This window comes from Thalassotalea sp. G20_0 (assembly GCF_017744175.1).
Classification (GTDB): domain Bacteria; phylum Pseudomonadota; class Gammaproteobacteria; order Pseudomonadales; family Endozoicomonadaceae; genus Endozoicomonas.
Genome location: NZ_JAGHQV010000004.1, coordinates 1 through 57,671, shown reverse-complemented (window position 1 = coordinate 57,671; position 57,671 = coordinate 1). Strand labels below are relative to the sequence as shown.

Here is a 57,671-nt window from a genome sequence, read left to right as displayed (position 1 = left end):
ACGCTGCACGAGAATAGACTGAACTGCTGCGGTGGCAACAAATTGCTCTGAACATTCCAGCTTCTTAAAGTGATAGCCATTATCAATGGTCATGATAGGTCTTATTAACCCTTTCAACCCTATTAAAGGAACGCTCCCTGCTCTACTATTGTCATCATTATCTCAAGCTTGAAAAATCAGGGAGAGTTGAATGCTGCTCGTTATTTCTCCAGCGAAAACCCTGGACTATGACACACCACCCACAACAAAAAAATTCACCCAGCCAGACTTTCTTGACCAGTCCGCCCTGCTGATTGAAGAGCTCCGTGAATTAAGCCCGGCAGCGATTGGCAGCCTGATGAGCATCAGTGATAAGCTGTCCCAGCTCAATGCAGCCCGTTTCCAGGCATGGTCGGCACCGTTCAGTCCGGACAATGCCAAGCAGGCGGTACTGGCCTTCAAGGGTGATGTATACACCGGTCTCGACGCAGAAACACTCAGTGAACAGCAGCTGTCATTTGCCCAGCAACACCTGAGAATTCTCTCTGGCCTTTATGGCCTGTTACGCCCGCTGGACTTAATGCAGGCTTACCGGCTGGAAATGGGCACGCGATTTTCCAATCAGCGGGGGAAAGACCTTTACCAGTTCTGGGGAAGCAGGATTACAGAGCAGCTGAACAACGAGCTGGCCAGTCAGAAGAGCCAGGTACTGGTCAACCTCGCGTCCAATGAATACTACAAGTCTGTGCAGCCAAAGCAGATTAATGGCCAGATTATTACGCCGGTATTTAAAGACTGGAAGAACGGTCAATACAAAATCATCAGTTTCTACGCCAAAAAAGCCAGGGGCCTGATGTGCCGCTACATTATCGACCATAATATTGACCAGCCAGAGAAAATGAAAAGTTTTGACTACGAAGGTTATGCCTTCAATGAGGCCATGTCCTCCGATAAGGAGTGGGTTTTTACCCGGGAAGCGCAAGATTAAAAATCTACCATTGGGTTTCGCTCTATGCTTGCCTTGTAAAATTCAAGCATAGAGTAGAAATCGCCTTTTCCCGGAACATGAAAAGGCGAAAGCGGTTCAGCGCAGCAGCGAAGTGGAGTCAATCCAGAAGTAAACAGACCAGCTGTCTTTAAAGAAACCGGGAGTACTCTGCTTTCTTAACGTTCCCCGAACCTGGTCTTCAAGCAGGTACTGAGTCTCCTCCCCCCGTTCTTCAAGCAAGCCCTGCTTTTCATACCAGCCATGGGGATTTTCACCCAGACATTGATTGATAAAGGTCTGGGCCTGTTCATACACCTGATGAGCCGTTTCCTGGTCAGGATAAGCCTTATTGCAGACATAACTGTATTTATCACCCCATTGCCATATCTGACAGCTGTTTTCTATCAGCTGATAACGACTCTCCCAGAGCGTAATTTTGTATTTATAGGACGGGCGGAAACGGATGCTCTCAAAGTTATTATTGCTTTTACTGAACAGGTTAGAAAGTGACTGACAGTCTGCCTGATCTTGGTTGGAGGAGGTGCCTGTTGTCGATGAATCTTTAGAAGCCAGTGAACTACAGCCAGAAATCATAGCCACCAAAAAGGTCATGAAAATAAATTTCTTTCCTGAAACGATCTTCCTGAACATCCTTTCTCCTCCCCGGGTCAAGCCAGAACAGTGCTGACGATGGTTAGAAGGGTATAGGGACGGAAAGAGAAAATAAATAAAAAAAACCGGTTGGCTGGCAACAAACCGTCATCATGGATTTTATAGGACACCGTGCCCTGCAAAGCCATAACCTGAACACTGGTCTGATCACCAAACCAGACACCGGCCCAATCATCCTCATAATCCAGTTCAATGCCAAGAGATAGACGCATCATAGCAACTCCAAATCCTTTGGGCATATAAAAATTGCTGGCGATCATACAAAGGCTTTATGGATAACGCTGTTAGTTTTTGTTTCAGAATGAAAAACATGAGTAACTACGCACATGACGCAAATCTTTCCACGTACCGCCCTCTATCACCTTAATCGCAACCTGACCTCATCGGGCCATAATGACCGGTAACAATTTCCTCCTGCTGCCGATATCACTAACAATATAACCGGCCAGCCTACTTAATTATGTTCAAACTACCCAGAAACCCACTTTGTCACAGAACACCAGGAGTCGAGGGTTCAGGCCCCGTCCACACCAATTATGAGCCAACGCCAAAAGAGGCGGAGGCACCGGTTGGTCACCATAGAGGCAGGAAAATTGAAAGTGCCGATACCACGAGCTATTTAGCGAAACAGGAAAGCGTGGTCACAGGTGCAGACAGTCCATCGCCGCTAAAAACAGAAGCTACCCAGGTACCCGCTCATCACACGACGGGTTTAAAAGAGAATAAACTGGATAGCCAGAATACAGAACTTTTGCAGAAACGGGCTGATTTGCTGAAAGAGGCAGACAGTCTTCTTGGTGCCATTAACGCAAAGAAAGTAGTCGGTATTTCGCTGGAAGCACTGTATAAAGCTCAAGCTAATAGCCCTGAACAGGTGCTGGCAATGCTTAAGAGTATGGAGTTCCCGGCTGGCCTTAGCGTTAAAATCACCCTTAAGTCTCAGTCCGACAAACCACTGAGCCTGATACCCCCGGGTGATGAATTGGAGAACCATAAGAATCTTGACAAGTTAATGGTAAAAACCATAGAGGCCCTTAAGCGTCACGATAAGCAGTATGCCAATACAGAAGCAAGTGCCAGTAGAGCCGAAGAAATAAGACAGTCCCTCGTTCTCAACGACAACGAGGTTGCGGGCAGAGAAACCCTGGGCCAGGGGGAAGGCGCACAGGCGTTTGACAAGCTAATAAACAGAAAGTGTGCAATCACCGTTCATCATCGAACCCCCGTTGAGAAAAGCTTTGTCGAGACCAGACACCATGATACAAGCGCCCGGCCAGCAGCAGAGGAAAGCTCTGCTATCACTGCCAGAGAAGATTCTCCGGGTATTGAGAAAGGAAATGGTTACCCTGAAGAGCAAGACTTAACCACAACAACCTCTTCCGGTGCGCAGAAACAAGCTGCCCCCATAGTTACCGATCCACCCATGGACAGACCGACTCAGCGAGCAACTCCGGCTTATCCGGTACCACTGCCTTTAGTGAATAGTTCGCAAACCACCGCTACGCCTGAAGAGGCCGAACCGGCTTTACTACAGAGTGAACAGCAGGCTACTGACTCAGTCCAAAGCTCTCCACCTATTGAGACAGAACAAGAAAGCACTCCAGCAGCTGAATATACAGAGAGTGTTCCAACAGAAGAAGACCTCACTGTCACCGAGCCCGTTTCAGCTCTGAAGAAGCAAACTGGTACCGTACCGGACAGCGAAGAGAGTCCGCAGGAAACAGTGCCCGTTGATCGTCTCTCCTCCTTGCCGGAAACCATAACAGCAGCATCCCTCTCCCGGGAAGAAATCCGGGAAGCGGCCTCTGTCCCGACAGAGGAATCCGTCGTTCAGCCGACAATGACGCCGCAACAGGCAGAGCCGTCAACCAACCCGACCACGGAGCAGACGGCCAAATCGCAAGTCCAACAGCCAGAAAAACAAGATAACTTGCATGCAGCACTGCTCAGAGAGCTAAAAAATAGACAAAGGGAACTAAAATCAACAAAGCCAAACCAGCCAATTGAAGGCAACAGCACACAAACCAGTGACAGACTTTCACCCAATGACGATACGGCAAACACAGCAAAAGCCTCTCGGTCCGGGAGTCACCCCGAACTTATGGCGGAATTGACCAAAAAACTGGCCGACAGAAGACCCAAAACACCGGAAGAAGTTGACACTCTGGATAGCAATGTTGCCAGGAAATGGGCTCAGACGGCGGAGAGATTGGAAAATAGCCACCTTCCGTTTATCGATGAACTGATGGAAAAAGTAGCGGCAAGAAACAGAGCAATGGAAGACACGGCTCAGCCCTCCCAGTCGGCACTATCACCCGCCGGTTACAGGCCTGCTGAAACAACGGTTTCCTTTCCACCGTTCCCTGCGGCGGATGAATTACCGGCCGGGCAGAGAAGCTCTTCTCAGGCGAATAGCAAGGCAACCAATAACATTGCCGTACCAAAGAGCGAAACGAAAAACACATCATCCGGTAACAAGACGTTTAACGATGCCCAGTTTAAAGCAGAGTTGGAAGCCGCCGTGGCAAAGATGCTGAGAAGAACTTCAAATACCATGGATGCTGACGACATCACAGACTCGTCCGTATCTGATGACCAGCTCCCGGAGGATGTAACCGCTGACCTGAACAACATAAATGCCGCCCTCTCTCCAGAAGAACCGGGAGAAACCGCTCAGCCAATTTTGAACAATGATGCCACAACGCCATTGCCTCCCGCTGCACCACCAGTACCTCCACCAATATCCCAGGAAATATTGTCCGCCAGGACCAGGAAGGCTCCGGCATCAACCAGCACTGCTCAGGCCAATAGCCCGGATAACGCAAACAAAACGGAATCAGGTAACGGAGCTAAAAGCAAGCCATCAAACCAGGGCTTCTTTGGCAGTGAGACATTCAAAAAAGCTCTGGAAAACGCTGCTACCGCCATGGATAACAAGCGTCAGAGCAGCGACAAGGATATTGAGCAACAAATCCAAGAAGCAAAAGAAGAGGCAAAGAAAATAAAAGAGAAGGCACCCAAACCCAATGATCTGCTTGGTTCTCTGAAAAGGAGATTGCTTCCAATCAGGGAAGCCAATAAAGATGCTGATAATGATAAAGACGAAGAAGGCAAGTTTGAGTAAGCACCACACATTCCGGTGAGTTCTATCCTGGCTGACCGGTAATGTCGCCTTTAGGCGATAACGCTCCTGTATCTGTCATGTCTCCGGGGTTCTTTGGGCTTTATGATCATGAAAATGCAATTATAACCTTCACTCAGGTTTTGTTTTGTGCCTGTTTTCTGCCTGCAAACGCGTATCCCTACCTCGGCTTCTACTTTATTAAGACGATAAAGTACTAAAAAAGTTAAAATTTACAACACGTTAGAAACAAAACATAACAGAAAACTTTTTTAAACCTTAATAATATTCCTGTCAGTTTTATACGGCACATTTTCTGCGTGCTTCTTTCCCAGCGGTATCATCCACTGACAGTCACTTTCAGGAAGCGACTCGTCAGAGTACTGCCCAATAGACTTTTGTGGAGTTTCATGTCTATGGTTTCGCGCCAAGGCCGTTTATTTGTACTTTCCTCTCTGGCTTTTGCCGTATTCACCGGTAATGCCGTTGCAGGTGGCTTTGAAAAAGCGACCATGTGGGACGCGAAATACGCTGCCCTTGCGGGTGCCGCTGTTTCTTCCGTTAATACATCCAGTGCCGTGTTCTACAACCCGGCTGGTCTGGCCCGTATTGAGGGCAACGAAATTGCCTTGAATGCCTCTCCTACCTTTGTTCAGACCAACGGTCCCGCTGAAGGCGATAACTCCTATGTGAAAGGAGAGAGAAACTTTGTGCCCAATGCCGGTTTGACGGGCGCTTATCGCCTGAATGACCGGTTGGTTATGGGTTATGGGTTCTATGGTGCCGGTGGTTCCAATACCAGTTATGAAGGGGTTACTGTTGGTAGTCTCACACCAATGACTGGCGACTATTCAACCGATATCAAGATAATGGAAGCCGGTCTGGCTCTTGCCTACCAGATCAATAACAACTGGTCCATCGGTGGCACCTACCGTATTACCTATGCCCAGGCTGATATCAATCTGGCCTCTGCTGCTATTTTTGGTACTACCGGTGCGCTTGTGGGTTATAACGACCTCTCTGGCTTTAACACATTTGGTGTACGTCTCGGCGCGATGTATCGCTCCGATGATAACCGCTGGGGCTGGGGACTGAATTATCGCTCAGATGTCAGTATAGAGGCAGATGGTGAAGCCACTACCTATGTAGCGAACACCGCTGTTCATACACCAGGCATCGCCGCTACTGCTGAAACCGCATTGCCAACCCAGATTTCCACAGGTGTAGACTACAGCCTGAATAATGACTGGAAGCTGTTCGGTGAAGCCACCTGGACGAAGTACAGCGATATAGAATCGATCAAGTTTTCCAGCAATGAAGGTAATTTGCTGGTAAACAGGATTATTGCTAACTGGGATGACCAGTGGAACTTCCGCTTTGCTACTGAGTACACCGGCATCGAAAACTGGGCATTGAGAGCGGGTTATATCTACACCACAGCCGTAACGCCAGAAGAATACGCGGCACCCACCTTCTCCACACCGGCTGGTGCTCACTCCTTCACCCTGGGTGCGGGTACTACCTTGATGAGTGGCAAACTGGGACTTGATTTGGGTGCAGAATATAACTTTGCTGAAAACGATACGGTAAAAGGTGGCGGTGAAGTGACCAATACCGGAACCAAAGCCAGCTCCGGCAAGTACGACACCAACGCCTGGGCACTGCACGCTACCCTGCGCTACAAGTTCTAAGTTCGATTGCTAAGTGACATAAAATACCGGCGTGAACCATTTATGCCGGTATTTTTTTATTAACCCCAAACCGGTTTGAGTTCCCTGGCACATCATTTCGATGAGTTTGATGTGTACAATCTCCGCTCAGGACGAACGGAGCCTGGGAGTCATTGATAGAAGGAACCCATCAATTACATTGAAACCATGCACTAGTGATTCAACACCTGACCAAGAAACCTGCGGGTTCGCTCTGAACGTGGGTTGCTGAAAAACACTTCCGGCGGTGCCTGTTCAATAATCTGACCTTCATCCATAAAGATCACCCGGTCAGCCACCGTCCGGGCAAAGCCCATTTCATGGGTCACGCAGAGCATGGTCATCCCTTCCTGTGCCAGCTCGACCATAACCTCCAGCACTTCTTTAATCATCTCCGGATCAAGGGCAGAGGTGGGCTCATCAAACAGCATCACTTCCGGATTCATACACAGGCTTCGGGCAATCGCCACCCGCTGCTGCTGGCCACCAGACAGTTGTCCGGGATATTTATTGGCCTGATCCGGGATTCTCACCCGCTCCAGGTATTCCATAGCCACCTTTTCCGCTGCCTTTTTTGACTGTTTACGGACCCAGATAGGTGCCAGTGTACAGTTCTCCAGAATGGTCAGATGTGGAAACAGATTAAACTGCTGGAATACCATCCCCACTTCACGACGGATGGTTTCTATATTTTTCAGGTCATTGGTCAGCCGGGTGCCATCCACCACAATGCTGCCTTCCTGATGCTCCTCAAGGCAATTAATGCAGCGGATCAATGTGGACTTACCGGAGCCGGAAGGCCCACAGATAACGATCTTCTCCCCCTTCCTGACGTTCAGGTTAATATCACGCAGCACATGAAATTGACCATACCATTTATTCAGGCCACTGATCTCAATCAGGCTGGCCTGCTCAACAGCGGCTTCACGCTGAATCGTCACCTCTGGCTGGCCACTTTTCGGTAATGGCTTTTGCAGACGAGGTTCGTCAAGATAATCACTCATACCATTGGCATCCCTGATGTCATTATCGGTGTAATTGTTGTTCCAGTCGCTGGCTGTACTTTGATATGCCAAAACAGAAAACCCAGAAAACCAGCCCGGCAAACAGATAGCCCTCTATGGAGTTGCCCAGCCAGGCGGGGTCATTCAGCCCGGCCTGAATAATGGCCAGCAGATCAAACAGGCCGATGACCAGTACCAGACTGGTGTCTTTAAACAGGGCAATAAAGGTATTTACCACCCCGGGAATAACCAGTCTCATGGCCTGGGGCAGGATAATCATAATCATCCCCTGCCAGTAACTCAGGCCAAGGCTGTTAAACGCTTCAAACTGTCCTTTGGGGATGGCCTGCAACCCACCTCGCACCACTTCCGCCATATAGGCCGCCTGAAATAGAATAATGCCGATCAGCGCCCGCAGCAGTTTATCGAACACCACCTCTTCCGGCACAAACAGTGGCAGCATGACCGAGGCCATAAAGAGCACAGTGATCAGGGGAACACCGCGCCAGAGTTCAATATACCCGGTGCATAAAGACCGTATGACCGGCATATTGGAACGACGACCAAGGGCCAGCAGCACACCGAATGGCAAAGAGGCGATCATCCCGCACAGTGCCAGCAACAGCGTCAGCATCACCCCACCCCACTGATGGGTCTCCACTTTCTCAAGCCCCAACAAGTCGCCATAAAGCAGAAACCAGGAAACCACCGGCATCAGTACCAGGCTGTAGCCCAACACCCACTTTTTACCCGGTGTCACTTTAAACGACAGCCAGGCAATCAACAGGGCCAGCTGGGTAAAAAAGAGATCCGCCCGCCACTGCTGTTCTTCCGGGTAAAACCCATAAATAAACTGATCAAGCCTTGCCGTGATAAAAGCCCAGCAGGCCCCTTCACTACTGCAGGCAGTGCTGTCGGTGCCAAACCAGGTAGCCTCGATAAATGCCCACTGCACCAGCGGTGGTACGAATAAATACAGACCGTAAGCAATCAGCAGTGTGGTCAGCGCACTCAGCGGGTTGGCAAACAGATTATTTTTTACCCATGCCAGTACACCGACGGCTGTTGCAGGTGGCTCACGGGCAGGAATCATGTTGATATCGTGACTGATCATTTCTCTCAACCTTACCGCTCGATAAGCGCCACATGTCTGTTATAGATATTCATCAGCAGGGATACACTCAAACTGATGGTAAGATAAACGGCCATGGTCATGGCAATCACTTCAACCGCCTGCCCGGTCTGGTTCAGGGTAGTGCCGGCAAAGACACTGACCAGGTCCGGATAACCAATCGCTGTCGCCAGTGAAGAGTTTTTGGCCAGATTCAGATATTGATTGGTCAATGGCGGAATAATCACCTTCATCGCCTGGGGAATCACCACCAGGGTCAACACTTTCCCTGGCTTAAGCCCCAGTGATGCGGCAGCCTCTTTCTGCCCTTTCTGAACAGACTCAATACCGGCTCTCACCACCTCGGCAATAAAGGCGGCGGTATAAATGGTCAGGGCCAGTAACAAAGCGCCCAGCTCAGGAATGATGGTAATACCACCACGGAAGTTAAAGCCTTTCAGCGCTGGCGTATCCAGGACCAACGATGCACCAGAAAAGTGCCAGACAAGCACAGGAACGCCCATTAGTAGTGCGGCCATATACCAGGACGCACCGGAAATGTCCTTACCGGTTGCCACTCTTCTCTGCCGATTTCTGGCCCTTAGCAATAACGCCAGACCAATGGCAACCAGACAACTGACCAGAACCGGCAGCAGCCCCTGCTCAATAATAGGTTTGGGCAGAAAAAGACCACGCAGATTTAAAAAAATGGTATCGCCAAGGGCATAACTTTGCCGGGGATGGGGTAACGCCGCCAGAACTGCGAAATACCAGAAAAAGATTTGCAGCAGTAATGGAATATTGCGAAAGGTCTCAATAAACACCGATGCCATTCTGGCCAGCAGCCAGTTAGACGACAGTCTGGCAACCCCCACCAGAAAACCCAGCAGGGTAGCGAAGAAGATACCTAATCCGGACACCAGCAAGGTATTAAGTATGCCCACAACAAAGGTGCGACCGTAGCTGTGGGATTCGTCGTAGGCCACCAGCGATTGAATAATGCCAAAGCCCGCTTCCTGGGAAAGAAAATCGAATCCGGTGCTGATGCCCCGGTGTTCAAGGTTGTTCATGGTGTTATTGATTACCCAGACACCGAGCATCACCACCACCAGCACCACAATCCCCTGCATCAACAGCGGCCTGAAGGAGGCATCACGCCATAGCCTCAGCATCTCTTTCAACATCTTCTCCAAAAAGGAGGGGTTTGCATTTTTTTTATGGGATACGTGCTCAGGATCACTCACGACCTAACTCCCTTTTTCTTCTTATCTCGTTCCCGCGCTTCACAGGTTCTGCAAAAAATGCAGGACTATCCATACTCCCGCCCTCACGCGTTGCGTGCAAGCGGGGTATATGTCGTAACGATTGAATTAACGGAAGGGAGGAGCGTAGAGGATACCCCCTTCGTTCCAGAGGGCGTTCAGGCCACGATCGATCTGAAGCGGTGATTCTGCACCCACGTTACGCTCAAAGATCTCCTCATAGTTACCCACCTGCTCGATAATCCGCAGAGACCAGTCATCATCCAGGGCAAGACCTTTACCTTTAGGGCCGTCAATACCCAACAAACGGCGTACATTGGGATCAGAAGATGCTTTTTGCGCGTTGATATTGCCCGAGTTCAGGCCCAGCTCTTCGCCATTAATCATGGCGGCCAGGCTCCACTTGACAATGTTGAACCACTGGTCATCGCCCTGACGCACCACAGGACCGAGCGGCTCTTTTGAAATCACTTCTGGCAGAACCACAGCAGCATCAGGCTTGGACAAACGAACTCTCAAGGCATAAAGCTGAGATTGATCAGAAGTCAGGACATCACAACGCCCCGCATCAAAGCCTTTTGCCGTACTGTCAGAGGTATCAAAGACCACGGGCTGATACTCCATATTATTAGCCCGGAAGTAATCAGCAAGATTCAGCTCACTGGTGGTACCGGACTGGATACAGATAGAAGCACCATCCAACTCTTTGGCACTTTTCACACCCAGATCTTTCTTCACCATAAAGCCCTGGCCGTCATAGTAAGAGACGCCGGTGAAGTTCAGGCCCAGGGAGGCATCACGGGTCAGGGTCCAGGTGGTATTTCTGGAGAGCACATCAATCTCTCCTGATTGCAGAGCGGTAAAACGCTCCTTAGCGGTAAGCGGTACAAACTTGACCTTGTCAGCATCTTTCAAAGTCGCTGCGGCAACGGCACGACAGACATCAACATCCAGCCCACTCCACTGTCCTTTATCATCCGGGTTACTGAAGCCCGGAAGGCCGGTGCTGACACCACAGGCCACATAACCTTTTTCCTTTACCGACTCCAGCGTTGCCGAAGCACTGGCGACCGGTGCCAAACCCGCTGCCGCCAATGCACCCAGCGCAGCGACTGTTTTCAGACTTTTCAGCATGAGAACGTTCCTTTGGTGTTGTTATTATTTTCAGCACGGGACTGTCCGGCACAGGTTAATCCTGCTCAACCGCCTGACAATTTCAACCGCGCTTTAGCTCATGGTTTTTCAACCATACCTGCAAGCAAAAACACTAGCAACTGTTATGCCGCTCATGTTTGTCCTGGCCATACCTTCCTTATTGTGCAAATTGCTCAGCCTGTGCCAAACCTTGCAAAGAAAGTCGTTCAGCGGCTTTCCGGGTTATGTATTAATTGTGTTAAACTGCCGTCCACCTTGATAACCATGCAGTGATAATTCTTCCAATGTCTCAAAGAATCAGCGAACACTACAAGGCCATTATTGAGTCCGTCGGTGAGGATATTCATCGGGAAGGCCTCAGAGATACGCCGCTTCGCGCTGCCAAAGCAATGCAATACCTGACCAGAGGCTATAGCCAGACACTGGAAGAGATCGTTAATGGTGCGGTGTTTGAATCCGACATCAGCGAAATGGTCGTGATCAAAGACATAGAACTGTACTCAATGTGTGAGCATCACCTGCTGCCCTTTATTGGCAAGTGTCATATTGGCTATTTACCCAATGGCAAGGTGCTCGGCCTGTCAAAATTTGCCCGCATTGTGGATATGTTCGCCCGCCGCCTGCAGATTCAGGAAAACATGACCAAACAGATTGCCGATGCCATTATGGAAGTAACCGACGCCAAAGGGGTTGCCGTGGTAATTGAAGCGCAACATATGTGCATGATGATGCGCGGTGTGGAAAAACAGAACTCATCCATGACCTCTTCGGTCATGCGTGGCCTGATGAAAGACAATCAGCCAACCCGGGAAGAGTTTCTGCGTTTTATTCGCTGAGAACCTAATCATGGGCAACAAAAAAGCCAGCATTTGCTGGCTTTTTTGTTGCCTGGATTCAACACCAGTCCAGAATCACTTTTCCAGACTGCCCGGACCCCATGATTTCAAAACCTTTGTCAAAATCATCAACCGGGAACCGGTGCGTAATGATTGGAGAAATATCCAGACCAGACTGCAACATGCTGGTCATCTTGTACCAGGTCTCAAACATCTCACGGCCATAAATACCTTTGATCACCAGACCTTTGAAGATCACCTGGTTCCAGTCAATCACGGTATCACTGGCTGGAATGCCCAGCAGTGCAATCTTGCCACCGTAGTTCATATTTTCCAGCATCTGCTTAAATGCACGACCATTGCCGGACATTTCAAGGCCCACATCAAAGCCTTCAACCATGCCCAGCTCAGCCATCACTTCCGGCAGATCGGTATTGGCAACATTCACAGCGCGGGTCGCACCCATTTTACGGGCCAGATCCAGACGGTATTCGTTGACATCGGTAATCACCACATTGCGGGCACCGACATGCCGACAGATGGCTGCCGCCATAATGCCGATGGGTCCGGCACCGGTAATCAGTACATCTTCTCCCACCAGGTCAAACGAGAGTGCAGTGTGAACCGCATTACCAAACGGGTCAAAAATGGCGGCCAGGTCATCACTGATGTCATCAGGAATCGGGAAGGCATTAACCGCCGGAATCACCAGGTATTCGGCAAACGCACCGTCACGATTGACGCCAACACCCACAGTAAAGTTGCAGAGATGACGGCGGCCGGCACGGCAATTACGGCAGTGGCCACAGGTAATATGGCCTTCACCGGACACCCGCTGACCAACCTCAAAGCCACGCACACCGTCACCCATGTCAACGATTTCGCCGACAAATTCATGGCCAACGTGCATACCCACCGGAATGGTGTTCTGCGACCACTCATCCCAGTGATAGATATGCATGTCAGTACCACAAATGGCGGTTTTGCGGATTTTGATCAGTACATCGTTGTAACCCACTTCTGGCATGGGGCGGTCTTCCATCCAGATTCCGGGTTCTGCTTTGCTTTTGGCTAATGTCTTCACAGTGTCTGTTTTCTCAATGGGCTTGCTATTCAGAATAGCAAGCCAGCGTGTGTGAATCAGTGGATAACGCCCAACTCTCGACCAACCCTGGCGAAAGCGGCAATGGCTTTGTCCAGGTGCTCTCTGCTGTGGGCAGCGGACATCTGGGTACGAATTCTCGCCTGCCCTTTTGGCACCACCGGGAAGGAGAAACCAACCACGTAAATCCCTTCTTCCAGCATACGGTCGGCAAACTGGCCAGCCAGTGACGCATCACCCAGCATCACCGGTACAATCGGATGATCGGCTCCGGCCAGGGTAAAGCCCAGTCTGGTCATTTCGGCGCGGAAATAGTCGGCATTATCACGTACCTTCCGGCGCAGTTCTGCGCCTTCAGCCAGCATCTCAAACACTTTGATCGAAGCGGCAGCAATGCTGGGTGACAGCGTGTTGGAGAAGAGGTATGGACGGGAACGATTACGCAACCAGTCAATCACTTCTTTTTTACCGGAGGTGTAACCACCGGAAGCACCACCCAGTGCTTTACCCAGGGTACCGGTGAGAATATCCACACGTCCCATAACATCACAGAACTCAGGAGTACCAACCCCTTTCTCACCAATAAAACCGGTGGCATGACAGTCATCCACCATCACCAGCGCACCGTATTTATCCGCCAGATCGCAGATGCCTTTCAGGTTGGCGATAACCCCATCCATGGAGAATACGCCATCGGTAGCAATCAGTTTGGTTTTGGCACCGGCAGCCTCGGCCGCCTGCAGTTGCGCTTCCAGATCGGCCATATCGTTATTGGCATAGCGGAAACGTTTGGCTTTGGACAGGCGCACACCATCTATGATACTGGCATGGTTCAGCGCATCACTGATAATGGCGTCATCCGGCCCCAGGATGGTTTCAAACAGACCACCATTGGCATCAAAACAGGAAGGATAGAGAATGGTATCTTCCATGCCCAGGAACCGGGAGATATGAGCTTCCAGATCTTTATGAACAGTCTGGGTACCGCAGATAAAACGTACGGAAGCCATGCCAAAGCCATATTGATCAAGCCCCTGTTTACCCGCTTCAATCAGCTCCGGTGCATTGGCCAGGCCCAGGTAGTTATTGGCACAGAAGTTAAGTACTTCATCACCGCTCTCACCATTGGAGAGCACTTTGATTGCAGCCTGTTGCTGGGAACTGATCACCCGTTCACTTTTATAAAGCCCTTCCTGTTTGAGCTCATCCAGCTGCCTGCGCAGCCCTTGATAAAAATCGGCCTTCATTTCGACTCCTGTTCTCGGTAATTTCCAGCATCCCGCCTTTGAGCATCTGCCAGGGGCACAGTTTTCCCGGGAGGCTGTCAGGCCAATGGGGATGTCTTTCTGTCATCAACCAGATCATTGTAGATGATTGGCCTAATAGTGGATCAGCGAGGAATCCCATTGAACCGGCATTTGTACCTATTATCAGGGCTTTTGCGCCAATTCACCTGATAATCCGGTGAGTCACTACTGACGTCTGGTTCAGTGGTTGAAGCAGCAATTCCAGGGAGAAATCAAAGGCTGCCTGAGAATACCGTACGCACCATCAAGGCGGTCATGGCGGCAGCCAATGGTTGGCTGAACAGTCAAAACAGGCATCCTTCAACAGCATTCCGTTGAACCTTTTGGAAGAACAATGGGTCTAACAAAAGTAAAGTTCAAAGATAATTGGCAACTGATGAATTTCATCACCCGGAGTTTCTTGCCACATGGATAATGTACATTCGACCAGCAGTTGTTTTCTGTGCCATAACGTTCGGGCTCCTCGTAGTACCCCACCCGCTGACGCTGATATGGTCAACTGCGCCCGGGGTCACGCATTTCATCGCGACTGCCTGATTCAGCGGGATTGCTTCCGGCGTTGCCCCCTGACTGACTGTAACGCCCACATTCCCTGCTTTGTCAAACCACTGGCTGACCGCCTGGCTCGATCATTACTGCCTTATATTGGCCTGGAGGAGCTACTTGATAGAGTGGTCATGGCCGACACCCAGCAAACTGGCGTTTCCCCGGAATATGCCCGGCAATTCGTTTCAGAGTCGGAGATTTTATCGGAGTACCTCCGGCGAATGCTGCCCGGGTCGATGAGCTCTGTAACCTTTAGCCTGGCGGCTATAATTGTGACCTCCTTAATTACCAATTACCTGTTGCCACCGCTACCAGACTTTTTCGGTTCCCGGGATAATTCTGCCAGTCCTCCCATGGAGGAGGTGTTATTGCCGAGGGATTAGGTTTCAATGGCTGTGTTGCCGTTCTGACACAGTGGTTTTTGAGAGGCCTCTCTGTCAGGTGAAGAGAGGCCTGAGGAAAGGTTTATGGAAGAGTCAGAGAGGCCACAATGGTATCCACCACCGAGTCCACAGAAGCATTATCCGCCACCTCATCTTCCGAGGTAATCAAGACGGCCACCTCAGCCTTGAGTAACGCATCCGCCCTGGCAGCCCACTGTTCATCATCACTGCCAATCACCAATGGATAAAACCCACGATCAAACAGCTGTCGTTCAATAATTTTGGCATGCTGGCTGGCAACTTTGAACACACCGCCTTTCTGACCCAGACGCTGTTGCCGATGGACTCTGGAGAGAGAATCCTGCTGAGTACGCTCACTGACTCCCCGTACCATACCGGCAGCAACCGTGGCGTTACTGAGCCGGTCAATAACAATAAAGGCACCGGTCTGGCGGTTACGCTGGTAGCTGTCCACAGGCACAGCCCTGGTCAGCCTGAGCTGGCACAGGCCAATTTCATTAAGTGCCAGCTGCTCTGCCGGGTGATGGTCCAGAGAGTTCACATCAACCCGGTGATCAACCCCGGCAAAACTGCCCGGAACCTTGCCGGCAGAAAACTTGATCTGATACTGCCTGCCAGGGCTCATGGGCTGTTCCGCCATCCACACCAGATCCACATCCAGATCAGCAGCCACCTGAACACTGCTGTCCCGGTGCACCAGCATATCACCACGGCTGATATCAATTTCATCGGTCAGGGTCAGGGTAACCGCCTGACCCGCATGGGCTTCAGGCAGATCCCCATCCCAGGTCACAATGCGGGCAATGGTGCTCACCTGACCCGAAGGTAGTACCTTGATCTGATCGCCGGGCTTGAGTTTGCCGGAGGCCAGCGTTCCTGAAAAACCACGAAAATCCAGGTTAGGGCGATTGACGTATTGAACCGGGAAGCGGAAGTCATCCAGGTTACGGTCCCGGGCAATCTCGACATTTTCCAACACGTCCATCAGAGTACTGTCACGATACCAGGACATCCGTTCGCTGCGGTGTACCACATTGTCGCCTTCCAGTGCCGACATCGGCACAAACTGGATATCACCCAATTGCAACGGTTCTGCGAAATCAAGGTACTGGTTACGAATCTCTTCAAACCGAGCCTTGCTGAAATCCACCAGATCCATCTTATTGATGGCCACGACAATATGCTTTATGCCCAGCAAGCTGGCTATGTAGGTATGCCGACGGGTCTGGGTCAGCACGCCCTGACGGGCATCAATCAAAATAATCGCCAGATCACAGGTGGAAGCGCCGGTTGCCATATTTCGGGTGTACTGCTCATGCCCGGGCGTATCGGCAATGATGTACTTACGTTTTTCGGTGGAAAAATAACGGTAGGCGACATCAATGGTAATGCCCTGCTCACGCTCTGCCTGCAAACCATCCACCAGCAGCGCCAGATCCAGTTTTTCCCCCTGGGTTCCTACACGTTTACTGTCGTTTTCTACGGCAGCCAGCTGATCTTCATAAATCATGCTGGTGTCGTGTAAAAGACGGCCAATCAGGGTGCTTTTACCATCATCAACACTGCCACAGGTGAGAAAACGCAGCATCTCTTTCTGTTCATGACGGTTCAGGTACTCTTCGATATCGCTGGCAATAAGTTCAGATTGGTGTGACATCAGAAATACCCTTCCTGCTTTTTCTTTTCCATGGAGCCGGCACTGTCATGGTCGATCACCCGACCCTGTCGCTCAGAGGTTCGGGTCAGGAGCATCTCCTGAATTACTTCGGTCAGTGTATCGGCTTCCGATTCTACGGCACCGGTCAGCGGGTAGCATCCCAGGGTTCTGAAGCGTACTTTGCGCATCCGGGGTTGTTCACCGGGTTGCAGCGGCATCCGCTCATCGTCCACCATAATCAGGTTGCCATCACGCTCCACCACCGGGCGTTCTTTAGCAAGATACAGTGGCACAATAGGGATCTGTTCCAGGTGGATATATTGCCAGATATCCAGCTCCGTCCAGTTTGACAGCGGAAATACGCGAATACTCTCGCCCTTCTCAACCTGGCTATTGTAGATATTCCAAAGTTCCGGTCTCTGGTTTTTCGGATCCCAGCGATGGTTTTTGTCGCGAAAAGAGTAAACCCGCTCTTTCGCCCTGGATTTTTCCTCATCCCGGCGGGCACCACCAAACGCAGCATCAAAGCCGTATTTATCCAATGCCTGCTTAAGTGCCTGGGTTTTCATCACATCGGTATGTTTTGCGCTGCCATGGGTAAATGGCCCGACGCCCTGCTCCAGACCTTCCGGATTGGTATGCACCAGCAGCTCAAGACCCAGTCTTTGTGCCAGCTGATCCCGGAACTCAATCATTTCCCGGAATTTCCAGGTGGTATCTACGTGTAATAAAGGAAAGGGCGGTTTACCCGGGTAAAAAGCTTTCATGGCCAGATGCAGCATTACGGCAGAATCTTTGCCGATAGAGTAAAGCATGACAGGGTTTTCAAACTCAGCAGCCACTTCCCGAATGATATGGATGCTTTCCGCTTCCAGCTGTTTTAGATGGTTGAAGTCTTGATCCGACATGCATTTCGACCTAAAGCGAAGTTATTGTTGTGCTCTAAGTGAAATACTATCAGTGAAAATAGAATAATAAATTCAAAATCTATATTGTTTTTATATATAAATATATCGCTTGCTGATTCTCCCTGAATTCAGTGGTGAACCCGTCAGCTAAATCCACAGTCACGATACTCAAAGATGCTTCGGCGTATCAGGGCACCCGGATACGCCGGGCCTGCAACAAAACGTCAGCAGGCCCTTAAACTTCGTTCTATCCAAGCGCCATGATCTTTACAGCACAATGCTGCTGAACACAAAACCGGCGATCACAGAGAACACAATCGACATCAGACCTGGCAGCATAAAACTGTGGTTAAACACATACTTGCCAATGCGGGTCGTGCCAGTGCTGTCAAAGTCGATAGAGGCAATGATCGGACCGTAGTTAGGTACAAAGAAGTAACCGTTCACGGCTGGGAACATGGCAACCAGAGACGCCACGGGCAAACCAAGCGCCACACCCAGAGGCATCAATGTCGAGGTGGTGGCACCCTGACTGTTCACCATCACCGACAGAACAAACAAGGCGATGGCAAATGCCCATGGAGCACTTTGTACCAAGTCAGAGATACTGCCTTTCAGCAGCGCATCGTGGGCACCGAAAAAGCTGTCGCCCAGCCAGGCAATACCGAAGATAGCAATAATTGCCCGCATACCCGCCAGGAATACATCACCACGGCTGGCTTCAGCAACATCTGCTTTACCCAGCCAGACAATCAGTGCCGATACCGCCAGCATAATGATTTCAATGGTGTGCGCCATGGACATGGCAGAACCATTGAACTGAGGACGTAACCCGGGAATGGCCCCCATCAGAACCACCAGAACGGCACCAAACAGGAACAGCAAAACGGAGATTTTCGCCCCAGGCTTCAGTTCAACTGCAGAAACCGTGGTGGTTTCTTCCATCTTGCGGCGAAACTCCGGGTCTTGCATACGACGCTGATATTCAGGGTCATCCTTCAGCTCTTTACCCAGTTTATTGGTCACCAGGGCGGCCAGGAACAGGCCAACCATGGTTGCCGGAATGGTTGTGCCCAAAATTTGTCCCAGGGTAATGTCATACTTTGTCGACATAATGGTCAGCATGGCAACGGTGGCAGCGGCAATCGGGCTGGCAACAATACCCACCTGAGAGGCAATGACCGCCATGGACATAGGACGCTCCGGGCGCACACCGGTACGGCGGGCTACTTCGGCAATCACGGGCAGCACAGAGTAAGCAACGTGGCCAGTACCGGCAAACATGGTGAAGAAGTAAGTGACCGCCGGCGCAATAAAGGTAATACGCTTTGGATTTTTTCTGAGAATACGTTCCGCCAGCTGTACCAGGTAATCCATACCGCCGGCTGCCTGCATACAGGCAGCGGCAGAAACCACCGCCAGAATCATCAACATGACATCAATCGGTGGTGAAGTCGGCTGAATACCGAACAAAAAGGAGAGCGTGGCAAGACCCACACCACCCATCAAACCAAGACCAATCCCCCCGATACGTGCACCCACCAGGATGCACAGAATCACAATGGCCAACTGTAGCCAGATCATAATTACCACCCCCAACAACACGACAGTGCTGTTCAAAACGACAAAACAAAAATGCCTCGCTGCTTTGGGTAATCCCTTAGGCTTAACAGCGAGGCAGAAAAAAGCGAGGACAAGTGTACGAGAGTTATTTTTTATACAGATTGACTTACAGCAACAATTTCAACGGCGTTTAAATAATTAATGAATGTGCTATTCAACTGTAATCAAAGAAGAACAAGCGACCTGTTTTTTCTAACAACACGGCACAGAGTTAATAAAAGAAAATTTATACCGGGGAATCGATATCAACAAACTCATGCTCAATGCCCGTTTCCTCATACAGCCAGCGAGCCAGTGCCTGAACCCCATAACGCTCGGTAGCATGATGACCGGCACTGATATAGTGAATGCCATTTTCCCTGGCAAAATGCACCGTTGACTCCGAAATCTCACCGCTGACAAAAGCATCCACCCCCAGGTTCAGAGCCTTATCAATCATGCTTTGAGCGGCCCCGGTACACCAGGCGATGGTATTTATGGGGTGGCTTCCTCCGGCAATCACCAGTGGGTCACGTCCCAGCTTGCCGGAAATTTCCTGGCTCAACTCATCCAGCGACAGTTTTCGCCCTGTTGTGCCCCAGTTACCCACCGGCAATTTGGCTCCCGGCTCCATGCCACCTACGACATCCCACCCCATCAAGCGGGCAAGCTCTGCGTTATTGCCAAACAGCGGATGGGCATCCAGTGGCAAATGATAGGCCACCAGGCTGATATGGTTCGCCAGCAGCGTTTCAATGCGCCGACGTTTGCTGCCGGTAATCACCGCGTCTTCACCTCGCCAGAAATACCCATGATGAACCAGAATGGCATCGGCCTTCAGTTCAATGGCCCGGTCAATCAGCGCCTGACAGGCGGTAACCCCTGTGACAATCTTCTTTATCGGGGAGTCCGCTGCCGGGCTGGCATCGACCTGAATACCATTGGGGCAGTAATCTTTAAACAGACCAGGCTGTAACTCCTGATCCAGTAATGCCACCATTTCTTTTAATGTCATATCTTGTGATGTGGGCACCATTGGTTCTCTCCATCCTTACATCGCTGTATATTAAGAATCGTATTTTGTTGGTCTCATTATAATCACATAACGGCAATTCCCATGGGCTGCGAATGAAAAAACTGCTTAAGTCGATGGGCTTACCCATCCTGATCGGGCTATTAACCGCGATTACAGTGCTGCTGATCAGGCCTGAGTTCGGTGGTATTTCAGAAAAATCCCGCAACCGCTTTATTGAACAATCCTCCAGAGTGTTCAATGTCACCGGGCAGGTTTCCTACAGTGATGCCGTGAAAAAGGCCGCACCAGCTGTGGTCAGTATCTCTACCAACAGCCTGTCTCAGCGTGGTGACAGCAACCTGCCACTGCCCCAGAGAACCCATGCCCGCAGCACCCCGGAAGGTTCCGGCGTTATTGTTGATCCTGAAGGTTATATCCTGACCAACCACCATGTGATTCAAAATGCGGCCAGGCTGATGATTAGCCTGCGCGATGGCCGGGAAGTCAAAGCCCGCATTATTGGCACCGACCCGGAAAGTGATCTTGCTGTGTTGAAAGTCAACCTGAAGGATTTGCCTTATCTGGACCTGGTGGACTCTGGCAGCGCAGAAATTGGTGATGTGGTGCTGGCCATTGGCAACCCATTCGGACTGGGACAGACGGTGACCATGGGCATTATCAGCGCCACCGGCCGGAATGACCTGCAACTGAATACCTATGAAGACTTTATCCAGACCGATGCCGCCATCAATATCGGCAACTCCGGTGGTGCCCTGGTCAATGCCTATGGTGATCTGATTGGCATCAGCACGCTATTGTTTTCCCGTGGTGGTGGCAGTGAAGGGGTTGGCTTTGTGATTCCTTCCAATATGGCCCGCTTTGTTATGGATTCCATCATTAAATATGGCCGGGTGATTCGGGGCTGGCTGGGTATTGAGTCACAGCCACTGAGCTCGGCACTGGCAGAAGCCTACGGTGTCAGCACGAAAATTGGCATTTTGATTACCGGGATTTATGAAGATGGTCCTGCCGACCGGGCGGGGTTGCGACGTGGCGATATTCTTACCGGCATCAATGGCCAGAGCACCCGGGATGGCCGCAAGGTAATGAATATGGTGGCCCGTATTCCACCGGGCCAACAGATGACCATGCAGGTGTTGAGGGATGGCGAAGCAATTGAGTTAACCGCACAGGCAACGACAAGGCCAACTATTGTTAACTGAATGCAATGGACTAGCCCGGATATTTCACTAGTTATTATGAAAATTCGAGCCACCCATGAAATTAGCCATATCGCCAGAGGGGCGACAATCCTGACCATCGGGGCCATCGTTTGAAAAAGGGTCAACGTTTTGCATTCCCCAGCATCCCTGAGCCCCGGATTGGTGCTTGGTCTGGTCTTTTTTGGAATAGATAGCCTTATAATACGATGTCAGGTTAATCCCATGGGAATACACAGGTTTCTCACTATCAAGTGTTTTGTAGTTCACATCACTCGAACCCAATCTTCTGGTACGGATCTCAAGCGTTGAATTGCTAATCACTTCAAGGGGGTGATTCGGGTGTTCGGAGCAAAAAACATATTCCAGGCGTTGCTGCTTAAAACCCGGTTTTAATGGCACATAAGGGTCTTTTGGTTTACATCCCTCGCCTGGAGTGACTGGGTAAAAGGTTGTGATAACGGCATAATGACCTGCTGATACTTTGGATGCTTCTGCTTTAAATGCTGCTCCTGCTTTTGAGCCAAGCTTACTTGCTACTGATTCCGCTTCCTTGCTGGGATTATGAACAGAAAAGAGGCGGACGTAGCAGTCACAATCTCTAATCTTGACCAATTTTCCATCACGCGAAAAACTATTAATCTGGGATATGTTTGGGTTTTTATCTGCGTGTGTTAAATAGAGGTCTTTTTGCGTGAAGACAGTCAGGGTGCGAGTTTTACCGACACCTGTCAAAACAAATGACCTAGTATCTTTTGGATTTAATGAAGAATTTCCGATGAGCTTGAGAAATTCATCATGTGTTGTACCAAAGGAAATGGTTGGCATGCTGCCACTGCTTGCGTTCATAATAATATCTCCCTGATTGGGAACCGTTAAAAGGATTCGTTCTACGCCAACAATCCTGTTAGCTCTTTATATATATGACTTCCAGTTCAGGCAAAAGTTCAAACATTATCCTTGAAAAACACCGGTTAAATCTTCAGCGGGTCGTAGACAAACGCTTTTAAGGAATCCTTCAGTGGCAGACAGTCAGAGTCTGTTGACAGCACTTCTGCCAACAATATCCGATTTTGCACCAGGCGTTGACGAATACAGGTTCGGGCACAGGCTTGCAGCGATCCGGGTTGATAAACGGGTATATGATTGCGCAGGGAATCAATGATTTCGGGGGCACCCCCTCCAGCTTCAGCACTCTTCAGAGCTGTCCAGCCCAGCTGGTTACAAACACCGGGATCGGCACCATTATCCATCAGAATCCTGACAAATTCCGGGTTTTGATTTGCTATCCCCAGATGCAGCGGGGTATCGCCATCTTCACCACGGGCATTGGGGTCAGCGCCGTTAGCCAGTAAGAGCTTGAGCAGCTGGACAGCGCAGCCATCATCTCTGTTTACCGCAAAATTCAGCGTGGTCTGGCCATAATTGCTGCAAGTATTGGGGTCAGCACCGTTAGCCAGCATCAGCCTGACTTCAGCAACAGGACGCAGTTTTTCTACCAGGCAGTTCAACGTGGTTCGGCCAGAGCTGTTGCACAGGTCGGGATCGGGATTGGCACCGTGATTCAACAGTGTATGGACAATATCGGTGTGTTGTTTAGATACTGCCTTGTAAAGTGGGTTCAAGGTCCAGACGCCAAACGTGTCGGGGTTGGCACTGTGAGCCAGCAACTTGTCAACTATTTTGCACGCCCCTTGTTCCGCCGCTTTATTAAGTGGGGTAAAACCGAACTGGTCAGGAATATCAGGGTCAGCACCGTGCTCCAACAGAGTACTTACGGCCGAAAGATTGCCACAGATAACGGCACATTGCAGGGGGGTACGGTTCAGTGCAGTCACGGCATTAAGATCGGCACCGTGATTCAGCAGGCAATTCAGGAGCAGCGCGGTCTGATCGTTGCTGTTCCTTGTAGCAAAATGCAACGCAGTAAAGTGGCCGCTATCACAGGTTTTCGGGTCTGCTCCCCGGTCCAGTAAGGCTTTGACCCTATCATAATTGCCATGCCAGGCAGCATCGAGCAGCTGGTCGTTGAGAGCTGGCGGGTCATCATATCTGACGACTGATGTCGTTTTATCACCCCTCGATAACGGTAATCTTCGGTTACTTGCCGAAGCGGCGGCAAATCCTGAATTGATGTCTGCTGAGGTGCCCGGCTGCTGCAGAGACAGCAAAGGCGTTGCAGGTAAACTGCCGGTGGGTTCCTCCGGATGGTCGCTTCCAATCCAGGGATACAGACATTGTCTGATACTTGCGAACATTTCGTTAAAACGTCAGTGGGTTGAACACAAATTTTTTCAACGTATTTGGCAACGGCAAACGTTGAGTGACTACTGACAGCGGTTTGGCCCGGTTTTTTTTCGGAGTCATCTGTGGCTGCACCCGGGTTGCACGAATACAATTTCGGGCACAAACTTTCGTCGCCCCGGGTTTAAAGGGCTCACGCAGGGCATCAATGATGTGCACAGGTGCCCCTGTAGCGAGGGCAGCCTCCAGGGCGGTCTGGCCTGACTGGTTGCGAATATCAGGATTGGCACCATGGGCCAGCAACATGTCAACACAGGTTGAGTTGCTTTTCTTTATCGCCAGATGCAGCGGGGTTTCGCCCTTTCTACTCGCCTTGTTGGGATTGGCACCATGAGCCAGCAAATCGTCAACCATGTTGGTGCGCCCGTTAAAGACTGCATGATCCAACGCGGTACTACCGTCATTATCAGGAATATTGGGATCGGCACCTTCGCCCAGTAGAATGTTAACGGTCAAAAGTGAAAATACGCCATCAATGACAGCATTGCACAGCGGGGTGTGTCCCATACTATTACGGGCATTAATATCGGCACCGTGATCCAGCAGGCACTTCAGGAGCATGACGGTCTGATTGTCTGGTTTCGATCCGGCCCAGTGCAGCGCCGTCCAATGAGCGAGGTCATGGACTTGCGGATCAGCCCCGTGATCCAGCAAGGCCTTGCAGACATCATAACTGCCTTTTTTGGCAGCCAGAAGCAGAGGTATGAACTCTTCATTAGTCAACGGATCGATAGTGGAGATATTGGGGTCAATCCCTCTGTACAGCAGTGTCTTGAGACATTTGTGCACTCTGTATGAGTCCCTGAACCAAAAAAGCGGGTAGCGGCCTTGCTGGTCACAGAGATTGGGATTGATTCCCTGCTCCTCCAGCAGGTTCAGCAGGTCGTAGAGGGCTGACAGATCACCTTTCCTCCCGTTCCTGATTGCTACTGCCAGTTGATCACCCAAATCACCCAAATCGAGGTCAGACGTCGATGAATGTATGTTCCCGTTACCCGGGGAAGCCACCGCACGTGCTGAAATATTTCCTTCGCTGGCAACGGGTTGCTGGAGAGAAGGTAATGGCTGTGCGTGCCAACCCTCGGCCGTTGCCTTCGAATTGGCCGTGTCATCCCGGGATAAACATTGTCTGATGTTTGAGTACGTTTCGTTAACAGCCAGCGGGTTGGACACAAATTTTGTCAAAGGATCTGACAACGACAGGCGTTGAGATTTTATTGATAGCGGTTTTGCCCGAGTTTTTTTCAGGGTCATCTGTGGCCGCATCAGGGTTGCACGAATACAGTTTCGGGCACAAATCTTCAGCGGCATGGGTTTAAAGGGCTCACGCAGGGTATCAATGATGCGAGGAGGTGACCCTGCAACAACGGCAACCTCCAGGGCAGTCTGGCCTGACGGGTTGCGAATATTGGGATTGGCACCATGGGCCAGCAGCATATCAACAAAGGTTGAGTTGCTTTTCTCTATCGCCATATGCAGCGGGGGATCGCCCTTTATGCTCACCTTGTTGGGATTGGCACCGTAAGCCAGGAGCATATCCACAATACCTGTCCTTTGCCCGCGTAATGCCTCGTACAGTGCGTTGCTCCACCCGATTTCATCGAGCTTATCACCAGACGTATCAGGAGTGGCACCATGAGCCAGCAAGTCGTCGACCATGCTGGTGTTTCCTCTGGAGACTGCATAGTCCAACGCGGTAAAACCTTGATTATCAGGAATATTGGGATCGGCCCCTGCGTCCAGCAGGACGTTAACGGCCGAAAGTTCACCGCGGATGATGGCATTGCACAGCGGGGTGCGCCCCGGATCATTACGGGCATTAATATCAGCACCGTAATCCAGCAGGCACTTCAGGAGCATGATGATCTGCCTGTCTCCTGCCCATGTGGCCAAGTGCAGCGCTGTGTAATTAAGGCTGTCACGGGCTTGCGGATCAGCTCCGTGCTCCAGCAAGGCCTTGCTAACCTCATAACTGCCGTTACTGGAAGCCTGAAGCAGGGGTATGTACTCTTTATTATTATACGGATCAATGGTGGAGATATTGGGGTCAACCCCCCTGTCCAGCAGGGTCCTGAGGATAATGGACGCTCTGAAATTATCACTGACCCAATAGAGCGGGTAGTGGCCTTGCTGGTCGCAGAGATTGGGGGCAATCCCCCGCTTCTCCAGCAGGTTCAGCAGGTTATCGAGGACTTGCAGGTCTCCCTTCCTGATTGCCGCTGCCAGTTGATTGCCCAAATCACCCAAATCGAGATCAGACGTCGATGGCTGGATGCTTCCGTTGCCTGTGGAAGCCACCGCACGTGCTGAAATATTTTCTGCGCTGACAACAGGTAGCTGCTGAGAAGATACAGGCTGTGCGTGGGAACCCTCGGCCGTTTCCTGCGGATTGGCAGAGTCATCCTCGGGAAATAAACACTGTTTGATGTTTGGGTACATTTCTTTAAAAGTCAGTGGGTGGGACACAAATTTCTTCAAGGGTTCTGACAACGGCAGGTGTTGAGATGCTATTGTCAGCGGTTTTGCCCGGTTTTTTTTCGGGATCATCCGGGGCGCATCAGGGTTGCACGAATACAGTTTCGGGCACAAATCTGCAGCGACCCGGGTTTAAAGGGCTCGCGCAGAGCATCAATGATGCGAGGAGCTGCCCCTGCAACGGCGGCAACCTCCAGGGTGGTCTGGCCTGACTGGTTGCGAATATTGGGATCGGCACCTTCGCTCAGCAGGATGTTATCGGCCGGAGGATTATCGCCAATGACGACATTGCACAGCGGAGTGTATCCCCTACTATTACGGGCATTAATATCAGCCCCGTGATCCAGCAGGCACTTCAGGAGCATGACGCTTTGTATCTTGTATTCCCATGCGGCCCAGTGCAGCGCTGTCCAATTAGAACAGCCACGGACTTGCGGATCAGCTCCGTATTCCAGCAAGACCCTGCTGACCTCATAACTGCCCCTGTCGGCGGCACAAATTAGAGGTATGTGCGTTTTTCTATTCCACCGATTGGCAGTGTCATCCCGGGAAGATGAACATTGTCTGATACTTGCAAACATTTCGTTAAAGAGTCAGTGGGTTGGACACAAATTTTTTCAACGTATTTGGCAACGGCAGGCGTTGAGATACTATTGACAGCGGTTTTGCCCGAGTTTTTTTCGGGGTCATCTGTGGCTGCATCTGGGTTGCACGAATACAGTTTCGGGCACAAACTTTCAGCGACCAGGGTTTAAAGGGCTCACGCAGGGCATCAATGGTGCGAGGAGGTAACCCTGCATCTACGGCAACCGCCAGGGCGGTCTGACCTGACTGGTTGTGAATATTGGGATTGGCACCATGGGCCAGCAGCATGTCAACACAGGTTGAGTTGCTTTTCTCTATTGCCAGATGCAGCGGGGTATCGCCCTTTTTGCTTGCCTTGTTGGGATTGGCACCGTAGGCAAGGAGCATACTCACAATGTCGTTTGCGTATTGCCTGCCTAATGCCACGCAAAGTGGGTTGCTCAACCCGTAGCAGTGGATGCTGCCAGACGTATCAGGATTGGCACCATGAGCAAGCAAGTCGTCGACCATGTTGGCGCGCCTGTTAAAGACTGCATAGTCCAGCGCGGTTTTACCATCTTTATCAGGAATATTGGGATCGGCACCTTCGCCCAGCAGGATGTTAACGTTCAGAAGTTCTTTATGAAGGACCGCAATGCACAGCGGGGTGTGCCCATCATGATTACGGGCATTAATATCGGCACCGTGATCCAGCAGGCACTTCAGGAGCATGACTTTCTGTTCGCTTAATTTCCGTGCGGCAAAGTGCAGCGCCGTCCACCCGCAGTCATGGGCTTGCAGATCAGCTCCGTGGTCCAGCAAGGCCTTGCTAATCTCATAACTGCCATTTTCGGCAGCCAGAAGCAGAGGTATGTACTCTTTATTAGTCAACGGGTCGAAAGTGGAGAAATTGGGGTCAATCCCCCTGGTCAGCAGGGTCTTGATGACATCTGACACTCTGTTGAATCGGTAACTGATACAATAGAGCGGGTGGTGGCCTTGCCGGTCACAGAGATTGGGGTCAATCCCCCGCTCCTCCAGCAGGTCCAGCAGGTTGTCCACGGCTTTCCGGTCACCATCACTGGTTGCTGCTACCAGTTGATCGCCCAAATCAACCAAATCGAGATCAGACGTCGATGGATGCATGCTCCCGTTGCCTGGGGACGCAACCCCACGTGAAATATTTTCTGCGCGGGCAAAAGGTTGCTGGAGAGAAGTTACTGGCTGTGCGTGGGGATCCCCAGCCGTTTCCTCCGGATTGGCAGCGTCAGGTGAACATTGTCTGATGCTTGAGTACATTTTTTTAAAAGTCAGTGGGTTAGACACAGATTTTGTCAAATGATCTGCTAACGGCAGGTGTTGAGATTCTTTTGACAGCGGTTTTATCCGGTTTTTTTTCGGGGTCATCCGGGGCCGCATCAGGGTTGCACGAATACAGTTTCGGGCACAAATCAGCAGCGACCCGGGTTTAAAGGGCTCACGCAGGGCATCAATGATGCGCGGAGGTGCCCCTGTAACGAGAGCAACCTCCAGGGCAGTCTGGCCTGACTGGTTGCGAATATTGGGATTGGCTCCATGGGCCAGCAGCATGTCAACACAGGTTGCGTTGCTTTTTTCTATCGCCAGATGCAGCGGGGTATCGCCCTTTTTGCTCGCCTTGTTGGGATTGGCACCGTAAGCAAGGAGCATATACACAATGTCGTCTGTGTATTGCTTACTTAATGCCGTGCACAGTGTGTTGCTCCACCCGTAGCTGGAGATGTCGCCGGGCGTATCAGGATTGGCACCGTGAGCCAGCAAGTCGTCAACCATATTGGTGCTCCTGTTAGAGACTGCATGGCCTAGCGCGGTACGACCGTAATTATCAGGAATATTGGGATCGGCACCTTCGCTCAGCAGGATGTTAACGGCCAGAAGAATGTCACCAATGACGGCATTGCTCAGCGGGGTGCGTCCCATACTATTACGGGCATTAATATCAGCACCGTGATCCAGCAGGCACTTCAGGAGCATGATGCTCTGTTTGCCGAATTTAAATGTGGCCCAGTGCAGCGCCGTCCAATCAGAGCCATCACGGGCTTGCGGATCAGCTCCGTATTCCAGCAAGACCTTGCTGACCTCATAACTGCCGTTTTCGGCGGCACAAAGTAGAGGTATGTTCTCTTTTCTATTCCACGAATCAATGTTGCAGAGATTGGGGTTCGCTCCCCTGTCCAGCAGGGTCTTGAGAATTCTGTCAGCTCTGCCCTGGCAACTGGCCCAATAAAGCGGGTAGTAGCCTTGCCGGTCGCAGAGATTGGGGTCGATCCCCAGATCCTGCACCCGGTTCAGCAGGTTGTTGACGGCTGCCAGGTCTCGCTTAATGATTGCCGCTGCCAGTTGATCGCCCAAGCCCCGCAAATCGACATCAGACGTCAGTGGATGTAAGCTCCCGTTGCCTGGGGAAGCCACCCCACGTGCTGAACTATTTTCTGCGCTGGCAACAGGTTGCTGGAGAGAAGATACTGGCTGTGCCTGGGGACTCCCAGCCGTTCCCTCAGGATTGCCAGTGTCATCCCGGGAAGATGAACATTGTCTGATGCTTGAGAACATTTCGTTAAAGAGTCAGTGGGTTGGACACAAATTTTGTCAAGGTATTTGGCAACGGCAGGCGTTGAGATACTATTGACAGCGGTTTTGCCCGAGTTTTTTTCGGAGTCATCTGTGGCCGCATCAGGGTTGCACGAATACAGTCTCGGGCACAAATCTTCAGCGACCTGGGTTTAAAGGGCTCACGCAGGGCATCGATGATGCGAGGAGATAGCCCTGCATCTAAGGCAACCGCCAGGGCGGTCTGGCCTGACCGGTTGCGAATATTGGGGTTGGCACCGTGGGCCAGCAGCATGTCAACACAGGTTGAGTTGCTACTTGCTATCGCCAGATGCAGCGGGGTATCGCCATTCTTGCTCGTCTTGTTGGGATCGGCACCGTAGGCAAGGAGCATACTCACAATGTCGTCGTCTGTGTATTGTTTACTTAATGCCTCGCAGAGTGGGTTGCTAAACCTGCCGCTGTGGATGTCACCGGGCTTATCAGGATTGGCACCATGAGCCAGCAAATCGTCGGCCATGCTGGCACTCCAGCGAAGGACTGCAAAGTCCAGCGCGGTACTACCATCTTTATCAGGAATATTGGGGTCGGCACCTTCGGCCAGCAGGATGTTAACGGCCAGGAGTTCGTTATTAAAGATGGCAATGCACAGCGGGGTGTGCCCAAAATGATTACGGGCATTAATATCGGCACCGTGATTCAGCAGGCACTTCAGGAGCATGATACTCTGATCGCGTACTTGCCGTACGGCCAGGTGCAGCGCCGTACAATTACGGCAGTCATGGACATGCGGATCAGCTCCGTGTTCCAGCAGGACCTTGCTGATTTCATACTTGCCATTTCTGGCAGCCAGAAGCAGAGGTTTGTTCTCTCTATTAGTCAACGGGTCGACGGTGTTGAAATTGGGGTCAACCCCACTGTTCAGGAGGGTTTTGAGGACATTGGACAGTCCGCTGTGTCTTTCACTGATCCAGGAGAGCGGGTGGTGGCCTCGCCGGTCACAGAGATTGGGGTCAATCTTCCGCTCCTTCAGCAGGCTCAGCAGGTTGTCCACAGCTTTCCGGTCACCCTTCCTGATTGCTACTGCCAGTTGATCGCCCAAATCACCCAACTCAGAATCAGACGTCGATGGATGCATTCTTCCGTTGCCCGGGGAAGCCACGGTACGTTTTGAAATATTATCTGCGCTGGCAACGGGTTGCTGGAGAGAAGATGATGGCTGTGCATTGGAACTCCCGGCCGCTTCCTCCGGATTGTCGATGTCATCCCGGGGCAATAAACATTGTCTGATGTTTGGGTTCATTTCTGTCCTTCGGTCCGTTGCTGGAAAATCCCAAAGAGGAAAGTTGATACCTGTCTTTTAGTTCCTGAATCTGGTGTGTCATCGCTTTAAGAGCCAAATGGCAAAATAGAGGCTAGTTCAAAAGGCCTATTGCGCAACCCTGTTGCCTGTGTTTTGTTCTGATGCCCACGGCGCTGCGGTGATGAATTCCCACGGTGAACCTTGGTCGTATGACTTTATGAATAGAAAAAAACCGGGGATATAAAGTCAGGAAAACTCAGTAGAAAACTGACCACAAGGGTATAAACGGAGGTGGTACTTAAGGAAGGTTTTTCATTTATAGCGAGTACGATATGCATTCCCACGGGGGGATCCCGTGGGAGAGTTTCGCCCACGACAACACCGGATAACCGTTCACGCTTAACTCGGCAAGTACTCTTTCCCCCAGCCAGTACCGATAACTTTGTCGTTTAGCATGGTTGCAATTTGTTCATCGGTATAGCCAAGACCCGCAACAATTTCAGTAGTCGAACGGCCTAATCGCTCGGTTGGTGTTTGCGCAATAATCTGTGCCCGTGAAGGCCTGATTGAGTAGTGATCAATAATAGTCACTGCGTGTCCACTGGGATGATCCCGGTAGCTGGAAAACGCATAACTGCCAAGGTCAATTCCCACTTTACCATCGGCAGGGCGAGTGTAACGCTCTCGAAGCTCGGCGATCCCCACTGAGCGCACCGCTGCTATATCCTGTTCCCGCAGCGCCTGCGCCCAATGATCAGCACTTTCCCCTAAGAGAACCTCGGTCAAAAAGGCCTTCTTATCTTTTGCTTCACTAATGCCAGCAAGGCCCGGAACGCGTTCAAGCTTGATCAACTCCTGCTCGCTGGCATCAATAAATAAATTGCCGTCTTTCGTTGCGTAAAAATGCGATAAATCGTGATTGCCCAAGGCTTCTCGCCCGGAAGCTTCATCAAACGGAGCACGCCCCTGGTAATCATAGGCAAATTTAATTTGTGCCAGATTGGTTGCCGCAGATAACGAAGTGCACGCCCGGCTATGCCGCCCGGTGCGCATTTTATGATAAAGACTTAAGGCCATCCCCAAACCGCCAACAAAACCACAATTAACATCCAAAGTGCCTAAGTGTGCGTGTTCCTCTGGCGTTTGTGGTCCACCAAAACGACTCATAATGCCGCTATTTGCCTGAATAATGTCGTCATAACCTATGTAGTCTGTTTTGGGTCCACGGGTTGGTCCTCCCAGGCAGTCTAATCGACAGAATAACACGCCCGGATTAACGGCCTGTAAGCTGGCTTCGTCCAGGCCCAAAGGCACTATCTGGCGCTCGGGGGCATTAATTAACACCAGGTCAACGGATCGAATTAACTGGTGAAAAATAGTCTGTCCCTGTTCAGTATTGATATCAACCAAAGCACTCTTTTTGCCAATATTGGCTTGAAAACTGTACACGGTGCCAATCAGTGGATCATACAATGGTGTAACCGGATCCAATTTGATCACTTCGGCACCAAAGCGACTTAAAAAGGCGGCAGAATGGGGGCCGGCAATAACATTGGTCAAATCGAGTATTTTCACACCTGCCAACCAGGCCTGTCGGTTGTCCTGTGCCGCAACCGCGCCAGTTAGCCGGGGCGTTGCTTTAACATCTAAAAGCTCAGCCAGTGCTGCCTCAAAATCAACCGTGACTCTGGCCCTTGGCTGTAACATTTGTTCCGCCGATTCTTCCAGCCAGACCATAGGCCCCGGTTGTTTCATCATTCCATATTCAGGATCATCCACTTCAACGATCAATCCCGCTTGCGCACAGTGGTCACTGTTGACCCATTCCTGAGTGGTGCGATGGGGTGCCCCCGGAATTTGCCCTTCGCCAAAGATAACTCCCCACTCTTCTGAGGTTTTGGTTAAAAACACCCGCTTCATTTTGGCTGAGATAATGTCAGCCCACTTTTTCGGCAGTGGATAAACGCCAATGGAGGTTTCGTCATCCCACTCATCAACCGGTAAATGCAGATTGTTCACCTCAGGTAAGCCTTCGGCCAACAACTCGTCATATAAGCCCGTCACCTGTAGACAGCGTTTGGCGTGATTGCGATGGGATGGACAAACGACGTAGAAAAAGCGACCGTCTTTGCATTGGTAAGTGCGATAGAAGGGATCCAGGTATTCTTGTAAATCGTCGTAGCTAACATCCATCGGCAGATTGTTTTCCTTGCGATGGTTGATTTCATGCTCGCGCATGGTCAGGTAGCGTTTGGGCAAATCTTCAATAACGATGGAGTTGTACGACAACCCTTCCATTAAGGCAGCGACAATCGGCACTTCAATATGATCACCAACACCGAGTTTTTCCCGGGCGAACAGTGCCATCACCACCGAGCTGGCCGCCAGCGTTGTCGCATAGGCTGAGCACAATGACAAAGGAGAAAAACTGGGATCCACGCCCATCAACACCCGGTTAAAGCCCATATCGGTGAAAGCACCAGAGTTAGCCGCAACAATAGCCTCTGTTGCTTTCCACTGACTGCGCAATTGATCATTACTGGCATAGCCCGGCATGGAAATAGTGATCAGCTCAGGACGTGCTTGCCGCAACTGTGCAAAATCAATTCCCAGACGCGTTAAGACACCGGGACGAAAACTTTCTAAAACAATATCGGCGTGATCAATTAAGCTTAACGCCTGTGCCAGACCCTGATCAGATTTCAGATCAATATTTACCGTGGTTTTGTTCCGGTTCAAAACAGCATTGGCAGGACTCTGCCATTGTGGCCCGGTTGGCGGATCAATATGAATCACCGTTGCCCCCAGGTCAGCCAGAATCATGGCAACCGCAGGCCCGGCTATTTGCTGGCCAAAATCGATAACCCGAATACCGATTAATGGTAAATCTGCTTTCATACTCAATGTGTTTTCTCACTCTATTTAATTAGTAGTTCTGACTTTCAATCTCCAGCGTAAAAACGTGAAAAGTAATAATTTTGTTTATCATAAAAGTCGTTATTAATTAATTAGCTCATTTGAAAACTGAGTAGTTACCTTTCAAATTTATTAAACACCGACATAATAAACGCTTGATAAAAACTGACCAGCAATAAAAACATTATCTTTGATCTTAATTTTTTTATAACAGCCTATTCCCGGTCAGCCTCCCGGGCCGGTTGAACTTCACTGAGCAACCAGGTACGAAATGCCTCGACATCCTGATGTTTAACATGAGAGTTGGGGTAAACGAGATAAAAAGCTTCATCGGTTGGAATTTTAGTTTTAAACGGGGTAACCAACTTACCCGAATCGATCAGATCCCTTACCAGGCTGGTGCGACCAAGCGCAATACCCTCCCCCAATACTGCCAACTCCAATGCCGATACCAAGGTGTCCATATAAAAGCCCTGGCTGGTCTTAATATCTTTATAATTGGCCTGACTGAGCCAGTGCCCCCAACCTTCTTCATAGCCCATCACGTGCAGCAACATATGCTCAGAGAGATCAAAGGTGTCTTCATCAATCGGGTATTTTGCCAGGTAGTCGGGACTGCACACAGGAAAGAGCTCATCCCAGGTTAACCGGTCGCTGGTCATCCCCTGCCAATGGCCCTTGCCGTAACGAATTTCCAGATCGCTATCCAGGCTATTTTCCCGCTCAACTTCATTCACCCAGATATTGCTGGTCAAACGCAGGTTAGTACCCGGATGTTGCTTTCTAAAATTTTTCAGCCTCGGCGCTAACCACTTAATAAAAAACACCATATTCACTTTAATGGTCAGCAGGTTCGTTCGACCATGGCCAAAGATCTCTTCCGTGGCAACGGTCAGGCGCTCAACAGAATCGTGGACAGCAGGTAGATAGGCGGCCCCGGCATCGGTCAGCTCCAGTCCCCTTGGTAACCGGCGAAACAATAAACAACCCAACTGGCTCTCCAGGCCCTTGACCTGCTGGCTCACGGCTGCCTGAGTAAGGTTTAGCTCGTTAGCCGCATGAGTAAAACTCAAGTGCCGGGCAGAGGCCTCAAATGCCCTGATCCAGTTTAAGGGCGGCAGTCGTTTTTTCATAAGAATACCGTATAAGTACCTGAGCATTTGAAATCATATTGCAAACTGGCCAGATCAAAGGGAAGTTAACGACTTAAACAAATGTTTAATTATTATTTTCAAGCTTTTTAGCTTTGGTTTTTAATATTACATAACTTAATAAGTGGCACTTACAAATTATTTTATACCTTTGCCATAAGTTTTATTGATTGTCTTCAAACCGAAAGCTGCTCAAAATTATACCATGTCGTAAAAGTCGCTATTAGAGAAATGACTGATTGGCAATCATCGTATTTTTTCAGAGCGAGGCAAAATAAAATGAATAACAACAAACGCGAAAAAAAGCATATTGACTTGCGAAAGCAAATGTTACCAACGGGTGTCGTGCTTGTAAGTACGCAAAAACAGGTACATGAGGAAATATTACTTCCTGTCGTCTAACCTGACCTTTATGTTTATATCATTTCCCGAAGACTTACCATCCAGCCTGCCTGAGTATACTGCTCAACGGCAGGACCAGAATGTTCAGCTGCAAGAGCAGTTGCCCGGCAACAGGCCCGGATTGAACCACTCGATAACGCCCCTAACCACCATGCCCTCCTGTTTGTGCAGAAGAGGTGATTGCGCATGAAGACATTCCCGAGGGATCCACCCGTTTCGGTCGGGAGCCCAGCTCCGAGCAGGCGATGGAAATTAAGGTTAAGACCATTCAAAGGCATTCAGGAAAAAACGGCTCAGTGTTCCGGATGACCCGACCTTACCCCTGCACAATATCCCTTGCGCAAGTCAGTGCAGGCGTTTTTGAGTACTTACCCGTGCGTCCAGGTTTACCGAGCGGAGCGACACTATGAACAGCCCGAAGTCAGTAACCGGTATTTTTGCCAATACCCATCCCGTGATGAGCAGGGGCTCGGCGATAGTCATTGTCGCCTTTGTCCTTTTTACGATCATTGCCCCGGCATACGCTAATAGCCTCTATGAAGCCGCCAAGCGCTTTATCGCCACCAGCCTGGCCTGGTATTACGCTATCCTGATGAGTTTCTTTTTACTCCTGGCCATATACACAGCGTTTAGTCGCTTTGGCCGCATTAAGTTAGGTCACGACAACGACAAACCAGAATACGGCTTCTTTTCCTGGTTCTCGATGCTGTTTAGTGCGGGTATTGGTATCGGCATCCTGTTCTGGAGTATTGCCGAGCCAATTTACCACTTGCAAAGCAATCCTTTTATTGCCGAAGGCCAGGCAAAAACCGTGGCAGCCGCACAGGTAGCGATGCGCTTCAGTATCTTTCACTGGGGCTTACACGGTTGGGCACTATTTGCGATTACGGGGATGGCATTAGCTTATTTCACTTACCGCAAAGGCTTGCCATTATCGATCCGTTCTGGCTTGTACCCGACCTTTGGCAACAAAATATACGGCCCGATTGGTCACATGGCGGACTTGCTGGCGGTTTTCGGTACTGTATTTGGTATCGCCACCTCGTTAGGACTTGGCGCTCAGCAGATGAACGCAGGTATTAGCTATCTGTTTGGTATCAATATCAGCCCGGCCAACCAAGTGATCATTATTGCGATCATTACAGGATTGGCAACGCTCTCAACGTTAAGAGGCCTGGACAAAGGCCTGAAAAAAGTCAGCGAATTAAACATGCGCCTTACCGCATTAATGCTGACCTTCTTTATTGTTCTGGGGCCAACTGCTTATTTACTGGGAGCCTTTGCCACTAACCTGGGTGATTACATGACCCATGCCATCGGGCTCGGTTTTTGGGTTGACCCGGATCCCAAAAGTCAATGGCAAAGTTGTTGGACCCTGTTTTATTGGGGCTGGTGGATCGCCTGGGCACCCTTCGTCGGCATTTTTATTGCCCGTATCTCTAAAGGCCGTACCGTCAAAGAGTTTATTCTGGGAGTCTTGATCGCACCAACGTTACTGGCAACCTTTTGGATCACCGCGTTTGGTAATACGGCTATTTTTATTGAACTCTTTGGTTCTGGCGGGGTCACAGAGGCCATTAATAAAGATATTACAACGGCTTTATTTGTCACCATGGAGTTAATGGACCTGGGTACGGTTGTTGTTGGAATCGGTGCCATTATCTGCACAGTCATGCTAGTGACTTACTTTATCACTTCTGCTGACTCGGCAACCCTGGTTATCTGTACGTTAGTGTCTATGGGCAAACAAAAATCACCTCCCAAGTTACGTATGTTCTGGGGCTTACTCATTGGTGCGGTTGCCGGTGTGTTATTAATTGCCGGTGGCTTAAAAGCGTTACAAACCGCCTCTATTGTTGCGGCACTGCCCTATTCTATTGTTCTGGCGCTTACTACCTGGGGCTTGTATAAGGCTTTTCGCGAGGAACCCAATATTGACATGCCATACTCAGTCACCCCCGGTGATACTCCACTGCCACCGGAATACGGTCAAGGCTATGCGCTCAAGCGCAGTAAGCAGGAAACAGCGGAGTGCCTGGCGACTAATCAAAATGTTTAGTGCAGAAAAGCACCAATACCCGTTCATCCTGAGCGGAGTCGAAGGATGGGAGCACTGCACTTCGACTCCGCTTGTGTGAACGGCATGGATATCAACGCTTGCCAGTGAATAGACTGTCCTAACGAATAAGGAAAACCACATGTCTTCACAGATCATTCTTCCGCGTATTCTGCAAGTTGGTGAACATGCGAGTTTGGCAGTCGCTGATATTTTAACCAGTATGGGCTGCTCCCGCGCCCTGATTGTCACTGATAACATGATGGTTAAATTAGGCTATGTCGCTAACATCACAAAAGTACTGGAACAGCAACATATAACGTTTGATGTTTTCTCAGACACCGTGCCCGAGCCAACCGTTGCCTCCATTCAAGCCGGGGTGGAAATGGCCAGGGCAGGTGATTATGACGGCATAATTGCTTTAGGTGGTGGTAGTTCTATCGATAGCGCCAAAGCCATTGCAATGCTCGCTCAATACGGCGGTGACATGAAAGATTACCGTTTCCCGCGTATTGTCAACGAACCCGGCTTACCCCTTATCGCGATTCCAACTACTGCCGGTACCGGCTCAGAAGCAACCCGTGTCACCATTATTACTGACGAAACCAGCGACGAAAAAATGCTCTGTATTGGTACCGGCTTTATGCCTGTTGCCGCGCTCGTTGACTACACGCTGACCATCAGTGTACCAGCCCGAACCACCGCAGATACCGGTATTGATGCCCTGACCCACGCCATTGAAGCTTACGTCAGTAGAAAAGCCAATGCTTACAGCGATACGCAAGCCATTGCCGCCATGAAACTCATTGCGCCAAACCTGCGCAAGGTTTACCACAATGGCGAAGATCAACAGGCCCGGGAACAAATGATGTTGGGTTCGACCCTGGCGGGTGTTGCTTTCTCTAACGCATCGGTTGCCCTGGTACACGGTATGAGCCGCCCTATTGGCGCTTTTTTCCACGTACCGCACGGTTTATCGAATGCCATGTTATTACCGGATGTCACGGAATATTCTATTCCTGCTGCCCCCGGGCGCTACGCGGATTGTGCCCGGGCTATGGGCATCGCTGCTCACCGGGCCAGTGACCGGCAAGCCAATGAAAAATTATTAACTGAACTCAAGGCCCTCAACGAAGAGTTATCCGTACCAACGCCAGCGCAATTCGGTATCGATAAAAATGAATTTTTCTCCGTTTGCCAGACTATGGCGGAACAAGCCCTGGCCTCAGGCTCACCAGGCAATAACCCAAGAGTACCAAGTACTGAAGAACTCGTGAGCATGTATCAGGCACTATGGGATTAGCACAATGCTCAAGCACTCATGAATCAACTGTGCCTGAGTGCTAAAAATATCAGCCCCGGGAGGACATCAATGAATACCATTGGTCATTTTATCAACGGTGAAATGGTCCACGATACTGAACGCACTCAAGCAGTGTATAACCCCGCAACAGGCCAGGCAGAAAAACAAGTCGCACTGGCTTCTGTTGCTACCGTTGAAGAAGCGATCACCAGGGCTGAAGCCGCTTATCCAGCATGGCGCAATACACCAACAATAAAGCGTGCCCGCGTCATGTTTAAGTTCAAAGAATTACTTGAACAAAACACCGAAAAAATTTACCAACTTATTGGACAGGAGCACGGCAAAATTTCACACGACGCTGCGGGTGAATTACAACGCGGTATTGAAAATGTCGAATACGCCTGTGGCATCCCTGAATTATTAAAAGGTGAACACAGCAAAAACGTTGGCCCGAATATCGACTCCTGGAGTGAATTTCAACCACTGGGCGTTGTTGCTGGCATCACCCCGTTTAACTTCCCGGTTATGGTGCCGCTGTGGATGTTCCCGATAGCCATTGCCTGTGGTAACTGCTTTGTTCTAAAGCCGTCTGAGCGTGATCCCGGTGCCCCCCTGTTTATCGCTGAACTATTACAGCAAGCGGGATTACCTGACGGCGTTCTGAATGTGGTGAACGGCGATAAAGTTGCGGTAGACACTTTACTTAACGACGAGCGTATTAAAGCGGTCAGTTTTGTTGGCTCAACACCCATTGCCGAATACATCTACCAAACAGCGACTAAAAATGGCAAGCGATGCCAGGCGCTTGGCGCTGCTAAAAACCACGCCATTATTATGCCAGATGCCGATATGGATAACGCAGTAAACCAACTGCTTGGTGCCGCCTTTGGCTCCTCTGGCCAGCGTTGTATGGCGCTATCCGTGGCAGTGGCGGTTGGTGATCAGGCTGCTGATGAATTAGTGGCAAAAATGGCTGAGGCAATGAAAGGCCTGAAAGTTGGTGCCTGCACCGATAGCAGCAACGACTTTGGTCCGGTTATTACCGGTGCTCATCGTGACAAGGTGGTCAGCTACATCAATCATGCCGAAAGCCAGGGGGCAAGCATTGTCGTTGATGGCCGCACCCCGAACGTCGATGGCTACCCCGATGGCTTCTTTGTTGGCGGCACCCTGATAGACCGGGTAACACCAGACATGACCAGCTACCAGGAAGAAATCTTTGGCCCTGTACTGCAAGTCGTCCGTGTTAACACCATGCAAGAAGCGATGGACTTAATCGATGCTCACGAATACGGCAACGGTACTTGTATTTTTACCCGCGACGGCGAAGCAGCCCGTTACTTTTCTGATCACATCCAGGTGGGCATGGTCGGTATCAACATACCGCTACCAGTACCCGTTGCTTACCACAGCTTTGGTGGCTGGAAGCGCTCGCTGTTTGGTGACTTGCACGCTTACGGCCCTGACTCCGTGCGTTTTTACACCAGACGCAAAACCATTACTCAACGCTGGCCTTCTGCCGGTATCCGCGAAGGTACTCAATTCTCGATGCCAACAATGAAATAATAGATTGTTAGAAAGCCTGCTGGATAAAGCTGGTATCCGCACTCTTAACGAAAAGCTCAGTAAAAAAACTGTCCACAAACAGCTACTCCTTCTTGGGGTAGACGGTGGCGGTACTTCATGCCGGGCACATATTGTTCTGGCAACCAAGTTACTGCGGTGAGGTATTCCCCCGGTAAACCCTGGTCACGGGGCATAACTTTATTGACGGGAAAAAAACCGGGCATATAAAACCCGGAAAGAACGCACAGAACAACAATTACAGGAAAAACTCACTAATTCATTAAAAGGTTTAAACAGTCAACTCCGGCGCCATCAGGGAAGAGCCGGAGAAGTCACAGGTTTAGAAAGAGTATGGAACCACCATAGTCAGCTTAATGTCATTCTCATCCTGGAATGCATTTTTAAAGCCGCCAGCATCCCAGCTTGGCTCACCAGAGTGATTGCGGTAGTTGGTCCAGTGCAGTGCCACGCTGCTGCCTTTCCAGTTCCCATCTTGAACGGTATAGCCAAGATCCACGTTAAAGGCACTTTCTTTCAGTTCTACACTCTGGTTCCCATAGTCTGCTGATGGCTTACCATCCCAACCATGTGCGAAGGAAGCACCAACTCTCCATCCGGCCAGATCCTGGTCTGCCAGATCACGCCACAAACCAACGTAAACGGCTTTTTCTCCATCGTGGTTGAAGTCAGATCTGGAATCCCACCACAGGTCGTAAGCACCGGCAGAAGTGCCAAGTGGAACAGTCGTACGGTAAATGAAGTATCCCTGATCCCCTTTAGCGCGAGTCACTGTAGACTCAGCCTTCAGCGTATAAGGACCAACAGCGAAAGATGCCGTCAGGGCCTGCTGCCAGGCGCTACCATCATAGACTTCCAGGTCACCCGCATCTTTGGCTCCATAGTAGTGGTAAGCCAGGTTCAAGGTACCATCAGCCACCTTCATAGAATGCTTGACTTTGGCATGGTATGTATCGAGGTAATCATCTGACTGGGAGAACGCACCATCCAGAATCAGGCCATTGTCAAAGGTGTAGACTGCGCCAACAGAGTGCAGATAATCGATCTCTTTGTCGTTGACGCCAGTTAAACCTGCATCCGGGTTTCTGGTACGGAACTCATAAGTTTCCTGGAACCAAGGTGCCTTGTATTCGTCAGCCCACATATAAGCAACACTCAGGCTGCCAAAATCTGCACCGAACTGGGCTCCACGGTATGTACCAGGCATGAAGTTCCAGTTAACACCCAGTCCACCTGGGCCAGATGGCTGAATATAACCAGCTTTAGCCCATGTATTTGCAAACTTGAATTTCAGGGCAGCCTTGTAGAAGCTCACATCATCCTTGGTTGATGTCTGAGACCAGTCTGGGTTATGAGGGTTGTCCCATGGAAAAAAGTTCATCTCATGGTCAACACCGCCACCCTGCTGAAGATCCATGGAACCATACAGGCCAAGATCCAAGCCAACAATCCCGCCAATATAACCAGAACTGAAGTCGATATTGCCCAGAACAGAGGTATGATCGAGGTTAGTCTCAAACTTGCCAGTGGAAACGTTGTAGCGGTTCCGCTTACGGGAGAACGCGTAGACGCCACCAGTTACTGATGCGTCTTCAAAAAATGCATTACCAGTGCTTTCTGCAGCGGTGTACATGGAATCATCAGTCATGTCTGCAGCAAAAGCGCCGGTTGTGGCACTTGCAACAAGGATGGCTGTCGCCAGTGTGGTCTTTTTAAACATCGTCGTTAATCCCCATTAACTCCTGGTATGTTTTCTGTTTTTTTTAGAAAGACAGCACTTTCTGTTTATGTTGACTGCAGAGAAGTCAGGAATCCCTTTTCCCTGCCCGTTTCTCTCGAATGATTGTTGTTGCTAAAGAAACGGTGCCTTTGTAAACGCTGGTCAGTTTATCTTTTCGCAAAAAAAATGTAACCGGTTTCCGCAACCGGTTTCAATCTTTTCTTCACATTTTTGTCATAAATCAAATTTTCATCACTTTTCACATCCCACTAAAAAAACACAAAACAAAAAATTGATTTGCATCATGAAAACCGACAGTTAAACCCCTATCGCTTGTCAACATAGTTGTTTCTTCTGGCCAGGGAATATTCCATCCGGGCAAACAAACGACCGGCAGACGCTGAAATGCCAATGGCTTCAGGCATTTACAGCACTCCAGCCATTACTGGAAAACCGCAATGAAACCGGTTACAGAAACCGATTGCACTGTGATTTCTTCTGTGATTTCATTGTCAACGTAATAAAAACTTCCATATACGGTTTCCCGTTCAGTTCCTGGACACTTCGACCAGGCTCTTCACAAGAGCAGACGGAAATACCTGTACTGGACCAACGAAACTGACTTGTCTTGGAATTGAATAGCGGAGTTAATGTGATGAAAAAGATTTTTCTATGCTGCAGCGCAGGAATGTCAACCAGCATGCTGGTTAAGAAAATGGAACAGGCCGCTGCTGACCGTGGCCTTGAAGTCAAAATCGATGCCGTTGGCATGGCCAACTTTGAAGAAGCTATTGAGTCTTACGACGTATGTCTTCTTGGCCCACAGATCAAATTCAAACTGGCCGACTTCCAGGCTCATGCGGCAAAACTGAACAAGCGCGTAGAAGCTATTGACCCAATGGCCTACGGCATGATGAAAGGTGAACAGGTTCTCGATCAGGCGCTTGCCCTGCTGGAAGAAACTGCATAACAAAAAACAACGCAGCAACGATTGCGACTTAAGAGAACGGGGATTAACCATGAAACTGTACGACCAACTCATACAATTTGTAGAGCAGAAGCTCGGGCCAATAGCCGGCAAGCTGGGTGCTCAGCGTCATATTACCGCACTGCGTGATGGCTTTCTGGTGGCCATGCCCTTCATTATTGTGGGCAGTTTTATCCTGATTTTTGCCAACCCGCCTTTTGCTGCCGATACCACCAACGCTTTCGGTCGTGCCTGGCTGGACTTCGTTGCTGCACATCGCCCAACCATCGTCATGCCCTGGACCATGAGCATGGGGATAATGTCCCTGTTCATTACCATGGGTGTCGCTTACTCTCTGGCCAAGTCCTATCAGATGGACGCCATTGGTGCCGCAGCCCTGTCTGCCATGTCATTCCTGCTGGTTGCTGCGCCTGAAAAAGGCTGGGCTCTGCCACTGAATCACTTTGCCGGTACCGGTATCTTTACTGCACTGCTGGTCGCCTACTTCTCTGTAGAGCTGACCCGCATTCTGAAGAAGTACAACGTTACTATTCGCATGCCTGAGCAGGTACCGCCAGCCATTGCTGCGTCCTTCGCTCTGCTGGTTCCGGTGCTGGCGATTTTCGTAACGCTGTACCCACTGAGCCTGTTCGTACAGTCTGGCTTTGATATGCAGATTCCCGATGCGGTAATGACCATCTTCAAGCCACTGGTCAGCGCTTCCAACAGTCTGCCAGCGATCATTGGTGCGCTGCTGCTCTGCCAGCTGCTGTGGTTTGCCGGTATTCACGGTGCCAACATTGTTGTAGGTATTCTGTCGCCTATCTTCCTGGCTAACATTAGCGCCAATGCTGCTGCCTATGCCGCCGGTGAAACCGTACCTAACCTGTTCACTCAGCCTTTCTGGGACTTCTACATCTTTATCGGTGGTGCCGGTGCAACACTGTCCCTGGTTATCCTGATGAGTTTTAGTAAAACCGCTCACCTGCGCAGCGTTGGCCGCATGAGCTTCCTGCCTGGCGCATTCCAGATCAACGAACCGGTTATGTTCGGTGCCCCGGTGGTCATGAACCCAACCCTGTTCATTCCATTTGTGATGGCTCCGGTGGTGAACGCCATCATCGCTTACGTTGCCGTTAACACGGGCATTGTTGACAAAGCCATCGCGGTAACGCCATGGACTGCTCCAGCCCTGATCGGTGCGGCCTGGGGTGCAGGCTGGGCCTTCAAGGCTTCTATCCTGACTGCGGTACTGATGGTGATTGACATCATGATCTACTACCCATTCTTCAAAGCCTACGAGAAGCAGGTAATGGCCCAGGAACAGGCCACAGCCACAGGTGCCACCAAGACTGACTCCGTCGGTAACCCAGCCATCGCGTAACACCTACCCTCCCCACCGGCTGAGTCCGGTGGGTGTACTACTACTCCCTTGTTTTCAGGAGACTTCCCATGAACGTCGACAACGTTGTAATGGAATTGATTGTTAAATCCGGCGAAGCCAAAAGTCAGGCTCTCGAAGCCCTGGCACACGCCCGCTGTGGTGATTATGTCAAAGCGGAAAAATCCCTTGCCGATTCCCGCGAAGCTGGCAGACTGGCCCATAAAATGCAGACTGCCCTGATCGCTGCTGACAATGGGGAAGGCAAGGTACCGGTTAACCTGCTGCTGGTTCATGCACAGGACCACCTGATGAACTCTATGCTGGCACAGGATATGGTAGAAGAGATGATCCGTCTGTATCAGCGACTGGACAACCAATAATTTTTTAAACGACTGAACGCAGCCATTTTCTAAGTCGATCTTTGGCATCCAGAATGCCCATAGCGAAAAGAGAGTACTCCACAAGGTATTTTCACGAAAAAGCCCGGCGTAATCAGATCGGAATCAGGAGACAGCAATGGCGAGCATAAAGGACGTAGCTGAACTGGCAGGGGTTTCCAGGGCAACGGTATCCCGGGTTCTCAACGAGACAGGTCAGATTAAGGAAGCGACCAGAGAGCGCGTACATAAGGCGATGAAAAAGCTGAATTACCGCCCGAACCCTTTGGCTCGCTCATTGGCGACCTCTTCCTCCAACACCGTTGGATTGGTGGTTACCTCCTACCGGGGCTCCTTTTTCTCCGAGCTGATGGCTGAAGTTCAGGAAGAGATGGATCAGCAGGGAAAATTTCTGCTGGTCAGCCGGGGCAAGCGCTCACGGGAAAGTGAACAGAAGGCAATCCAACGACTGAAGGATATGCGCTGTGATGGTCTGATTCTTCATGCCCGTAATCTATACGACGAAGAACTGATTGAGCTGGCGAAGGAAGAAACTCCGTTTATCCTCCTGGACCGACAGATTGAGGGGCTGGAAGACTGCTGTGTCGCATTTGAACACGCTGAAGCTGGTAAGCTGGCCGTTAACCATCTCATAGAGCATGGTCATCGCAAAATTGCCTGTCTGGCAGGCCCACGGGAGCGACTCACCGCACAGCTGCGTTTTCAGGGTTATGAGCAGGCACTGCGTGAACACCACATTGAACTGGATGAATCACTGGTGGCCGAAGCAGATTATGACCGGACAGGCGGTTATCACGCCATGGCCGAAATCCTGGAAAAACATCCGGATATCACTGCCGTTTATTCCTGTAGCGAAGAGATGTGTGTGGGTGCCTTTGACCTGTTCAGAGAACGCAGAATGACCGTTCCAGGCGATATCTCCATGGTCAGTTTTGACAGCGTCAGTATCTGCACCATGTTAACGCCTGCGGTAACAACAGTGCACTTTCCCATCAAAGAGATGGCGGCCCGGGCATCAGAAGCACTTTCAGGCCTGATGAATCAACAACCGTTGCCCGCACTGGAAACATTTAAACCAGAATTACGACAGAGAGAGTCCGTCCGTACTCTTAAATAGCAATTTAAGAGCAAAGGTTCTCAGGAAATTATCATGAAAAATCTTAAGCTGACGATTATTGGCGGTGGCAGTAGCTACACACCGGAGCTGGTTGACGGCATTATCCGCCGTATCCGTGAGCTGCCTGTTACCGAAATCTGCCTGGTTGATGTTGAAGACGGTGAACACAAAGTGAACATTGTCGCCGATCTCACCAGGCGCATGATCGAAAAAGCCGACCTTGATATTAAAGTATGGGCAACACTGAACCGTCGTGAAGGCATCAAAGACGCCCAGTTTGTTATGTCCCAGTTCCGTGTGGGTGGTCTGGCAGCCCGTGCCCGTGATGAACGTATCCCCCTGCGATACAATGTCATCGGTCAGGAAACCACCGGGCCTGGTGGTTTTGCCAAAGCGCTGCGTACTATCCCTGTGATTCTCGACATCTGTCGTGATATTGAAGAAGTTGCCCCAAATGCCTGGCTGATCAACTTTACCAATCCGGCTGGTATGGTGACTGAAGCCGTTATCAAGCATACCAATGTCAAAGTGATGGGGCTTTGTAACGTCCCCATCAATATGCACTACTCCATTGCCCGCATGCTGGGTGTTAAGCCGGAAGAAGCGTCCCTGGATTTTGCCGGTCTGAACCACATGGTATGGGTTCACAAAGTTTCCGTTGCCGGTGAAGATAAGACTCAGGAAGTTCTCAAACTGCTGGGAGATGGTGCCAGTCTGAACATGAACAACATTACCGAAGAGCCATGGGATCAGTCGTTCCTGAAGGCCCTTGGAGTGGTTCCCTGCCCTTATCACCGTTACTTTTATCTGAAAGAGGCGATGCTGGCTGATGAACTGAAAGCCGCAGAGTCTGGTGGTACCCGTGCAGAACAGGTGATGAAAACCGAAGAAGAGCTGTTTGAACTGTATGCCGATCCTGATCTGGATCATAAGCCAAGCCAGCTGGAAAAACGTGGCGGCGCTTACTATTCAGAAGTCTCTCTGGATCTGGTAGATGCCATCTGGAACAACAAAAAAACGATGAATGTCGTTAATACCCGTAACAATGGTGCCATCAATGGCCTGCCAGACGATGCTGTGGTAGAAATCAATGCCATGGTGGATGCCGACGGTGCACATGCCATCTCTTTTGGTACTATGCCAACGCATCTGAATGGTCTGCTCCAGCAGGTCAAGGCTTATGAGACGCTGGCTATTGATGCTGCCGTTTATGGCGATTACGACAAGGCTCTGATGGCCATGGCATTGAACCCACTGGTTCCGGATCTGGCCACGGGTAAGAAGATTCTTGACGATATCATCGCCGAGAACCGCGATTACCTGCCACAATTTGCCAACCTCGCTTAATTTGTTTGGGAACCGCGAAGAGAAAAAAGCGCTTTCCGCTGCCCGCCACCCGAAAAAGCACACAAGCCCGGTTTTTTCGGGCGGCGGGCGGTGGGTAGCGGGCAGCGCCTCCTTTAATCCGTTGCGGTTCAAAATTCCTACATCTCTGAGGGGGAGAGTTATCTCCAGCGCCCTATGAAACTGATCGTCAATGCCGATGATTTCGGCCTGACCCGGGGTGTAAACCTGGGCATCATCGAAGCTTTTCAACAAGGTATTGTCCGCTCCACCACCTTCATGGTGGGCATGCCTGCCGAGCGCCATGCTGCTGAACTGGCCAGACTCAATCCGGGATTGAAAGTGGGCATCCATCTTCGTCTGACCGCAGGCACCCCCATGGACAAAAATGTTCCTACCCTGCTTGACCAGACCGGTAAATTACAGAACCAGAGCCAGTTCTGGGACAATCAGTCCATGAGCCCGGAAGAAATCGAATGCGAACTGCGCGCACAGATTGAACACTTCCTGAGCCTTGGTGTTGAACTCAGCCATATGGATGGTCACCACCACTGCCATCGCCACCCATTGGTCGCCCCTATCGCCAGGAAGCTGGCTGAAGAGTACAAGGTTCCACTTCGCCCGGAAAATGAAATAACCCAATACCAGGGCAAAAGCCTGGGCTTTTCCGACAAGTTTTACGGTGACAATCTGACAGGTGAACACCTTCTTGAGATCGTTCGCCAATACCTGGGCAGAGTTCAGGTGCTGGAGCTGATGGCACATCCGGCTCTGATCGACGAACCGCTGCAGGCAGCCAGCGGTTATGCAACCGCCAGAGCCCGTGAGCTGGCCATTCTGACCGATCCATCACTGCCTGAAGCTCTTGGCAGTATGGGTGTTACCATCTCCGATTACAGCTGCCTGCAGGATTAAGCAGATATGGCATCCGCACTCTTGACGAACAGTTCAGTAAACAACACTGACCGCAAACAACCTCTTCTTCTGGGCGTAGACGGCGGCGGTACTTCATGCCGGGCGCGTATCGCCGATCTCGACGGCACTATTCTTGGGGAAGGGTTCGCAGGCAGCGCGAACCCTCGTACCGGGCTTGATTCAGCCTGTAATGCCATCATGCAGGCCACCTGTGAAGCGATGGATAAAGCAGGCCTGGAAGAAAACGACTTTGGACGTATGTATGCCGGTCTTGGCCTGGCCGGTGTCAATCAGCAGAAAGAACGAGACCTTGTTCTGGACTGGGGCTTTCCGTTTGCCGGTATTTTCCTGGAAACCGATGCCTACGCCGCCTGCATGGGTGCCTTTAATGGCAAGGACGGAGCGATCCTGATTCTTGGTACCGGCTCCTGTGGTGCCAGCCTGATTGAAGGTGACATGAAAACACTGGGCGGCTGGGGTTTCCCGATCTCGGATCATGGCAGTGGTGCCAGCCTGGGCCTCGCCGCAGTCCGTTATGCCCTGCTGGCCCATGAAGGTATGAAAGAAGAAACCCCTTTAAGCCAGGCCATCATGGCAACATTTGACAACCGTCCTGAAAATGCCGTTGCCTGGCAGGACAGTGCTCTGCCGAGAGACTACGGTTCTTATGGACCGATGGTGGTTGAGCATTTGAGCAAGGGCGATAAGCTGGCAGAACAGTTGATTCGTGAGTGCGCTGGCGACGCAGCCATGATGATCCGGGTCCTTCATCAGCGTGGCGCTAGCCAGTGTGCATTAGTGGGCGGGCTGAGTGAGTACGTTATGCCCTGGTTGCCAGAGGATGTTGCGGCCATTGCCACCCTGCCACAGGGTGATGCCATGCACGGTGCTCTGTTGATGGCTATGAAACTCCTCTGAAAAACGTTCGGCTTCCATCGGGAAGCCGAATAGTACGTCATTTCAATGAGCTTGATGTGCACAGTCTCCGCTCAGGACGAACGGAGTTTGAGCAACTCAGGAGCAGTTGACGTGTAGGCCAGTCTATTTCGGACAAGCCCCCTAAGGGAACTTAATTTTAGAAAAAAGGTCAGAATTAAAACAAAAGGTCAAGAACCATTAAACGAAATGGGTCTTGTGTTTTTTTCAAAATCATGGTTTCAGACTATGCACAGTGTAAATAATGATGATGTTTCAAAAATCACTTATAATCCCCACCTAGAAAACAAAAATCGAAAAATTGATAATATTGATAATAAAGTTTCGCAAAGGGAAAGTGAAACCAACAATCCCATTACTCACAGAACATGTAATACAGCAGGGGATGCAGCTGCATCAAGGTCTGTACAGGCTGCCAGGGCCCTACCCGATTTGCCATCAATCCACATGACAAAAAAATTTTACCGGCCCCTGGATAAAAAACCTCTTGTGATTCGCTATGAAAAACTTATTACACACCGAGACTTCAGGGAATTACTTTCCAAACATATGAATGTTTATGCAGTACTGACAGATGATTGTCAGGGTACAGGAGCTGCCAACATTATGGCTATCGGGAAACCAAAATTCAAAGTAAACGAACTGAAGAAAGACTTCTGTTCTACTGCTTTTCGATCTATCCCAACATTAAAAGAAACACCTTGCAGTTCTGATTTGATTGGTTTTTTACTTCGTACACCTCCTTGGATTGTCGATCATTTCTACGGGAATCTGAAAATAAAGTCCGCTAATTCCGGGATAATGAATTCGATTGAACAGTCAATCTTTCGAAAATTAAAACCAAAATATGAGGCGGGAGGAATTCACACTCATTTTATTGTTCTTCACAAAGATTACCTGAAGGATATCTCTCCACAGGAAGCAAGATTTATTTTTGAGAAAATCTTTGATGAATCTTTCGAAAAATTAAAAATAATGAAAGAAGATCCAGATAACGGTGATAATAATCTGAACTCAACAGCAACAATTGACGACCTTCCAGAAATCATACGCTTTTATGAAGATAAAAACTCTCTGATAAGGTATAACCCTTGGTGTTTAAATTATCTTGATAAAGCATTACTCAGTAATGTTAAATGGAAACCTGAATCTGCGAGTACACAACACACAGAACAGAACTTTTCCTGTAAAATTCTTTGAGACTCTTTTCGAATTCCAGACTGCTATGTAACCAGCAAATTGACTAAGGGCTGAAGCAGGCTTTTGCCTCTTCGGCCAATCCCTTATTATTGTGGGTTCTTGGGCCACCGGGAAGCTGTCCGAGAATAGCGCACATCCAGGCGACCCCGTAGCGAGGGCGGCAGAAGATTGAGGATAAAAATTCGGTTTTGTGAGGTGCATAGCGGGGCTATTTACCGAACAAAAGCGTACTTTAGACCAATTTGCTGCCATCCTCGCTACGGGCGCTATTCTCGGTCAGCCTCCTGGTTAATACGATACTCTGCCGAACGCGCATGGGCAGTCAGTGACTCTCCCCTGGCCAGAACGGAAGCTACCTTCCCCATTTCCGATGCCCCTTGCGCAGAAAACTGAATCACCGAAGAACGTTTCTGGAAGCCATACACCCCCAAAGGTGAAGAGAAGCGTGCGGTTCCTGATGTGGGCAATACATGGTTCGGGCCCGCACAGTAATCACCCAGAGCTTCTGCCGTATATCGGCCCATAAAAATAGCACCGGCATGGCGTATCTCTGGCAGCCAGTTCTCGGGTTCTTCAACCGATAGCTCAAGGTGTTCCGGTGCGATGCGATTTACCAGTTCACAGGCTGCCTCAAGGTCAGGTACGGCAATCAGGGCTCCGCGCTTATTAAGCGACGCTGCGATAATATCCTGCCGTTCCATGGTTGGCAGCAGTCGATTCATACTCTCCTGCACCTGCGCCAGAAAATCCCGGTCCGGTGAAATCAGAATTGCCTGGGCATCTTCATCATGTTCCGCCTGGGAGAACAGATCCATGGCGATCCAGTCGGGGTTACTGTGGCCATCACAAACCACCAGTATTTCTGACGGGCCGGCAATCATATCGATACCCACCTGACCAAACACTTCCCGCTTGGCGGTAGCGACATAAATATTGCCGGGACCGACAATCTTATCCACCTTCGGGATCGTTTCCGTGCCATAGGCCAGTGCCGCCACCGCCTGGGCACCACCGATGGTAAATACACGACTGACCCCGGCAACAGCGGCCGCCGCCAGTACCAGTTCATTCAGCTCACCGTCTGGTGCGGGAACCACCATCACCACCTCAGGCACCCCGGCAACCGAGGCTGGTATGGCATTCATTAGTACCGATGAAGGATAGGATGCACGGCCACCGGGCACGTAAAGTCCCACCCGATCCATCGGGGTCACCTGTTGGCCAAGCAATGTGCCATCGCTCTCACGGTAATTCCAGGAGCTCTGTTGCTGATGCTGATGGTAGTCACGAATCCGCTTTGCGGCGGTTTCCAGCGCTGCCCGCTGCTCAGGCTGAATGCTGTTGAGCGCCTGCTGCAGGCGCTCAGCATCGAGAGTCAGTTCATCCATACTGGTGACCTGACGCCGATCAAAACGACATGTGTAGTCCATCACAGCCTGATCTTTCTGTCTGCGCACCTGAGCAATAATTTCTTTCACCTGCTGCTGGACACTGTCGTTTGAAACAGACTCCCAGGCCAATAGAGCGTCAAGCCGGGATGAAAACGTCGGACTGCTGAAATCCAGTTGAACCGGGGCTACGACTTCCGACGTCATGCTTGTTCCTCAACCGTATTGGTTTCTGCAATGGTTCTGGAGAGTTGATCCAGTAGCTGGCCAATCATTTTGTACTTCACTTTCATGGATGCCCTGTTGACCACCATTCTGGAACTGATTTCAGCAATCAGCTCCTGAGGCTCCAGACCGTTGGCCCGCAGGGTGTTTCCGGTATCCACCACATCAATAATGATATCCGCCAGGCCAACCAACGGAGCCAGTTCCATGGAACCATAGAGTTTAATGATATCCGCCTGGATCCCCCGGGAGGCATAGTACTGCTTGGCAATATTGACAAATTTCGTCGCCACCTTAAGTCGGCCAGAGGATTGTGCTGCGCCAACCTTCCCCGCAGTCATCAATTTGCACCGGGCAATGTTCAAATCCAGAGGTTCATATAACTCAGAGGAGCCGTGTTCCATCAGCACATCCTTGCCAGCCACGCCCATATCGGCGGCACCGTACTCAACATAGGTTGGCACATCACTGGCCCGGACAATCAGCAGGTTTACATGGGGGTGCGTGGTACCAATCACCAGTTTGCGACTTTTATCCGGATCCTCCGCAGGCTCAATACCCGCAGCTTTCAACAGAGGGAGAGTCTCTTTCAGGATGCGCCCCTTGGACAGCGCGATAGTGATCTGGCTCGACATACTTCTCTCAGGCTTCCTTACTTATCATACGTTGTTAAAATGGTGGAGGTAGAAGAACTGCACAGTTAAGAATTAATGAATTGTTATAGGTACCCTTCCGCCAGAGAGTATCCCTGGCCTGGATACGGTGAACAGGATTGGATAATAACATAGATATAGGGAAAGGTACTTAGAAAGGTAGGAGGCTGGCATGTGTTGTTTAAATGGGCCAGCTCTTCTTGAAAGCATACTCACTATTTATCTAATCAACCCGCAAGGGCCGGAAAGCCCCCAGAAAGTTTCGGGTCTGCCGGGGCATTAAGCCGACGTTTTGGCCTATCCATTTCTTTTATAAGACTAACAGGCAATACACCCTGCGAAGAGTGCGGCAACGGATTTGCCCGGGAATTGACTGGCAAATCCTGCTTTACAGGAGCCCCTGCTCCGAACATCTTATTGGCAAAATCAAAGTCCCGGGCCATCATCAGCCTGATGTCATCGGGCATATCTATGTCACCGACCAGCTTACGTACCGTCCCTACCACCTCTTCAGTAAGCTTTTGTTCAGGCCGTTTTTCACTAGCGGGATTGTAAATACTGCCATCAGGATTACTCTGACTGTTCTGCCAGAATTCCTGCAAACGCTGGAATTGATAACTCTGGTAAATCGGCTCCAGCACTTTGCCATCCTCCGGGTTAGCCAGCCAGGAGCTGGTGGGTGTGGTAGATATCAGATGCAACAGGTAGGGCTGTCCCGCTGATTCAGGAGTAACTTCGGATCTGTTCACCAGTTGCACCGCTCTTTCCGGAAGCGCTTCCACCAGGTTGGCAACCAGGAATAACAGACGGGACAGATCCTGCGGTCCAGTTGTATTTCCCTTCACACTATTAACCAGCAAAACCAGACTTTCCAATGGAATCTTCCTTGCCAGAATGGAGTGTGACGGAGCATTACCCAGCCGGAATTCTTTGATCACCTGATCAATGACCTTACCAAGCAGGATAAGATGATATTTTGGATTTTCATCGATTGATACCGTCCTTAGCGCACTCAGCAACTCTTCATGGGTATCACTGTGAATGGACAAAGGACAGGGGTTAAATAAGCCATCAATAAATCGCAGGGCGTTAAATGACCCAATTCCCCTTTCACCTTGCAAGGCAGGTGTATAGGGAGCGCCTTTGAACGACATCGGTATTGCAACAGGTACGGTGAAAAATTGCAGGATGCGATTGGCCGTTTTGGCTAACCAGCGGGTAATCGGGTTTGACCTTTCTTCAGAGAATAGCGTTAACTTTAACTTGATAACCGCCTTGCCATCATCTGCCAAAGTGAGTCCGGGATTGTAGGCTTTAAGCGTATTTTTAAACATGGCTTTACATACCTTACCGAAACGGCCGGCATGAACACGGATGGATTCAATATCATCCAGAGTTCCTGTGGTATTGTTAATAGCAACTTTGGCATCGACTTTAATAGGCCCGCCAATCAGCCACCCGGCAAAACGACTCAACCGGTCAGGCATCAGCAGTGTCGTTACATCAGCGTAACCATTACGATGACGGTCAATGTGAATATCCGCCTCGACATGATCAACCAGGCTATGGCCTGCCAAACTCACTTTTACTGACTCAATGGTTGGATGTCCATCCTGCGGCCCGACACTGATATCGATGTAAGGTCTTGGAGCATACTTATGTATGTTAAGAGAGAGTTTCAGGTTGCTAAGGCCAAAACTGAGAATATCTTCTCCGGGGCCGTCCAGAATATTGTCGTGAAACTCACCCGTAATTTGATCAACATTGAAATCAATATGATCTGGCGTAAATGTATCCAGCAGACTCCTGGCTAAATCGGCAGGGCTCATCGCAGGGGCAGCTGCTAATAGAGCGGCTTTGTACAACTTGCTTTTTTCCGGTAATTGATAGGAAATGGATACTCCGGTCACTTCGATATCAACATCAACCTGATTTTCATTCTCGAATATCAGATCCATTTTGCGAATCTGAATAGAGCCATCCTTCATTTTCGTCAGGTAAGCCTGAATATTCTTAAACACCCGACCATCTATGATGACCCGGTCAATCTTCACCGGTTCATTGAGATTTCCTCCCAAACACTCATAGGTTTCCGTCGTCTGCATCAGGAAACATAAAATTTTCGGGAGCTCCCTGGCCACACAGCTTTTTGGTTGAACCTGCACAACGCCGGACGTAATCTTATCCGGATCAAAGCTGTGGGCAAAAGCCGCCGCCATTTCTGCAGCCAGCTTATTGAAATCAATGTCCTGTGCTTTATTTCGTGCCAGCAGTAATGCTTTATCCTGAACCGCCTGACGTACAGAAGGCATAACCTCCTCCACGGTTTTATCAATCAGGGGATTCACCAGAGATGAGATGTCGGCACCATGATCCCGGACCCAACCAGAAAACCAGCGACCCGTGTAAGTCATCGCCCGGGTCAACACCTGATCAATAATGGGGGTCAGGTAAGGCGTCATATCATCAACTGCACGTTTACATTCTGTCTCTCCCTCTTTTCCAGCAATCTGCTTTGCCACAGCATCGACAACAACCCGGGTAACCGTTGTGCGAATCTGGTCGGTAAATACTGCAACGAAATGGTGTAAATTAGCGTCGTTACTCAACCAGAGAGCAATATTTTGAATAATATCCGCCTGAGCCTGCTTGAGTGTTTCGGCCATCGCCTTCTGTATTGGCTCGATAACCTCTAACTCAACCCCTTGTTGATGACGGATAATCCATTCCCCACCATTAGCCATCAGATGCGTTAACATTTTATCAATGGCCTTGTGCAGCTCCGGTGTCGCTGCCAGGGCATTGGCTTTGATCCATTTTTCCATGCCTTCCCGGATAAAACCCTTGCCATGATTCAGGGCCTTATCGATTGCACCATCAATATGCGGCATTAATAATGCTGCCAGGTCCAATGGTGCTGAAGCTTCGACATTCACATTCTTCAAAAGCGCCTCAATTGCGCTCTGGATGCCATCTGCATGGTTATAAACGGCATTAGCCATACCCTCAATCGAATCGGCAACCGCCTGGCCTAAATAGTTAGCCGTAAGACTTTGCACATGGAGGTTAACAGCTTCGGTAATGCCAGCCGAATTGCCATCGGATGGTTCTGCAAGCGTTCCGATACCGTATTCAGCCCCGGCACTCACCGCTTCGTTAACCATTCGCTGAACATGGGGAAGAACGATTGGGAAAATAGACATTCTGGAACGATCTGCATCGTTCCCGGATTTCAACCGCAGATTGTCTGCCCATGCCTTACGACGGATGATATCAGCGCCTTGAGTAATCACTTCCATAATGCCCTTGCTCAGGTCTGGTATCAGGTCATCCATCATTTGAGACTGACGAGAGTGGCCGCCTTTCTCAGTGGCTGTGTTCACCCCTTGAGCAGGTGCTATTGCTTCCGCAGCCCTGCGCAGGGTAGCGACAACATCACCCTTATCCTGCTGACTACCGTTGACCGCAGAGCGCAGAGTCGCCAGCCGATCATGCAGGATGGATTCCATCTCCGGGGCCGCCTGTCGCATCATTGCCCGAACATGGACTTCTACATCGTGCCGGAGCACCGTTCTATGCTGACGTATCCAGCCTGAAAGCTGATCCACACCGTAACCGGCCAGTTGTTCCAGTACCTGCCCCCTGTTGAGTTGATTCTGCAGGAAAGGAAGCACTGCATCCCTGAGAGACCGGGACTGTGATGTTTGCTGTAGGCTCTCTGCCACCAGGCTGGAGGTACCCGTCACTGTCGGTACAACCAGGCCATTCAATCTGTGCACAAGAATATCCAGCAGTTTCTGCCGGTTCGGCTGCAGTTCTGTCGTGGTATCTTCTTTAGCCAGCCAGCCAAGCACACCGTCAATGACCGCCTGCTGGGTCACCACCGCCTGCTCAGTAATGGCATCAATCACCCTGGGGACGACCACTTCATTATCAGCAAACAGGCCGGTTGCCAGTACGTCCAGCCACCTGGTGCCATCAGCGATCCCCTGCAATGTCAGGTCACTGGCCATCGCTTTCACACTGTCGTAAGGCAGACCTTCCAAAACCGCTTCCAGCTGGTCTGCACCGCTGTGCAGCATCTCGGCGAGGCCTGTTTTCAGCATGTCATCGACTTCGCTGCCAATAGTCGTACGTTGAACCGAAGCTACCTGTCGGACAGTTTGCTGCTTCTGTGTCGAACTGACTTTATCCGGGCTGCCCGGGATCAGTGCTTGTTCAGCTGCCTTCTTCACCTCACTCACTGTTTGTTGTTGCCAGGCAGCAGACAACAGCTTTTCGGTGATACTTTCGACAACGTTTGTCGTAAGAAATGGAGATACGACGCCGGTCAGTTTAGCTATGCCATCCCCGGACAGCACCACACCATTGCCCTGGTGTTTGGCAACAAATCCGGCACCTTCTTGAACGGCGACCTTGATAACCTTGCCAAAGCTGTCAGACAGTATTGACCTGGCCACTTCCAGTTGTTCTGTTTCATCTATGGTCAGCTTGATTAAATCACCGACCATTTCGCTGGCCTGCTCTGCTGCGGCCTGACGGGCATCATGCCAGTGGTCCTGCTGGTTATGAGGGTTCGTTGTCGTTTTCTTCACACTGGTGACAGCAACATCTCCAGCCCTTTCCTCTGGCTTCTGCGCTTTTGCCGCCTGGCGCAGGTCAGCCACTACGTCGCGCTTATCCTCTGGACTCTTTTTCATTGCGGCAGCCAGGGCTCGTAACCTTGTGTGCAGGAGCCTTTCAAGTTCCGGTACGGCTTTGTCGATGCTTGCCCGGGTCAGTGCTTTTACATCCCCTGCAAGGTCGTCCTTATGCTTGCAGACACTGTTTACCAGCGCATCCACTCCGTGAGCGGCCAGCCGTTCCAGTACCTGACCTTTCTGGACCTGGTCCTGTACGAACGGCATCACGGCGTTTCTGAGCGCGGTGGATTCTGATGCCTGGTTTCCGAGTGCCGCCGCCTCGCCCGCCACGCCGGTCAGCAGTGGTTCTACCAGAGTATTTCCACGACGAACCAGGATCTCCTTTACGACTTCCAGGTTCTGCTGCCCCGTTGCCTGATCCACGGTTGTTAACCAGCCAAGCCCGTGAGTTGCCAGGGTCTGCACCAGCGACTCCGCCTGTTCGGTTAACTTATCAATTACCCTGGACACGACCCGGGCATCACCGGCAAACAGGC

Annotated in this window: 43 protein-coding genes; 19 read left to right on the top strand and 24 right to left on the bottom strand. The window is 50.4% G+C overall.

Annotated elements, in window-relative coordinates; all coding sequences use genetic code 11:
- Positions 1-190 precede the first annotated feature (190 nt).
- Positions 191-967 (top strand): peroxide stress protein YaaA, encoded by a 777-nt coding sequence (gene yaaA / locus J7438_RS03155; protein ID WP_209275422.1) that lies wholly within the window; start codon positions 191-193, stop codon positions 965-967.
- Between the two features lie 96 nt (positions 968-1,063).
- On the opposite strand, the gene J7438_RS03150 is transcribed toward yaaA, so the two are convergent.
- Together J7438_RS03150 and J7438_RS03145 are read right to left on the bottom strand one after the other, a co-directional pair.
- On the bottom strand, positions 1,064-1,567 hold the full coding sequence (locus J7438_RS03150) for a hypothetical protein (RefSeq protein ID WP_209275421.1): 504 nt from the start codon (positions 1,565-1,567) through the stop codon (positions 1,064-1,066).
- A gap of 68 nt (positions 1,568-1,635) precedes the next feature.
- Positions 1,636-1,854 carry a hypothetical protein gene (locus J7438_RS03145; RefSeq protein WP_209202534.1) on the bottom strand — a complete coding sequence of 73 codons (219 nt, stop codon included), beginning with the start codon at positions 1,852-1,854 and terminating at the stop codon, positions 1,636-1,638.
- A 245-nt stretch (positions 1,855-2,099) separates the two neighbouring features.
- On the opposite strand from J7438_RS03145, the gene J7438_RS03140 reads away from it, so the two are divergent.
- Together J7438_RS03140 and J7438_RS03135 are read left to right on the top strand one after the other, a co-directional pair.
- Positions 2,100-4,763, top strand: a complete 2,664-nt coding sequence (locus J7438_RS03140; protein ID WP_209275420.1) for a hypothetical protein — start codon at positions 2,100-2,102, stop codon at positions 4,761-4,763.
- A gap of 407 nt (positions 4,764-5,170) precedes the next feature.
- Positions 5,171-6,451, top strand: coding sequence for an OmpP1/FadL family transporter (locus J7438_RS03135; RefSeq protein WP_209275419.1), 1,281 nt, complete (start codon positions 5,171-5,173; stop codon positions 6,449-6,451).
- Between the two features lie 191 nt (positions 6,452-6,642).
- Here J7438_RS03135 and J7438_RS03130 read toward each other — a convergent pair whose 3' ends face one another.
- The 4 genes from J7438_RS03130 to J7438_RS03115 form a co-directional block, all read right to left on the bottom strand.
- Positions 6,643-7,371 (bottom strand): amino acid ABC transporter ATP-binding protein, encoded by a 729-nt coding sequence (locus tag J7438_RS03130; RefSeq protein ID WP_209202600.1) that lies wholly within the window; start codon positions 7,369-7,371, stop codon positions 6,643-6,645.
- 124 nt (positions 7,372-7,495) lie between these two features.
- Positions 7,496-8,587, bottom strand: coding sequence for an amino acid ABC transporter permease (locus tag J7438_RS03125; RefSeq protein WP_209202540.1), 1,092 nt, complete (start codon positions 8,585-8,587; stop codon positions 7,496-7,498).
- Between the two features lie 11 nt (positions 8,588-8,598).
- Positions 8,599-9,828 carry an amino acid ABC transporter permease gene (locus J7438_RS03120; RefSeq protein ID WP_353620089.1) on the bottom strand — a complete coding sequence of 410 codons (1,230 nt, stop codon included), beginning with the start codon at positions 9,826-9,828 and terminating at the stop codon, positions 8,599-8,601.
- Between the two features lie 126 nt (positions 9,829-9,954).
- On the bottom strand, positions 9,955-10,968 hold the full coding sequence (locus J7438_RS03115) for an amino acid ABC transporter substrate-binding protein (RefSeq protein ID WP_503003884.1): 1,014 nt from the start codon (positions 10,966-10,968) through the stop codon (positions 9,955-9,957).
- A 317-nt stretch (positions 10,969-11,285) separates the two neighbouring features.
- Between J7438_RS03115 and folE the strand changes: the two genes are divergently transcribed.
- Positions 11,286-11,837, top strand: coding sequence for a GTP cyclohydrolase I FolE (folE, locus tag J7438_RS03110; RefSeq protein ID WP_209202543.1), 552 nt, complete (start codon positions 11,286-11,288; stop codon positions 11,835-11,837).
- Positions 11,838-11,895: 58 nt separating this feature from the next.
- Here folE and tdh read toward each other — a convergent pair whose 3' ends face one another.
- Positions 11,896-12,921: an L-threonine 3-dehydrogenase gene (gene tdh / locus J7438_RS03105; protein ID WP_209275418.1), complete on the bottom strand. Its 1,026-nt coding sequence runs from the start codon at positions 12,919-12,921 to the stop codon at positions 11,896-11,898.
- Between the two features lie 56 nt (positions 12,922-12,977).
- Positions 12,978-14,186, bottom strand: a complete 1,209-nt coding sequence (locus tag J7438_RS03100) for a glycine C-acetyltransferase (protein ID WP_209275417.1) — start codon at positions 14,184-14,186, stop codon at positions 12,978-12,980.
- Positions 14,187-14,429: 243 nt separating this feature from the next.
- Between J7438_RS03100 and J7438_RS27575 the strand changes: the two genes are divergently transcribed.
- Both J7438_RS27575 and J7438_RS03095 read left to right on the top strand, forming a co-directional pair.
- Complete coding sequence (locus J7438_RS27575) at positions 14,430-14,564, top strand: hypothetical protein (RefSeq protein ID WP_286196356.1); 135 nt, start codon at positions 14,430-14,432, stop codon at positions 14,562-14,564.
- A gap of 89 nt (positions 14,565-14,653) precedes the next feature.
- Positions 14,654-15,175: a hypothetical protein gene (locus J7438_RS03095; RefSeq protein WP_209275416.1), complete on the top strand. Its 522-nt coding sequence runs from the start codon at positions 14,654-14,656 to the stop codon at positions 15,173-15,175.
- An 82-nt stretch (positions 15,176-15,257) separates the two neighbouring features.
- On the opposite strand, the gene cysN is transcribed toward J7438_RS03095, so the two are convergent.
- The 4 genes from cysN to J7438_RS03075 all read right to left on the bottom strand — a co-directional run bounded on the left by cysN (position 15,258) and on the right by J7438_RS03075 (position 20,378).
- Complete coding sequence (gene cysN / locus J7438_RS03090) at positions 15,258-16,853, bottom strand: sulfate adenylyltransferase subunit CysN (RefSeq protein ID WP_209275415.1); 1,596 nt, start codon at positions 16,851-16,853, stop codon at positions 15,258-15,260.
- Positions 16,853-17,761: a sulfate adenylyltransferase subunit CysD gene (gene cysD, locus J7438_RS03085; protein WP_209202551.1), complete on the bottom strand. Its 909-nt coding sequence runs from the start codon at positions 17,759-17,761 to the stop codon at positions 16,853-16,855. The genes cysN and cysD overlap by 1 nt, the downstream gene beginning before the upstream one ends.
- Positions 17,762-18,028: 267 nt before the next feature.
- Positions 18,029-19,345: an anaerobic C4-dicarboxylate transporter family protein gene (locus J7438_RS03080; RefSeq protein WP_209275414.1), complete on the bottom strand. Its 1,317-nt coding sequence runs from the start codon at positions 19,343-19,345 to the stop codon at positions 18,029-18,031.
- Positions 19,346-19,610: 265 nt separating this feature from the next.
- On the bottom strand, positions 19,611-20,378 hold the full coding sequence (locus tag J7438_RS03075; protein WP_209275515.1) for a Nif3-like dinuclear metal center hexameric protein: 768 nt from the start codon (positions 20,376-20,378) through the stop codon (positions 19,611-19,613).
- Between the two features lie 113 nt (positions 20,379-20,491).
- Between J7438_RS03075 and J7438_RS03070 the strand changes: the two genes are divergently transcribed.
- The gene (locus tag J7438_RS03070; protein WP_209275413.1) at positions 20,492-21,601 is read left to right on the top strand and encodes a S1C family serine protease; all 1,110 of its coding nucleotides are present in this window, start codon (positions 20,492-20,494) and stop codon (positions 21,599-21,601) included.
- A 27-nt stretch (positions 21,602-21,628) separates the two neighbouring features.
- Here the strand turns inward: J7438_RS03070 and J7438_RS03065 are convergent, their stop codons facing one another.
- The 8 genes from J7438_RS03065 to gcvA form a co-directional block, all read right to left on the bottom strand.
- A complete protein-coding gene (locus J7438_RS03065) occupies positions 21,629-22,447 on the bottom strand; it encodes a hypothetical protein (protein ID WP_209275412.1) in 819 nt (272 codons plus the stop codon).
- 125 nt (positions 22,448-22,572) lie between these two features.
- Positions 22,573-23,856 (bottom strand): ankyrin repeat domain-containing protein, encoded by a 1,284-nt coding sequence (locus tag J7438_RS03060; RefSeq protein WP_209275411.1) that lies wholly within the window; start codon positions 23,854-23,856, stop codon positions 22,573-22,575.
- 4 nt (positions 23,857-23,860) lie between these two features.
- On the bottom strand, positions 23,861-26,341 hold the full coding sequence (locus J7438_RS03055) for an ankyrin repeat domain-containing protein (RefSeq protein ID WP_209275410.1): 2,481 nt from the start codon (positions 26,339-26,341) through the stop codon (positions 23,861-23,863).
- Positions 26,342-26,445: 104 nt separating this feature from the next.
- The gene (locus J7438_RS03050) at positions 26,446-26,958 is read right to left on the bottom strand and encodes an ankyrin repeat domain-containing protein (protein ID WP_209275409.1); all 513 of its coding nucleotides are present in this window, start codon (positions 26,956-26,958) and stop codon (positions 26,446-26,448) included.
- Positions 26,959-26,962: 4 nt separating this feature from the next.
- The gene (locus J7438_RS03045) at positions 26,963-29,533 is read right to left on the bottom strand and encodes an ankyrin repeat domain-containing protein (protein ID WP_209275408.1); all 2,571 of its coding nucleotides are present in this window, start codon (positions 29,531-29,533) and stop codon (positions 26,963-26,965) included.
- Positions 29,534-29,537: 4 nt separating this feature from the next.
- The gene (locus J7438_RS03040; protein WP_209275407.1) at positions 29,538-30,833 is read right to left on the bottom strand and encodes an ankyrin repeat domain-containing protein; all 1,296 of its coding nucleotides are present in this window, start codon (positions 30,831-30,833) and stop codon (positions 29,538-29,540) included.
- Positions 30,834-31,232: 399 nt separating this feature from the next.
- The gene (locus J7438_RS03035) at positions 31,233-33,731 is read right to left on the bottom strand and encodes a CoA transferase (protein WP_209275406.1); all 2,499 of its coding nucleotides are present in this window, start codon (positions 33,729-33,731) and stop codon (positions 31,233-31,235) included.
- Between the two features lie 233 nt (positions 33,732-33,964).
- Entirely contained in the window at positions 33,965-34,882 is a 918-nt protein-coding gene (gcvA, locus tag J7438_RS03030; protein ID WP_209275405.1) for a transcriptional regulator GcvA, read from the bottom strand.
- Between the two features lie 826 nt (positions 34,883-35,708).
- On the opposite strand from gcvA, the gene J7438_RS03025 reads away from it, so the two are divergent.
- The 4 genes from J7438_RS03025 (at position 35,709) to J7438_RS03010 (ending at position 40,387) form a co-directional block, all read left to right on the top strand.
- Positions 35,709-37,361 carry a BCCT family transporter gene (locus J7438_RS03025; RefSeq protein ID WP_209275404.1) on the top strand — a complete coding sequence of 551 codons (1,653 nt, stop codon included), beginning with the start codon at positions 35,709-35,711 and terminating at the stop codon, positions 37,359-37,361.
- A 139-nt stretch (positions 37,362-37,500) separates the two neighbouring features.
- Positions 37,501-38,661 carry an iron-containing alcohol dehydrogenase gene (locus J7438_RS03020; RefSeq protein ID WP_209202575.1) on the top strand — a complete coding sequence of 387 codons (1,161 nt, stop codon included), beginning with the start codon at positions 37,501-37,503 and terminating at the stop codon, positions 38,659-38,661.
- Positions 38,662-38,730: 69 nt separating this feature from the next.
- The gene (locus tag J7438_RS03015; protein ID WP_209275403.1) at positions 38,731-40,227 is read left to right on the top strand and encodes a CoA-acylating methylmalonate-semialdehyde dehydrogenase; all 1,497 of its coding nucleotides are present in this window, start codon (positions 38,731-38,733) and stop codon (positions 40,225-40,227) included.
- Between the two features lie 4 nt (positions 40,228-40,231).
- On the top strand, positions 40,232-40,387 hold the full coding sequence (locus J7438_RS03010; RefSeq protein WP_209275402.1) for a hypothetical protein: 156 nt from the start codon (positions 40,232-40,234) through the stop codon (positions 40,385-40,387).
- A gap of 180 nt (positions 40,388-40,567) precedes the next feature.
- Here the strand turns inward: J7438_RS03010 and J7438_RS03005 are convergent, their stop codons facing one another.
- Entirely contained in the window at positions 40,568-41,965 is a 1,398-nt protein-coding gene (locus J7438_RS03005) for an OprD family outer membrane porin (RefSeq protein WP_209275401.1), read from the bottom strand.
- Between the two features lie 655 nt (positions 41,966-42,620).
- Between J7438_RS03005 and J7438_RS03000 the strand changes: the two genes are divergently transcribed.
- The 8 genes from J7438_RS03000 to J7438_RS02965 all read left to right on the top strand — a co-directional run bounded on the left by J7438_RS03000 (position 42,621) and on the right by J7438_RS02965 (position 50,226).
- A complete protein-coding gene (locus J7438_RS03000; RefSeq protein WP_066014498.1) occupies positions 42,621-42,935 on the top strand; it encodes a PTS sugar transporter subunit IIB in 315 nt (104 codons plus the stop codon).
- A 49-nt stretch (positions 42,936-42,984) separates the two neighbouring features.
- Complete coding sequence (locus J7438_RS02995) at positions 42,985-44,316, top strand: PTS sugar transporter subunit IIC (protein WP_209202583.1); 1,332 nt, start codon at positions 42,985-42,987, stop codon at positions 44,314-44,316.
- A 68-nt stretch (positions 44,317-44,384) separates the two neighbouring features.
- Positions 44,385-44,696 (top strand): PTS lactose/cellobiose transporter subunit IIA, encoded by a 312-nt coding sequence (locus J7438_RS02990; RefSeq protein ID WP_101745094.1) that lies wholly within the window; start codon positions 44,385-44,387, stop codon positions 44,694-44,696.
- A gap of 136 nt (positions 44,697-44,832) precedes the next feature.
- Complete coding sequence (locus J7438_RS02985; RefSeq protein WP_209275400.1) at positions 44,833-45,831, top strand: LacI family DNA-binding transcriptional regulator; 999 nt, start codon at positions 44,833-44,835, stop codon at positions 45,829-45,831.
- Between the two features lie 33 nt (positions 45,832-45,864).
- Positions 45,865-47,178 (top strand): 6-phospho-beta-glucosidase, encoded by a 1,314-nt coding sequence (locus J7438_RS02980; RefSeq protein WP_209275399.1) that lies wholly within the window; start codon positions 45,865-45,867, stop codon positions 47,176-47,178.
- A 174-nt stretch (positions 47,179-47,352) separates the two neighbouring features.
- On the top strand, positions 47,353-48,090 hold the full coding sequence (gene chbG, locus J7438_RS02975) for a chitin disaccharide deacetylase (RefSeq protein WP_209202589.1): 738 nt from the start codon (positions 47,353-47,355) through the stop codon (positions 48,088-48,090).
- Positions 48,091-48,096: 6 nt separating this feature from the next.
- The gene (locus tag J7438_RS02970) at positions 48,097-49,008 is read left to right on the top strand and encodes a glucosamine kinase nucleotide-binding domain-containing protein (protein ID WP_209275398.1); all 912 of its coding nucleotides are present in this window, start codon (positions 48,097-48,099) and stop codon (positions 49,006-49,008) included.
- A gap of 246 nt (positions 49,009-49,254) precedes the next feature.
- Complete coding sequence (locus tag J7438_RS02965) at positions 49,255-50,226, top strand: hypothetical protein (protein WP_209275397.1); 972 nt, start codon at positions 49,255-49,257, stop codon at positions 50,224-50,226.
- 266 nt (positions 50,227-50,492) lie between these two features.
- Here J7438_RS02965 and hisD read toward each other — a convergent pair whose 3' ends face one another.
- From hisD to J7438_RS02950, 3 genes are all read right to left on the bottom strand, one after another.
- Positions 50,493-51,821, bottom strand: coding sequence for a histidinol dehydrogenase (gene hisD, locus J7438_RS02960; protein WP_209275396.1), 1,329 nt, complete (start codon positions 51,819-51,821; stop codon positions 50,493-50,495).
- On the bottom strand, positions 51,818-52,474 hold the full coding sequence (gene hisG / locus J7438_RS02955) for an ATP phosphoribosyltransferase (RefSeq protein WP_209275395.1): 657 nt from the start codon (positions 52,472-52,474) through the stop codon (positions 51,818-51,820). The genes hisD and hisG overlap by 4 nt, the downstream gene beginning before the upstream one ends.
- A 245-nt stretch (positions 52,475-52,719) precedes the next feature.
- Positions 52,720-57,671 (bottom strand): hypothetical protein (locus tag J7438_RS02950; protein WP_209275394.1); only part of this gene is annotated, 4,952 nt, incomplete at its 5' end.

Bases quoted from the DNA above. Each gene is read 5' to 3' on its own strand.
- J7438_RS02990 (WP_101745094.1), top strand. From the start codon at position 44,385: ATGAACGTCGACAACGTTGTAATGGAATTGATTGTTAAATCCGGCGAA.
- J7438_RS03040 (WP_209275407.1), bottom strand. From the start codon at position 30,833: ATGAACCCAAACATCAGACAATGTTTATTGCCCCGGGATGACATCGAC.
- J7438_RS03045 (WP_209275408.1), bottom strand. From the start codon at position 29,533: ATGTTCTCAAGCATCAGACAATGTTCATCTTCCCGGGATGACACTGGC.
- J7438_RS03015 (WP_209275403.1), top strand. From the start codon at position 38,731: ATGAATACCATTGGTCATTTTATCAACGGTGAAATGGTCCACGATACT.
- J7438_RS03135 (WP_209275419.1), top strand. From the start codon at position 5,171: ATGTCTATGGTTTCGCGCCAAGGCCGTTTATTTGTACTTTCCTCTCTG.
- J7438_RS03095 (WP_209275416.1), top strand. From the start codon at position 14,654: ATGGATAATGTACATTCGACCAGCAGTTGTTTTCTGTGCCATAACGTT.
- J7438_RS02970 (WP_209275398.1), top strand. From the start codon at position 48,097: ATGGCATCCGCACTCTTGACGAACAGTTCAGTAAACAACACTGACCGC.
- J7438_RS03080 (WP_209275414.1), bottom strand. From the start codon at position 19,345: ATGATCTGGCTACAGTTGGCCATTGTGATTCTGTGCATCCTGGTGGGT.
- J7438_RS03075 (WP_209275515.1), bottom strand. From the start codon at position 20,378: ATGACATTAAAAGAAATGGTGGCATTACTGGATCAGGAGTTACAGCCT.
- J7438_RS03065 (WP_209275412.1), bottom strand. From the start codon at position 22,447: ATGAACGCAAGCAGTGGCAGCATGCCAACCATTTCCTTTGGTACAACA.
- cysN (WP_209275415.1), bottom strand. From the start codon at position 16,853: ATGTCACACCAATCTGAACTTATTGCCAGCGATATCGAAGAGTACCTG.
- J7438_RS03055 (WP_209275410.1), bottom strand. From the start codon at position 26,341: ATGTACCCAAACATCAAACAGTGTTTATTTCCCGAGGATGACTCTGCC.
- J7438_RS03060 (WP_209275411.1), bottom strand. From the start codon at position 23,856: ATGTTCGCAAGTATCAGACAATGTCTGTATCCCTGGATTGGAAGCGAC.
- folE (WP_209202543.1), top strand. From the start codon at position 11,286: ATGTCTCAAAGAATCAGCGAACACTACAAGGCCATTATTGAGTCCGTC.
- J7438_RS03070 (WP_209275413.1), top strand. From the start codon at position 20,492: ATGAAAAAACTGCTTAAGTCGATGGGCTTACCCATCCTGATCGGGCTA.
- J7438_RS02980 (WP_209275399.1), top strand. From the start codon at position 45,865: ATGAAAAATCTTAAGCTGACGATTATTGGCGGTGGCAGTAGCTACACA.
- J7438_RS03000 (WP_066014498.1), top strand. From the start codon at position 42,621: ATGAAAAAGATTTTTCTATGCTGCAGCGCAGGAATGTCAACCAGCATG.
- J7438_RS02995 (WP_209202583.1), top strand. From the start codon at position 42,985: ATGAAACTGTACGACCAACTCATACAATTTGTAGAGCAGAAGCTCGGG.
- hisD (WP_209275396.1), bottom strand. From the start codon at position 51,821: ATGACGTCGGAAGTCGTAGCCCCGGTTCAACTGGATTTCAGCAGTCCG.
- J7438_RS03035 (WP_209275406.1), bottom strand. From the start codon at position 33,731: ATGAAAGCAGATTTACCATTAATCGGTATTCGGGTTATCGATTTTGGC.
- hisG (WP_209275395.1), bottom strand. From the start codon at position 52,474: ATGTCGAGCCAGATCACTATCGCGCTGTCCAAGGGGCGCATCCTGAAA.
- J7438_RS02985 (WP_209275400.1), top strand. From the start codon at position 44,833: ATGGCGAGCATAAAGGACGTAGCTGAACTGGCAGGGGTTTCCAGGGCA.
- J7438_RS03005 (WP_209275401.1), bottom strand. From the start codon at position 41,965: ATGTTTAAAAAGACCACACTGGCGACAGCCATCCTTGTTGCAAGTGCC.
- cysD (WP_209202551.1), bottom strand. From the start codon at position 17,761: ATGTCGGATCAAGACTTCAACCATCTAAAACAGCTGGAAGCGGAAAGC.
- J7438_RS03140 (WP_209275420.1), top strand. From the start codon at position 2,100: ATGTTCAAACTACCCAGAAACCCACTTTGTCACAGAACACCAGGAGTC.
- gcvA (WP_209275405.1), bottom strand. From the start codon at position 34,882: ATGAAAAAACGACTGCCGCCCTTAAACTGGATCAGGGCATTTGAGGCC.
- J7438_RS03125 (WP_209202540.1), bottom strand. From the start codon at position 8,587: ATGATCAGTCACGATATCAACATGATTCCTGCCCGTGAGCCACCTGCA.
- J7438_RS03145 (WP_209202534.1), bottom strand. From the start codon at position 1,854: ATGATGCGTCTATCTCTTGGCATTGAACTGGATTATGAGGATGATTGG.
- J7438_RS02965 (WP_209275397.1), top strand. From the start codon at position 49,255: ATGCACAGTGTAAATAATGATGATGTTTCAAAAATCACTTATAATCCC.
- J7438_RS03020 (WP_209202575.1), top strand. From the start codon at position 37,501: ATGTCTTCACAGATCATTCTTCCGCGTATTCTGCAAGTTGGTGAACAT.
- J7438_RS03100 (WP_209275417.1), bottom strand. From the start codon at position 14,186: ATGAAGGCCGATTTTTATCAAGGGCTGCGCAGGCAGCTGGATGAGCTC.
- J7438_RS03025 (WP_209275404.1), top strand. From the start codon at position 35,709: ATGAACAGCCCGAAGTCAGTAACCGGTATTTTTGCCAATACCCATCCC.
- yaaA (WP_209275422.1), top strand. From the start codon at position 191: ATGCTGCTCGTTATTTCTCCAGCGAAAACCCTGGACTATGACACACCA.
- J7438_RS03050 (WP_209275409.1), bottom strand. From the start codon at position 26,958: ATGTTTGCAAGTATCAGACAATGTTCATCTTCCCGGGATGACACTGCC.
- chbG (WP_209202589.1), top strand. From the start codon at position 47,353: ATGAAACTGATCGTCAATGCCGATGATTTCGGCCTGACCCGGGGTGTA.